Genomic DNA, 57671 nt, shown 5'->3' on the forward strand with positions numbered 1-57671 from the left:
TCGTGACCCAGGCCGAAGCGCTGGGCCTGGGCCATGCGGTGCTGTGTGCCAAGGCCGTGATCGGTGACGAGCCGTTCGCGGTGCTGCTGCCGGACGACCTGATCTGGAACCGCGGCGACGGCGCGCTGAAGCAGATGGCCGATCTCAACGAGGCCAGTGGCGCCAGCGTCATCGCCGTTGAAGACGTACCGCACGACAAGACCGCCAGCTACGGCATCGTGGCCACCGATGCGTTCGATGGTCGCAAGGGCCGTATTTCGCAGATCGTGGAGAAGCCGAAGCCGGAGGATGCACCGAGCGATCTGGCCGTGGTCGGCCGCTACGTGCTGAGCCCGAAGATCTTCGAGCTGCTGGAGCAGACCGGCAGCGGTGCGGGTGGTGAGATCCAGTTGACCGATGCGATTGCGCAGTTGTTGAAGACCGAAGAGGTCGATGCCTACCGTTTCGAGGGCACCCGCTTCGATTGCGGTACGCACCTGGGGCTGGTGGAGGCGACGATCCGCTTTGCGCTGGACAACCCGAAGCTGGCCGGCCCGGCGCGGGAGAAGCTGACGGCGATGTTGGCGGAATAAGGGTTTTGTCAAGCGCTCCGTGCAGCGCCTTGATTGATACGTGATGGGCGGGACGGGTGGGCCTTTGCAGGACACGCCGTAAACCCGTCCATGGGGGCTCGGTCGCCGCATCCATGCGGCGAACGGTCCTGCAAAGGCCCACCCGTCCCGCCTGTCAGGTTTCCTGCGGGCGCGGACGGGAAGGGCGGAATCAAAGGCAGAAGCACAAGCAGAAAAGGCAGCCGATGGCTGCCTTTTTGCTTGTTGGGGTCGGATCCCTTTGCGCAGCAAAGGGCTCTGACCCCTGCCTTTGCCCTTACCTTTGCTCACCCCTCCGCCGCGCGGAATGTTGGATGGCACGGGTGGGTGAGGCTGACCGGGACTGTCAGCGGCATGGATGCCGCTGCCAAGCCTACAGGGATGTACTTGCGGCGTGTCCCGGGCAGTCTCACCCACCCGGGCCCTGCAGTAAGCCGACATCCCGACCGGCAACGCTTTGAACCTTACAGCGCCTCGAAAATACCCGCTGCGCCCATGCCGGTGCCGATGCACATCGTCACCATGCCGTACTTCTGCTGGCGACGACGCAGGCCGTGCAGCAGGGTGGCGGTGCGGATTGCGCCGGTCGCGCCCAGCGGGTGGCCCAGGGCAATCGCGCCGCCCAGCGGGTTGACCTTGCTCGGATCCAGGCCGCAGTCGCGGATGACTGCCAGCGACTGCGCGGCGAAGGCTTCGTTCAGTTCGATCCAATCCAGCTGGTCCTGGGTCAGGCCGGCCTGCTTCAGTGCCTTCGGAATCGCGGCGATCGGGCCGATGCCCATCACTTCGGGGCGAACGCCGGCCACCGAGAAGCTGACGAAACGGGCCAGCGGGGTCAGGCCGTAATCCTTGATCGCCTGTTCCGAGGCCAGCAGCACCGCGCCGGCGCCGTCACTCATCTGCGAGGAATTACCAGCGGTGACGGTGCCGCCGAACTGGCCGTTACGGAACACCGGGCGCAGCTTGGCCAGGCCTTCAGCCGAGGAATCCGGGCGCGGGCCTTCGTCGGTGTCGGCGACCTTGTTGCGGGTGATGATGCGCTGGCCATCGGCCAGGTCCGGCAGGTGCGAGACGATCTCGTACGGGCTGATCTCGTCCTTGAACTCGCCGTTCTGGATCGCGGCCATGGCCTTCTGGTGCGAGGCCAGGGCGAAGGCGTCCTGGTCTTCGCGCGAGACCTTCCACTCTTCGGCCACCTTCTCGGCGGTGATGCCCATGCCGTAGGCGATGGCGACGTGGTCGTTGTCGAACACGCTCGGCGCCATCGCGATCTTGTTGCCCATCATCGGCACCATCGACATCGACTCGGTGCCACCGGCCAGCATGAGGTCGGCGTTGCCCAGGCGGATCGCGTCGGCGGCCTGCGCCACGGCCTGCAGGCCGGAGGAGCAGAAGCGGTTCACGGTCTGCGCGGCGATGGTGTTCGGCAGGCCGGCCAGCAGCACGCCGATGCGCGCCACGTTCATGCCCTGCTCGGCTTCCGGCATGGCGCAGCCGATGATCGCGTCATCGATGCGGTTGACGTCCACGCCCGGGGCCTGGGCGACGACGCTGCGCAGCACGTGCGCAAGCATGTCGTCGGGGCGGGTGTTGCGGAACATGCCCTTGGGCGCCTTGCCCACCGGGGTACGGGTGGCGGCGACGATGTAGGCGTCCTGGATTTGCTTGGTCATTGCAGTGATCTCTTGAATGGGTTTTGCCGGTGTGCCCACCAAGGTGGGCACCTACCAGAGGCGGAGGTGTGCCGAACAACGGTCAGCACCCACCGGAGGCGGCGGTGTGCCCACCAAGGTGGGCACCTGCCAGAAGCAGGGCGATCAGTTACGCAGCGGCTTGCCGGTCTTCAGCATGTGCGCGATGCGGGCCTGGGTCTTTTCCTGCTGGGCCAGTTCAACGAAATGCTTGCGCTCCAGGGTCAGCAGCCACTCTTCGTCCACCAGGGTGCCGCGATCGACCTTGCCGCCGCACAGCACGGTGGCGATGCGCTCGGCAATCTCGTAGTCGTACGGGCTGATGAAGCGGCCTTCCAGCATGTTGACCAGCATCATCTTGAAGGTGGCGATGCCCACGTCACCGGCCACCTGGATGCGGCGTGCCGGCAGCGGCGGACGATAGCCCGCTTCGGCCAGCGCACGTGCTTCGGCCTTGGCGATGTACAGCGCCTCGTAGCTGTTGAACACCACCTTGTCGGTGCTGCGCAGCAGGCCCAGTTCCTTGGCGTTGACCGCCGAGTTGGACACCTTGGCCATCGCCACGGTCTCGAAGGTCTTCTTCAGCTCGGCGAACACGTCACCGCCCGGGCCAGCGGCCTGCGAGGCGCGCACCGCCAGTTCCTTCAGGCCGCCACCGGCCGGCAGCAGGCCCACGCCGGCTTCGACCAGGCCGATGTAGCTTTCCAGGAAGGCCACGGTCTTGGCGCTGTGCATCTGGAACTCGCAGCCGCCACCCAGGGCCAGGCCGCGCACGGCAGCCACCACCGGCACCAGCGAGTACTTGATGCGCTGGCTGGTGCGCTGGAAGTTGGCCACCATTTCTTCGAACTGGTCGACCTTGCCGGCCTGCAGCAGGCCCAGCGCGCCGGCCAGGTCAGCACCGGCGGAGAAGGGCTCCTTCTGCTGCCAGATCACCAGGCCCTGGAAGTCCTTCTCGGCGCGGCTGACGCATTCCTGCAGGCCGTCCAGCACCTGGTCGGACACGGTGTTCATCTTGGTCTTGAAGCTGACCACGGCGATGCCGTCGCCGTCATGCCACATGCGCAGGCCATCGTTCTCGAACACGGTCTCGCCCGGCGCGAACGTCTCGCCCAGCAGAGGATCCGGGAAGCGCTGGCGCTGGTACACCGGCAGCGACGAACGCGGCAGCTTGGCGTTGCGCGACGGGCTGTAGCTGCCTTCGGCGGCATGCACGCCATCGCGGCCATCGAACACCCAGTCCGGCAGCGGGGCGTTGCTCATGCTCTTGCCGGCCACGATGTCATCAGCGATCCACTGCGCCACCTGCTTCCAGCCGGCGGCCTGCCAGGTTTCGAACGGGCCCAGCGACCAGCCGTAGCCCCAGCGGATGGCCAGGTCCACGTCGCGCGCGGTCTCGGCAATGTCGGCCAGGTGGTAGGCGCTGTAGTGGAACAGGTCGCGGAAGGTCGCCCACAGGAACTGCGCCTGCGGGTGCTGGCTCTCGCGCAGCTTGGCGAACTTTTCGGCCGGGTTCCTGATCTTCAGGATCTCGACCACTTCCGGTGCGGCGGCGCGGTCGGCCGGACGGTAGTCCTGCTTCTCCAGGTCCAGCACCACGATGTCCTTGCCGACCTTGCGGAAGATGCCGGCGCCGGTCTTCTGGCCCAGCGCGCCCTTGGCGATCAGCGCGTCCAGCCACTTCGGCGACTTGAAGAACTCATGCCACGGGTCGTTGGGCAGGGTGTCGCCCATGGTCTTGATGACGTGTGCCATGGTGTCCAGGCCGACCACGTCGGAGGTGCGGTAGGTAGCCGACTTCGGGCGGCCGACCAGCGGGCCGGTCAGGCCGTCCACTTCATCGAAGCCCAGGCCGAACTGCTGGGTGTGGTGGATGGTGGACAGGATCGAGAACACGCCGATACGGTTGCCGATGAAGTTCGGGGTGTCCTTGGCGTACACCACGCCCTTGCCCAGGGTGGTGACCAGGAACGCTTCCAGACCTTCCAGCACCGCCTTGTCGGTGGTGGTGGCCGGAATCAGTTCGGCCAGGTGCATGTAGCGCGGCGGGTTGAAGAAGTGCACGCCGCAGAAGCGGTGGCGCAGCTGCTCGGGCAGCACATCGGCCAGCTTGTTGATGCCCAGGCCCGAGGTATTGGAGGCCAACACCGCGTGGTCGGCCACGAACGGGGCGATCTTCTTGTACAGGTCCTGCTTCCAGTCCATGCGCTCGGCGATGGCCTCGATGATCAGGTCACAGTCCTTCAGCTGCTCCAGGCTGGTTTCGTAGTTGCCCGGGGTGATGGCTTCGGCCAGCGACTTGCTGGCCAGCGGCGCCGGGCTCAGCTTGCCCAGGTTGGCGATCGCCTTCAGCACGATGCCGTCGGCCGGACCTTCCTTGGCGGGCAGGTCGAACAGCACGGTGTCGACGCCGGCGTTGGTGAGGTGGGCGGCGATCTGGGCACCCATGACGCCGGCACCCAGCACGGCGGCGCGGCGGACTAGCAGGGAATTGGACATGGTGTAAGGCCTTTGTTGGTCAGCAGTTACTGGGTGGAATCAAGGGGAAGCGGGCAGGGCGCTGGCGCGTGCGGCGGCGCGGAACCCGGCTTCGGCGAAATGGATCAGTTCATGGGCGGCATGGGCACGATGCGCCGCTTCGGTGACACCGGCGGGACGCTTGATCAGCCCGAAGTCGGCCATGGCATAGGTGAGCGAGCCGGCCAGGAAGTCCAGGCGCCAGTACAGCTCTTCCTTGCTCAGGTCCGGCGCGCATTCGGAAATGGCCTTGCCGAAGGCGCGCAGCACGTGGCCGTAGTGGTCGGACAGGAACTTGCGCAGGTTGTCGTTCTTCTCGGCGTAGGCGCGGGCGATCACGCGCACGAAGGCGCCGCCGTTCTGGCGGTCCTGGGCCAGCGCCAGCGCCGGTTCGACGAAGGCGGCCAGCACCGGGCGCAGTTCGCCGGGGTGCTCCGCGCGGGCGCGTTCCAGTTGCGACAGGCGGGCACCGGTCATCTCGTCCATGCGGCGGCGGAACACCTCGTTGACCAGGTTTTCCTTGGAGCCGAAGTGGTAGTTGACCGCAGCGATGTTGACGTCGGCCTGGCTGGTCACCTGTCGCAGCGAGGTGCCGGCGAAGCCGTGCTGGGCGAACAGCTCCTCGGCGGCACCGAGGATCCGGTCCTTGGTCGAGAAGTGGGCGGGCTTGGCCATCGGTGGGCGGACCTTAATCAAACGATTGTTTGATACTAGGACCAGACGGTAGCGTATGGCATTTTGCAGTGCAGCAAAAATGCCTCGGGCGGTCAGAATCCGCTCAGGTGGGTGAATGGGGCGTACCTGAACCTGTAGAGCCSAGCCCATGCTCGGCTGCCTTTCTGGCCAAAAGCAGCCGAGCATGGGCTCGGCTCTACAAGGGGCGCTGGCCGCCCTCTACCACGGCAGCGCTTTATCTTTTACAATTCGCCTACGTTTATCAGGCTAAGCCCGCGTCCCGACGCGGGTTTTTTTCATGTTACCCTTCGGGCCATCAGCGGCCCGATTCCATTGGAGACATCCCATGGCGCTGGAGCGCACCCTTTCGATCATCAAGCCGGACGCCGTTGCCAAGAACGTCATCGGCGAAATCTACGCCCGCTTCGAGAAGGCCGGCCTGAAGGTCGTGGCCGCCAAGTACAAGCAGCTGTCGCGCCGTGAAGCCGAAGGCTTCTACGCCGTGCACCGCGAGCGTCCGTTCTTCAACGCGCTGGTCGAGTTCATGATCTCCGGCCCGGTGATGATCCAGGCCCTGGAAGGCGAGAACGCCGTCCTGGCCCACCGCGACCTGCTGGGCGCCACCAACCCGAAGGACGCTGCGCCGGGCACCATCCGCGCCGACTTCGCCGATTCCATCGATGCCAACGCCGCCCACGGCTCGGACTCGGTCGAGAATGCCGCCATTGAAGTGGCCTACTTCTTCGCCGCGACCGAAGTCGTTTCGCGCTGAGAGTGATGCCGTGAACGAGGTCGTACAGTCCCCCGCCATCCAGCCGCTGCCGAAGTCGGCACCCACGGCTGGCAAGCAGAACCTGCTCGACCTCGATCGCGCGGGCCTGGAACAGTTTTTCGTCGAAAAACTCGGCGAAAAGAAATTCCGTGCCCACCAGGTGATGAAGTGGATCCACCATCGCTACGTCACCGATTTCGATGAAATGACCGACCTCGGCAAGGTCCTGCGCGCCAAGCTGCAGGCCCATGCCGAGGTGCTGGTTCCCAACATCGTGTTCGACAAGCCCTCCGCCGACGGCACCCACAAGTGGCTGCTGGCAATGGGCGTGGATGGCAAGAACGCCATCGAGACCGTGTACATCCCGGACAAGACCCGCGGCACGCTGTGCGTGTCCTCGCAGGTCGGCTGCGGCCTGAACTGCACGTTCTGCTCCACCGCCACCCAGGGCTTCAACCGCAACCTGACCACCGCCGAGATCATCGGCCAGGTGTGGGTTGCCGCACGCCACCTGGGCAACGTGCCGCACCAGATGCGCCGCCTCACCAACGTGGTGATGATGGGCATGGGCGAGCCGCTGATGAATTTCGACAACGTCGTGCGCGCCATGAGCGTGATGCGCGACGACCTGGGCTACGGCCTGGCCAACAAGCGCGTGACGCTTTCGACCTCCGGCCTGGTCCCGCAGATCGACCGCCTGTCGACCGAGAGCGACGTGTCGCTGGCCGTTTCCCTGCATGCGCCGAACGACGCGCTGCGCGAAACGCTGGTGCCGCTCAACAAGAAGTACCCGATCGCCGAGCTGATGGCTTCGTGCGCGCGTTACCTGCGCGCCAACAAGCGCCGCGAATCGGTCACCTTCGAATACACCCTGATGAAGGGCATCAACGACAAGCCCGAGCATGCCCGCGAGCTGGCCCGCCTGATGCGCCAGTTCGACAACGCGGTGCAGGCCAAGGACTCGGGCAAGGTCAACCTGATCCCGTTCAACCCGTTCCCGGGTACCCGCTACGAGCGTTCCGAGGAGGTCGACATCCGTGCCTTCCAGAAGATCCTGCTCGACAGCAACGTGCTGACCATGGTCCGCCGCACCCGTGGCGACGACATCGACGCCGCCTGCGGTCAGCTCAAGGGCCAGGTGATGGACCGCACCCGCCGCCAGGCGGAGTTCAACAAGACGCTGCAGGCGGGGAAGGGGAGCAATGCCGCGGCTTGACCGCCTCTGGCTGGTCCTGCTCGCAGGCACGCTGGCCGTTTCGGTCAGCGGCTGCAAATCCCGCCCCAAGGCCAAGCTGGGCCCCAGTGAAGCGCCGGTCTATTCGGTGCGTGATCCGGACAATGTGCGGCGGCAGGTACGCCAACAGGACCTGTTGGCACTGGCCGTTCGCGACATGCAGGTCGGCAGCCTCGACGCGGCCGAGCGCAAGGTGCGCGAGGTGCTGAAGCTGTCTCCCGGATCGCCTGATGCACTCGTGCTGCAGGCCGGCATCGACGAGCGCCGTGGCCGCACCCAGCAGGCCGGCGAGAGCTTCCGCAGGGCCGCCGAACAGGCGCCGCAGCGGGGCGACATCCTCAACAACTACGGCGCATGGCTGTGCCAGCAGGGGCGGCCAGCCGAGTCGCTGGCCTGGTTCGACCGTGCACTGCAGGCGCCGGGCTATGCCACGGCGGCCGAGGCGCAGGCCAATGCCGGCAGCTGTGCGCTGGACGCTGGCCAGCTCGAGCGTGCCGAACGCGACCTGCGCGCGGCGCTGTCCACGCTGCCGGGCAACCCCGTTGCACTGGAAGCGATGGCCCAGCTCAGCTTCCGCCAGGGCCGCTTCATGGAGGCCCGGGCCTTCGCCGAACGTAGGATTGCGGCTGCACCCGCAACGCGTTCCGTGTTACAACTTGCGTCTCAAATCGAAGCGCGGCTGGGTGATCGGGCGGCATCTGATCGCTATCTTCAGCGGATTCGACAGGAATTTCCGCAGGAAGCGGGCTCCTAACTCCAGGGTTGATGCATTGTGATTGATGACCAGACTGTGAGCGCTCTCGAGACTGCGGCCGGCTGCGGCACCCGCCTGCGCCAGGCCCGCGAGGCGGCCGGACTGACCCTCGAAGATGTCGGCTCGCGCCTGCGCATGCCGGTCCAGGTGGTCAAGTCGCTGGAAGAGGAGCAATGGCAGAAGCTCGGCGCGCCGGTGTTCGTGCGCGGCCAGCTGCGCAGCTATGCGCGCCTGCTCAATGTGGATGTGAGCCAACTGCTGGAGCAGGCCCAGGTTGGCCCGGTGGTCCCGCCCACCCTGGTCAGCCACACCCATACCCCGCGTGCCCGCCGCATTGCCGAGAACCTTGGCCGGCGCATGCTGTATGTCGGCATCACCGCCGTGCTGGCGGTGCCGGTGTGGTTCGCCACCCGTGGCCATTTCGACGGCAGCGCAACGCCCTCCCCGAGCACCGCCTCGCTGGACGCGATCCCGGCCGCGGTGCCGGTCACCCCGTCCGCCGCGGGCGTCGATGCCGCTGCCCCGGCTGACGCGACTGCCCCGGCCGCCAAGCCGGCGGCAACCCCGTATGTGGCCTCGCTGGCCCCGGTGCCGCGTTCGACCCCGGCGCCGGCCGCTGCCGCCAACACGCTGGAGATGCAGTTCAGCGGCGACAGCTGGGTCGATATCGGCGGCCCGGACGGCACCACCGTCGAGAAGGCGCTGATCAAATCCGGCGAGAGCCGCAGCTTCACGCCCGGCCAGGTGGCCCGGGTCACCCTGGGCAACGCCTCGGCGGTCCAGGTTCAGCAGAGCGGCGCTATCGTCGATCTGACCCCCTACCAGCGAGCCAACGTGGCACGCTTTCAGGTATCCTCTGAAGGCTCCGTAGTCCCGGTTTCGCACTGAGGCGCGGTTTCACCACCTTCGATTAATCCCAATGGTCCCTCCCGATGGGCGGGGCGAGAGTACGCATGGCGATCGACGATCTGCTCGACGAGCACGAACAAAGTGAACGCGTCCGCAGCTGGCTGCGGAAGAATGGCGCCAGCATCCTCGGTGGCGTGGTCATCGCCATCGGTGCCATTGCCGGCTGGCAGTGGTACCAGAAGGATCAGGGCGGCAAGCTGGCCTCGGCCAATGTCGAGTACCAGAAGGCCCTGGTCGGCCTGCAGCAGAACAAGCTGGACGATGCCTCCAAGGCAGTGAAGGCACTCGAGGCCGGCCCCTCCAGCATCTACGGCGACCTCGCGGCGCTGCAGCTGGCCAAGGCCCAGGTCGACGCCGGCAAGAACGAAGAAGCACTGGCCACCCTGCGCGGCGTGAAGGTCGAAGGTGACCTGCAGCGCGTGGTCGACCAGCGTGTGGCCCGCCTGCTGGTGGCCACCGGCAAGAGCGACGAGGCCATCAAGCTGCTCGGCAGCGCCAGCGACAGCAGCAGCCTGGAAATCCATGGCGATGCGCTGATGGCGCAGGGCAAGCGTGACGACGCCCGCGCACAGTACGAGAAAGCGCTGAAGACGCTGGACGTGGCAGCGCCGCAGCGGCGCCTGCTGGAAACCAAGGTTATGGACGCCGGCGGCACCGTCGCCGCCCCTGCGGAGTCGGTTTGATGAGTCAGAAGGTCATGATCACCCGCGTCGCCACCGTGCTCCTGATGGGCATGGCCCTGACCGGCTGCAGCACCGTGAAGGGCTGGTTCGCCGGCAAGGACGCGGCGGCGAAGAAGGCGCAGGAACCGGCTGAGCTGGTCAAGTTCGAGCCGACCCTGAAGGTCAACAAGGCCTGGTCGGTCAACCTGGGCAAGGGCGAGCGCCGCATCGGCGTGCGCCAGGGCCCGGCGGTGGCCAATGGCCACGTGTTCGCCGCGGCGATCACCGGTGGCGTGCACGCCATCGACCTGCAGACCGGCAAGAAGGTCTGGACCTGGGAGCCGAAGAAGGAAAAGAAGAAGGCCAAGCTGCGTCTGTCCGGCGGCCCGGGTGTCGGTGAGAACCTGGTCGTGATCGGCACGCTGGATGGCCAGGTCATCGCCCTGGACATCAACGACGGCAGCGAGAAGTGGCGCGCCCGCGTTCCGGGTGAAGTCATCGCCGCGCCGGCCATCGCCCAGGGCATGGTCTACGTGCGCAGCAATGATGGCCGCATCACCGCATTCGATGTCGGTAACGGCACCCAGCGCTGGTTCAACCCCAGCGAGCTGCCGGCCCTGACCGTACGCGGCAACGCGCCGGTGGTGACCGGCCCGGGCGTGCTGTTCATCGGCAAGGACGAGGGTTCGGTTTCAGCCCTGGCCCAGCAGGATGGGCGTACCCTGTGGGAACAGAACCTCGGCAACGGCGAGGGCCGTACCGAGCTGGAGCGCATGGCAGACGTCGATGGCGCGCCGGTGCTGGATGGCAACACCCTGTTCGTGAGCAGCTTCAAGAACCAGACCATGGCCATCGAAGGCCCGACCGGTCGCCCGCTGTGGGCACGTGACCATGGCGGTGCAGGTGGCGTGGCGGTGTCGTCGGGTAATGTGTTCGTGACCGACAACAAGGGTGGCGTGTTCGGCCTGGACAAGGCCAGTGGCGCGGCAATGTGGTCGCAGACCGCACTGGCCCGTCGCTCGCTGACCGGTCCGGCGCTGCACGGTGATTACGTGGTCGTCGGCGACTACAAGGGATACGTGCACTGGTTGAAGACCTCCGATGGTGCGATGGCGGCACGGGCGAAGAGCGGCGGCGACGCCCWGCTGGCCCAGCCGGTCGTCGCAGACGGGGTGCTGCTGGTGCAGAACGTGGATGGCAAGCTGACCGCCTTCCGGTTGGCAAATTAAAAATTGGAGTAATCGCGATGCTGCCTTTGGTCGCCCTGGTTGGACGGCCGAATGTCGGCAAGTCGACTATTTTCAATGCGCTTACGCGCACCCGTGACGCGCTGGTCCATGACCAGCCCGGCGTCACCCGTGACCGCAACTACGGCGTCTGCCGCCTCGACGAGGACAACCATTTCCTCGTCGTGGATACCGGCGGTATCGCCGGTGAGGACGAAGGCCTGGCCGGCGCCACCACGCGTCAGGCGCGGGCGGCTGCGGCTGAGGCCGATCTGATCCTGTTCGTTGTCGATGCCCGCGAGGGCACCTCGGCGCTGGACGACGAGATCCTGGCCTGGCTGCGCAAGCTGTCGCGCCCGACGCTGCTGCTGATCAACAAGATCGACGGCACCGACGAAGACAGCGTGCGCTCCGAGTTCGCCCGTTACGGCTTCGGCGAAATGCTGACCGTCTCGGCCGCGCATCGCCAGGGCCTGGACGACCTGCTGGATGAAGTGATCCAGCGCCTGCCCGAAGAAGGCAGCGGCGAAGAGCTGGACAACGATCCGAACCGCATCCGCATCGCCTTCGTCGGCCGCCCGAACGTGGGCAAGTCGACCCTGGTCAACCGCATCCTCGGCGAGGAGCGCATGATCGCCTCCGACGTGCCGGGCACCACCCGCGACTCGATCGCAGTGGACCTGGAGCGCGACGGCCGCGAGTACCGCCTGATCGATACCGCCGGCCTGCGCCGCCGTTCGCGCGTGGACGAGGTTGTCGAGAAGTTCTCGGTGGTCAAGACCATGCAGTCCATCGAGCAGTGCCAGGTGGCCGTGCTGATGCTGGATGCCACCGAAGGCGTGACCGACCAGGACGCCACCGTGCTTGGTGCCGTGCTCGACGCCGGGCGCGCGCTGGTGATCGCCATCAACAAGTGGGATGGCCTGACCGAGTACCAGCGCGAGCAGGCTGAAACCATGCTGTCGCTGAAGCTGGGCTTCGTGCCGTGGGCCGAATCGGTGCGCATCTCGGCCAAGCATGGTTCGGGTCTGCGAGAGCTGTTCCGTGCCGTGCACCGCGCGCACGAATCGGCGAACAAGACCTTCACCACCAGCGAAGTGAACAAGGCGCTGGAAGTGGCCTACGAGACCAACCCGCCGCCGACCATCCGCGGCCACGTCTCCAAGCTGCGTTACGTGCACCCGGCCGGCGCCAATCCGCCCACCTTCATCGTGCACGGCACGCGCCTGAAGGAACTGCAGGAATCGTACAAGCGCTACCTGGAGAACTTCTTCCGCAAGCGCTTCAAGCTGATCGGCACGCCGGTGAGCTTCATCTTCCGTGAAGGTGCCAACCCGTACGAGGGCAAGAAGAACGTCCTCACCGAGCGGCAGGTCAAGGCCAAGCGGCGCCTGATGAAGCACGTCAAGGGCAAGTGATTCACGAGAAGGCGGCCGCAGGGCCGCCTTTTTCGTTGCGGCGAACCGGTCTGTAGAGCCGAGCCCATGCTCGGCTGCTTTTCGCGGATTGACGAGGCGCGCTGCGTGCGTCAGCCGAGCATGGGCTCGGCTCTACAGATCTCGATCTGGGCGACTGCCGCGACGTGCGCGGCAATGCGGCAAGGCGCACGGGATGCTGTGGGGTGCGGCCATCATCGGTTCCGGCAGCCGTACCTGCCCCGTGATGCTTGCCCAGACCAGCGTAGTACCCAGGGCACCTGCGAGGTAGGCCACCGACACCGCCCCGATCACCAGGCCGGCCGCGTGCTCGAGCCAGGGCAGCAGCCTGCAACAACCCTGCGCCCAGCGCGGTTGGCTGCCGAGCCATGCCATCAGCACGCCGAACGCCAGCACGGCGCCGGCCATCCCGGTGGCGTAGGCAGCTTTGGTGCCAGCGTCGGCAACCAGTCCCACAAGCAGGGCGGCAATGGCCGAATGCAGCATCCAGCTGCCGGGGCTGGCGAGAACCCGCAGGCATCCGGCTTCGATGCCCGGCCAAGGGGTATATGCGTGCAGGCCCCAGGGCATCTGCAGGGACAGCGGAGAAAAGGTGGTCAAGCCGGCGTCACGCAGGCACATGCCTGCCAGGCGCAGCAGCAACAGGCAGCCCGCGCATTGCACCAGCAGGGTCCACAGGCCTCGGTTCCCCATCATGCCTGCCGCCACGAAAGTGATGATGCAGATGACTGCCGTGCCGATGGCCATGCCGAGCGACAGCGCCATGGCCGTGCGCTTCCCCGCGCCCATCGCGGTGCGCAGGATCATCGCGTGATTCGATGCAGGCAGGACCATGGCGAAGCCGTACAGCGCCGCGATGATGAAGAACGGCTCCACGCAAACCCACCACCGGTGTACCGAAAGCGCTGAGTGTGAGGCGAGGCGGACGGGCCGTATTGAACGCCATTGCGGCAGGCCGGGTATTGCCGATGAGGGGTCAAGCCGCGTACAGCGACACCAGGATCCACAGGGCCAGCGCGATCATCAACATGCCCGCGGCCCGCTCCAGCCAGGGCAGGAGGCGAGCGAAGCGCCGCATCACCCAGGGGTGGCCGATCAGTGCGGCCACCAGCAGATCCCAAAGCAGTACCACGCCGAACATCCACACGGCATAGAAGAGCTTCGCCTTGGTGCTGGCCTGTGGACCGTTGAGCATGGCCGCCAGCGTTGCGTAGAACAGCGCATTCTTGGGGTACAGCAGCGCAGACAGCGCGCCCAGCCCTGCGGCTTTCCACCAGCCATGCGCGCCGCCCGCGCGTGGCATGCGGGCAGCGTCGGGCGGCTGCAGTGCCGTGGCGCCCGCGTGGCGAAGGAACAACACACCCAGGTAGAGAAGGAAACCGCAGCCGGCCAACTGCACCGCGACGAACCCCACGCTGCCCGCACGCAGCAGTGCGATGCCAGTGAACGCGGCCACGATGAAGACGCCGTTGCCGACGGCGATGCCGGCGCAGGCGCCGCTGGCCGCGCGCCAGCCGGAGGTGACCGCAGTACGTGCTACGAGGAAGAAGTCGGGGCCGGGTGAGAGCAGGGCAAGAAAATGGACGGTGGCGACGATCAGGAACTGTTCCATCGGGTGCGGCGGCGGCTGGCGGGGGCGCCAGTGTGGGGACGGGCCGCGCGATGGTATTGAACGTTATTGCACGCTCAGCGCCGGTATTGCCCCGGTGTCGCACCGGCATGGGCCTTGAAGACCCGCTGGAAATGGCTCTGGTCGGCAAACCCCAGCGCATGTGCCACCACCGCCAGCGCCTCGCCTTCGCACAGGCGCCGGCGCGCCTCCTGGATGCGCTGGTCGATCTGCCAGGCATGGGGCGTGAGGCCCGTGGCGCGGCGGAAGGCGCGGATCAGCTGGTAGCGGCTCATGCCTGCCAGCGTTGCCAGCTCCTGCAGGGCCGGGGTGTGTTCAAGCCGATGGCGCAGTGCGTCCATCACCGGCTGCAGCCGCCGCTGTAACGCGGCATCTTCGGGTGGGCCGGCAACGGCCTCGCCATCGTGCTCATCCAGATCGCCGACGAAGGCAATCAGGGCCGCCTCTTTCACGCCGATCGGATCGTCGGAGAACAGCGTTTCGTTGAGCTGGCAGTACTGCAGGTAACGCGGGCGGTGGCTGGAGATCCGGATCGGTTCCAGTTGCCAGTCGGGTGCGGCCTGGTGCGCGTACTCTGCGCGCACCTCGGCCATCCAGCCCGCATGCAGATGCAGCATCTGGTAGCTCCAGACCTGGCCGGGCAGGGGGTTGCAGGCATGTACGCGTCCGGCGGGAACGCCGACCAGGCTGCCCGGATGCAGCAGGCGCGGTCCTTCCGCAGCACCGGTGAACAGGCTGCTGCCGGCGTCCACGGCGCCGATCGAGAAGGTGTCATGGCTGTGGGCGCGATGGCAGGCGCGGCTGTCGCAGGCCCGTCGGCTTTCGACGAAGGGCATGCGTGGGTCACGCCAGAATTCGGTGGCAGAGCGCATGCAGCAGTTCCGTGATGCAGGAGGGGGCAGCGCACGCATGGTGCCATGCTGGCGCAGCCGCGCGACGCGGACGGGGCCTGCAAGGTCAGATTGCGGACAGCCCCATGCGCAGGGTCTGCGCGATAATGCTGCCATGAGCATCCAAGAGCTTTCTCCCGCGCAGGCGCGTGAGCGCCTGGCCCACGGCGCCGTGCTGATCGATGTGCGCGAGGCCCACGAACGGGCCGGCGGCATGGCCGAAGGTGCGCGTGGCGTGGCCAAGGGCGAGCTGCAGGCCGACCCGGCCGCGCATCTGCCGGCGCAGCACCAGGAAATCCTGCTCATCTGCCAGAGCGGCAAGCGCTCGGCCGATGCCGCGCAATCCCTGCTGCAGGCGGGCTACACAAACGTCGCTTCCGTGACGGGCGGTACCGTGGCCTGGCGCGAGCAGTCGCTGCCGCTGGTGCAGCCGCTGGCCAGCGCCGCCGACCGTGATTTCTACGACCGCTATTCCCGCCACCTGCTGCTGCCGCAGGTCGGCGAGGCGGGTCAGCGCCGGCTGCAGCAGGCGCGCGTGCTGGTGCTGGGTGCGGGCGGGCTCGGCGCGCCGGCAGGCTTCTACCTGGCCGCGGCCGGGGTGGGGCACCTGCGCTTTGCCGACCACGACCGCGTGGAGCGCAGCAACCTGCACCGGCAGATCGTGCATACCGAAGCCAGCGTCGGCCGACTCAAGGTCGATTCGGCGCGCGAGCGGTTGCTGGCGCTGAACCCTTCCATCGATGTCGAAGCGGTGCCCGAGCGGGTGACATCCGAGAACGTGGATGCGCTGCTGGACGGTGTGGACGTGGTGCTGGATGGCTCGGACAACTTCCCGCTGCGCTATCTGCTCAACGACGCCTGCATCAAGCACGCCAAGCCACTGGTGTATGCCGCCATCGAGCGCTTCGACGGCCAGGTAAGCGTGTTTGACGCTGGCCGCCAGCGTGGCGTGGCGCCGTGCTACCGCTGCCTGTTCCCGGAGCCCCCGCCGCCGGAGTTCGCACCGAACTGTTCCGAGGCAGGGGTGCTGGGCGTGCTGCCGGGTCTGGCCGGCGTGCTGCAGGCCACCGAGGTGCTGAAGCTGCTGCTGGGCATCGGTGAGCCGCTGGTGGGGCGTCTGCTGCGCTTCGATGCGCTGGGCATGCGCTTCCGCGAGACCGGCATCCGGCCCGACCCGCAGTGCCCGGTGTGTGCGGCGGGCGTGCCGTTTCCCGGGTATATCGATTACGCCGCGTTTTGCCGGGGCGGGTGAGCCCGGCCGGGGATCCATCCACGCATGGCGTGGATCTACCGTGGCATGACGGCTGGGCGTCCATCCACGCATGGCGTGGATCTACTGTAGAGCCGAGCCCACGCTCGGCTGCTTCTGGCCTCGGCAAGAAGAGCAGCCGAGCGTGGGCTCGGCTCTACAGGTTGTGGTTTCGGATTGTGCCAACCAAGGTTGGCACCTACCGAAGCGGGTGCTCGGTTTCAGGATGATGTGGGGGTTCGCTCCCGACATCGTTCCACCTCCAAGACAATCCGGCGCAACATGCGTGCTATTGCCGTCATCGGCATTGCTCTATTGTTGAAGCCGATTCTGGATCTTGGGGAAAACACCGCATGGCGGTAGAAGCAGCGACCAGCGAGCTGGTCAAGGTCGTGGCCCTGTTGGGCGCGGCGGTGGTGATGGTGCCTTTGTTCCGCCGGGCCGGCCTGGGTTCGGTGCTGGGCTACTTCGCCGCTGGCCTGGCGATCGGACCGTTCGGGCTGGGCTGGTTCTCCGACCCGCAGGCGATCCTGCATACCGCCGAACTCGGCGTGGTGATGTTCCTGTTCGTGATCGGCCTGGAAATGCGGCCCTCGCACTTGTGGAGCTTGCGCAAGGAGATCTTCGGGCTGGGCACGCTGCAGATCGTCACCTGTGCGCTGGTGCTGACCAGCATCGCCAAGTTGTTCGGCCTGCCGTGGCAGGTGGCCTTCATCGGCGCCACCGGCTTCGTACTCACCTCCACCGCAGTGGTGATGCAGCTGCTGGCCGAGCGCGGCGACATCGCACTGCCGTCGGGGCAGAAGATCGTCTCCATCCTGCTGTTCGAAGACCTGCTGATCGTGCCGTTGCTGGCGCTGGTGGCCTGGATGGGCCCGAGCGCGGGCAGTGCCGATGGCGAGGGTTCGCGCTGGTTGTCGGTGGCGGTTGGCGTCGGCGCCATCGTCGGCCTGGTGCTGGTCGGCCGCTTCCTGCTCAACCCGCTGTTCCGCGTGCTGGCCGAATCGAAGGCGCGCGAAGTGATGACCGCCGCCGCACTGCTGGTGGTGCTGGGCGCGGCGCTGCTGATGCAGCTGTCCGGCCTGTCGATGGCGATGGGCGCGTTCCTGGCCGGCGTGCTGCTGAGCGAATCGACCTTCCGCCACCAGATCGAAGCGGATATCGAACCGTTCCGCGGCATCCTGCTCGGCCTGTTCTTCCTCAGCGTGGGCATGGCGCTGGACCTGAGCGTGGTGGCCGCGCACTGGCAGCTGATCCTCGGCCTGGTGCTGGCGTTGATGGCGGCCAAGGCGCTGTGCATCTACGTGGTGGCGCGCGTGATGGGCAGCGACCACGCGCAGGCGCTGGACCGTGGCGTGCTGATGGCGCAGGGCGGTGAGTTCGCCTTCGTGTTGTTCTCTGCTGCCGCATCGGCCGGCGTGATCGACCTGGAGATCAATGCCAACTTCACCGCCGTGGTGGTGCTGTCGATGGCACTGACCCCGCTGGTGGTGCTGGTCTACAAGCGCATCGCCCCGAAGCCGACGGTGAACATGGACGGCGTGGACGAGGCCGATGGCCTGTCCGGCAGCGTGCTGCTGATCGGCTTCGGCCGCTTCGGCCAGGTCGCCAGCCAGTCGCTGCTGGCGCGCGACGTGGACGTGACCATCATCGACAACGACGTGGAGATGATCCAGAGCGCCGCGCGCTTCGGTTTCAAGATCTACTACGGCGACGGCACGCGTCTGGATGTGCTGCATGCCTCTGGTGCCGCCACTGCGCGCGCGATTGCGGTGTGCGTGGACAAGGCCGAAGCGGCTGACCGCATCGTTGAACTGGTGGCGCATGAGTTCCCGCAGGCCAAGCTGATGGTGCGTTCGTTCGACCGTGAGCATTCGCTGCGGTTGATCCATGCCGGCGTCGATTTCCAGATCCGCGAGACCTTCGAATCGGCGGTGTTGTTCGGCCAGGCCGCGCTGGTGGAACTGGGTGCGGACGAAGACGATGCGGTGGAGATTGCCGAGCAGATCCGCCGTCGCGATGCCGAGCGCTTTGAGCTGGAAATTGCCGGTGGTGGCTTGAATGCCGGTGCGCGGATGATCTATGGCAACAGCCCGCAGGGCGTGCCGACGCCGACGCCGTTCACCGCGCCGAAGCGCGAGAGCAAGACGCTGAACCCGCAGGATGTGCCGGAAGAGGAGTAGAGCCGAGCCTATGCTCGGCTGCTCTTCGGCCAGGCTGCGATAGATCCGCGCTGCGCGCGTGAGCCGAGCGTAGGCTCGGCTCTACAGGGGCGGACGGGGCGGCTGTAGAGCCGAGCCCATGCTCGGCTGCTCCTCGTGCTGGGGTCAGAGCCCTTTGCCCGTGGCAAAGGGATCCGACCCCGGTGGGCGAGGGGGCCTGAATCGGGGACAATAGCGTCCCCGCCGCCGCCGTCCCCCCGCTCCCGATGACCGATTCCGCCCCCCAGCATCCTGCCCGCATCCTCGATGGCCGCCGTATCGCCGAGGACCTGCTCGACAGCCTGAAGGTGCGCGTTGACGCCCGCGTGGCCGCCGGTGGCAGCCGTCCGGGCCTGGCCGTGGTGCTGGTCGGTGGCGATCCGGCTTCGACCGTGTACGTGCGCAACAAGCGCCGTGCCGCCGAGAAGGTCGGCATCGAGGCGCATGACTACGATCTGCCGGCCGGTACCACCGAAGCCGAGCTGCTCGACCTGATCGACCAGCTCAACGCCGATCCGAAGATCAACGGCATCCTGATCCAGCTGCCGCTGCCGGGCATCCCCGACGCGCGCCGGCTGATCCAGCGCATCAACCCGCGCAAGGACGTGGACGGTTTCCATCCGGAAAACGTCGGCCACTTGGCCCTGCGCGAATTCGGCCTGCGCCCGTGCACCCCGCGTGGCATCACCACGTTGCTGGGCCACACCGACCAGCCGGTGCGCGGCCGCAACGCCACCATTGTGGGCGTGAGCAACCACGTCGGCCGCCCGATGGGCCTGGAGCTGCTGATTGCCGGCTGCACCGTGACCAGCTGCCACAAGTTCACCCCCAAGGACGTGCTGGAACAGGCCGTGCGCAACGCCGACATCCTGGTGGTGGCGGTGGGCCGCCCGGGCATCGTGCCGGGCGAATGGGTGAAGCCGGGCGCAGTGGTGATCGACGTGGGTATCAACCGGCTGGATGACGGCCGTCTGGTGGGTGACGTCGGGTTTGAAGCGGCTGCCCAGCGGGCCAGCTGGATCACCCCGGTGCCGGGTGGCGTGGGCCCGATGACCGTGGCCACGCTGATGCAGAACACCCTGGAAGCGGCGGAAGCACTGAGCTGACCTGCGATTGGGGAGATCTGCTGTTGGTGGGTGCCAACCTTGGTTGGCACACATCCGTCGGGGCCATCGGCCCATCTGGGGTACCGGCGCCGGACGCGTTGTGCCAACCAAGGTTGGCACCTACCAGGGACGGGGTCCGCCCCCCTGAATGAATCACCGCCCCGCGCGACACTGCGGCACCGCTTGGTGGCGCCGGGCTTCGGGCCTCCTGTAGAGCCGAGCCTATGCTCGGCTCATCGCGGTCTGGCGGAAAGCAGCCGAGCATGGGCTCGGCTCTACAGGTGAGCGGGTGCGACACTGTGTCGCGCGGAGTTCCAATTCTGGCTACCAAAAATGCTGTTCTTGGCTCCTGAAAAGGGGTAAAATGTCGCGCTTCCCCACATCTCGGGTATGCCGATGCTGCGCATCCAGGCTGAAGCACTCACTTACGACGACGTCTCGCTCGTCCCCGCCCACTCGACCATCCTGCCCAAGGACGTCAACCTCGAAACGCGGTTGACCCGAGACCTGAAGCTCAAGCTTCCGATCCTGTCTGCGGCCATGGATACCGTCACCGAAGCCCGCCTGGCCATCGCCATGGCACAGCTGGGTGGCATGGGCATCATCCACAAGAATCTCAGCCTGGAACAGCAGGCCGCGGAAGTGGCCAAGGTCAAGAAGTTCGAGGCCGGTGTCATCCGCGACCCGATCACCGTCGGCCCGGAAACCACCATCCGCGACGTGCTGGCCCTGACCCAGGCGCACAACATCTCCGGCGTGCCGGTAGTGGGCAGCGACGGCCTGCTGGCCGGCATCGTGACCCACCGCGACATGCGCTTCGAGACCGAGCTGGACGATCCGGTCCGCCACATCATGACCAAGAAGGATCGCCTGATCACGGTCAAGGAAGGCGCCGCGTCCGACGAAGTGCTGCAGCTGCTGCACCGCAACCGCATCGAAAAGGTGCTGGTGGTCAACGATTCGTTCGAACTGCGTGGCCTGATCACCGTCAAGGACATCCAGAAGAACACCGACTTCCCGAACGCTGCCAAGGACCTGTCGACCCGCCTGCTGGTCGGCGCTGCCGTCGGCGTGGGTGGCGATACCGATCGCCGCGTGGAAGCGCTGGTCGCCGCCGGCGTGGACGTGATCGTGGTCGATACCGCGCACGGCCACTCGCAGGGCGTGCTGGACCGCGTCAGCTGGGTCAAGAAGAACTTCCCGAACGTGCAGGTCATCGGTGGCAACATCTGCACCGGCGAAGCGGCACTGGCGCTGCTGGACAGTGGCGCGGACGCAGTGAAGGTCGGCATCGGCCCGGGCTCGATCTGCACCACCCGCGTCGTCGCCGGCGTCGGCGTGCCGCAGGTCACCGCGATCGACCTGGTGGCCGAAGCGCTGCAGGACCGCATCCCGCTGATCGCCGACGGTGGCATCCGCTACTCGGGCGACATCGGCAAGGCGCTGGCCGCTGGCGCCTCGACCATCATGGTCGGTGGCCTGCTGGCCGGTACCGAGGAATCGCCGGGCGAGACCGAGCTGTACCAGGGCCGTTCGTACAAGAGCTACCGCGGCATGGGTTCGCTGGCTGCCATGGAGAAGGGGTCGAAGGACCGCTACTTCCAGGACGCTGCCACCGCCGACAAGCTGGTGCCGGAAGGCATCGAAGGCCGCGTGCCGTACCGCGGCCCGGTGGGCGGCATCATCCACCAGCTGATGGGCGGCCTGCGCGCCACCATGGGCTACGTGGGCTGCGCCACCATCGAAGACATGCGCAGCAAGCCCAAGTTCGTGAAGATCAGCGGCGCCGGCCAGCGTGAGAGCCACGTCCACGACGTGACGATCACCAAAGAGCCGCCGAACTACCGCGCCTGATGCGCTTGCGAACTGCTCTTGCGATTACGGGCAGCCTGCTGATGGCAGGCTGTTCGTTGTCCGAACCGCCGCCGCGCTCCGGGTCTCCGGGCGCGGCGGTTTCGCAATTGCAGGACGTACAGGCGTGCCAGAACGCGTTCTCGCTGCCGAAAGGCTGGCAGGTGCAGGCCGCTGGCGAACAGCGCTGGCTGCTGAAAGGCACCGGCGAGCGCCCGCTGCAGGTCATCCTGCGGTGCGTTACCGATCTGGGTGACAGGCTTGAAGATCCTGTGGTCACCGCCGAGCTGGGGCCGCTGGAGCCGAAGCGGATGAGTGCCGCGATGGCCGATTGGGGTACTGCGAAAGCATCTGGCTACCCGATGCGCGCCTTTCAACGGCGCATCGTGCCCGGCACCGAGGTGCAGGAAATCGCCGAGCTGCCGCGCGCCGACCGCTCCAACCCCAACGCACCGCACGGCCTGCTGATGCTGCGCTGGGACGAGGAAGATGCCTCACATATTCAACAACGCGAGGCGTTCATCGCCACGCTGACGCAGAGCCTTGAAGCGCCGGGCGCTGCGAAAAACACCACTGGAACGGCACCATGACCAACATCCATAACGACAAGATCCTCATCCTCGATTTCGGCGCGCAGTACACGCAGCTGATCGCCCGCCGCATCCGCGAGCTGGGCGTCTACTGCGAAATCTGGGCGTGGGACCACAACCCGGCCGAGATCGCCGCGTTCGGTGCCAAGGGCATCATCCTGTCCGGTGGCCCGGAATCGACCACGCTGCCGGGTGCCCCGGCCGCGCCGCAGGAAGTGTTCGACAGCGGCCTGCCGATCTTCGGCATCTGCTACGGCATGCAGACCCTGGCCGCGCAGCTGGGCGGTGCCACCGAAGCAGCGGACCAGCGCGAGTTCGGCCACGCTGAAGTGAACGTCATTAACCCGGATGCACTGTTCAAGGGCCTGAGCGACCACGGCGGCGAGCCGAAGCTGAATGTCTGGATGAGCCACGGCGACCACGTCTCCGTTGCGCCGCCGGGCTTCACCATCACCGCCACCACCGACCGCATTCCGGTGGCCGCCATGGCCAACGAAGAAAAGCGCTGGTACGGCGTGCAGTTCCACCCGGAAGTGACCCACACCCTGCAGGGCCAGGCGCTGCTGCGCCGCTTCGTGGTGGACGTGTGCGGCTGCCAGACCCTGTGGACCGCTGCCAACATCATCGACGACCAGATCGCCCGCGTGCGCGAACAGGTGGGCGATGACGAAGTGATCCTGGGCCTGTCCGGCGGCGTCGATTCGTCTGTGGTGGCCGCGCTGCTGCACAAGGCCATCGGCGAGAAGCTGACCTGCGTGTTCGTGGATACCGGCCTGCTGCGCTGGCAGGAAGGCGACCAGGTGATGGCGATGTTCGCCGAGCACATGGGCGTGAAGGTGGTGCGCGTGAACGCCGCCGACCGTTACTTCGCCGCGCTGGAAGGCGTGAGCGACCCGGAAGCCAAGCGCAAGATCATCGGCAACCTGTTCGTCGAGATCTTCGACGAAGAGTCGAACAAGCTGAAGAATGCCAAGTGGCTGGCGCAGGGCACCATCTACCCGGACGTGATCGAGTCGGCCGGCAGCAAGACCGGCAAGGCGCATGTGATCAAGAGCCACCACAACGTGGGCGGCCTGCCGGAGCACATGAAGCTGGGCCTGGTGGAGCCGCTGCGCGAGCTGTTCAAGGACGAAGTGCGCCGCCTGGGCGTTGAGCTGGGCCTGCCACGCACCATGGTCTACCGCCACCCGTTCCCGGGCCCGGGCCTGGGCGTGCGCATCCTGGGCGAAGTGAAGCGCGAATACGCCGAACTGCTGGCCAAGGCCGATGCCATCTTCATTGATGAGCTGCGCAAGGCGGACCTGTACGACAAGACCAGCCAGGCGTTTGCCGTGTTCCTGCCGGTGAAGTCGGTGGGCGTGGTGGGCGACGCGCGCGCTTATGAGTGGGTGATTGCGCTGCGTGCCGTGGAGACGATTGACTTCATGACGGCGCATTGGGCGCATCTGCCGTATGAGTTCCTGGGGACGGTGAGCAACCGGATCATCAATGAGTTGCGGGGGGTGTCGCGGGTGGTTTATGACATCTCGGGGAAGCCGCCGGCGACTATTGAGTGGGAATGAGTTGAAAGAACGAGGGCGCCGAGAGGCGCCCTTGTTGGAGAGGGTGAGCCGAGGCCGTTTTCATTTGTAGGATGGCATTTGCCATCCTAAGGTGTCCCAGGGCCTGTCTCACTGGCCTAGAATAAGGGGTAAACCTCCCTGAACTCGAGATTCGCGTGTTCCAGCGCACGGGCGGCTTGGTATTCGCGGCGATTGAAGCAGGAGGGGAAGTGGCCGACTGAATTGGGCCCATCGTAAGGGCATAGATGGTTCGTCTGGCCACATTAATTTGCTCCGCTTCTCTTTGGGAAGTGAGTATTCAGCGCGCTGGAATCCAGTTGCTCCAGTAGCTGGGGTGTGATTGGAGGAGTTCCTTGGCCTCCTGTCTGACTGCGTACTCCCGAGGAGAGCTTCAAGCGCATCACTGTTTTAAATCAGCAATCAAGCTGATATGCACGTCATAAGAAAGGCGCATTGTGAGCGAACAGAAATTCACCCTCAATCAGCTCGAGGGCCACCTCTGGGAGTCCGCCAACATCCTGCGCGGCCCGGTGGATGCGGCTGACTTCAAGACCTACATCTTCCCGCTGCTGTTCTTCAAGCGCATCTGTGATGTCTGGGACGAGGAGTACCAAGACATCGTGGACGAGACTGGCGACGAGCAACTGGCCTGGTTCCCGGAGTCGCATCGCTTCCAGATCCCGGAAGACAGCCACTGGAACGACGTTCGCACTAAGGCCAGCAATGTCGGGACGGCCCTACAGCGTGCGATGCGCGAAATTGAGAAGGCCAATCCCGAAACCCTGTACGGCGTATTCGGCGATGCCCAGTGGTCAAACAAGGAGCGGCTGTCCGATGCCTTGCTTAAGGACTTGATCGAGCATTTCTCCAAGCTGCCGTTCGGCAACACTAACGTCAATTCGGACCTGCTAGGCGATGCTTACGAATATTTGATCAAGAAATTCGCCGACGCCACCAACAAGAAGGCTGGCGAGTTCTATACCCCACGCAGCGTCGTGCGGCTGATGATCGACATGCTAGATCCCAAGGAGGCCGAGACCATCTACGACCCTGCTTGTGGTACCGGGGGCATGCTGCTGGCTGCCGTGCAGCACGTGAAGGAGCAGCATGGTGACGTCAAGCGGCTATGGGGCAAGCTCTATGGCCAGGAAAAGAACCTGACTACCTCCTCTATCGCTCGCATGAACCTGTTCCTGCACGGCATCGAGGATTTCCATGTGATGCGTGGTGACACTCTGCGCAGCCCGGCCTTCTTCGAAGGTGACCGTCTGGCCACCTTTGACTGTGTGATTGCCAATCCGCCGTTCTCGCTTGAGAAGTGGGGCGAGGAACTCTGGATCAACGATCCCTACGGGCGCAACTTCGCTGGCCTGCCGCCGGCATCCAGCGGTGACTTCGCGTGGGTGCAGCACATGGTCAAGTCAATGGCTGACGTCAGCGGCCGGATGGCCGTGGTACTGCCCCAAGGCGCCCTGTTTCGCAAAGGTGTGGAAGGCAGCATTCGCCAGAAGCTGCTGGAAATGGATCTGGTTGAGGCGGTGATCGGGTTGGCGCCCAACCTGTTCTACGGCACCGGCCTAGCTGCGTGCATCCTGGTCTTGCGCAAGCGCAAGCCGACCAAACACAAGAAGAAGGTGCTGATCGCTGATGCGTCGCGCCTGTTCCGTCGTGGGCGGGCGCAGAACTATCTGGAACCTGAGCACGCCGCCGAGATCCTCGGCTGGTATCGCGGCTTTGTTGACGTGCAGGACGCAGTCCGCTTAGTCAGTCTCGACGAGATCAAGGCCGAAGACTGGACGCTGAACATCCCGCGCTATGTCTTGCCGCCATTGCACGAAAACATCCCACCGCTGCCTGATGCTATCGCGACATTCAAGGACGCGCTCACCCGCTGCCGTGAAGCCGAAGAGCGGCTCGCGCAGGTCATGACTGAAGGGGGATGGCTGAAGTGAGTTCGGACCGCCCATTCAAAGACAACAGGATATTTACTGAAGAATTAGCTAATGCTGCGCGCTCTCGATTGAAGGAAAAGTTTGCCCAGATGGAACAAGAGAAAGCTTGCAGCACCAAACGCATCAGCCATCAAGAACTCGAAAGCTATCTCTGGGGCGCAGCCGTGCTGCTTCGCGGCCTCATCGACGCCGGCGACTACAAGCAGTTCATCTTCCCGTTGCTGTTCTACAAGCGCGTGTCGGATGTGTGGGAGGAGGAATACCAGGCGGCTCTAGCCAGCTCGAAGGGCGACCTCTCGTATGCACAGTTCGCCGAGAACCACCGCTTCCAGATCCCCCAAGGCGCTCACTGGACCGATGTGCGTCAGACGCCGAAGAACGTGGGCGCAGCCATCCAGAAAGCCATGCGCGTCATCGAAACGGCCAACCCGGACCTGCTCGACGGCATCTTCGGCGATGCGGCCTGGACCAATCGCGAGCGCCTGCCTGATGAAACGCTGAAAAATCTGATCGAGCACTTTTCGACCCAGACACTATCCGTGGCCAACGTCCCCGAGGACGAGTTGGGCAACGCCTACGAGTACCTGATCAAGAAGTTCGCGGACGATTCCGGCCATACGGCTGCCGAGTTCTACACGAATCGCACCGTCGTGCACCTGATGACGCAACTCCTGGCGCCTCAGGCGGGCGAGTCGATCTACGATCCCACTTGCGGTACCGGCGGCATGCTGATCTCGGCGCTGGACGAAGTGAAGCGCTCGGGTGGCGAATACCGCACGCTCAAGCTTTACGGGCAAGAGCGCAATCTCATCACCTCATCCATCGCCCGCATGAACCTGTTCCTGCACGGCGTGGAGGACTTCGAAATCATCCGGGGCGACACCCTGGCCGAACCCAAGCACATCGAAGGCGACCGCTTGCGTCAGTTCGATGTGATCCTGGCCAACCCGCCATACTCCATCAAGCAGTGGAATCGCGAGGCCTGGAGCAGTGACAGGTGGGGCCGCAACTCGCTTGGCACGCCGCCGCAAGGTCGCGCCGATTACGCCTTCCAGCAGCACATCCTGACCAGCCTCACCGCCAAGGGGCGTAGTGCTGTGCTCTGGCCGCACGGCGTGCTGTTCCGTAACGAAGAACAGGCCATGCGCGCCAAGATGGTCGAGCAAGACTGGGTGGAAGCGGTCATCGGCCTGGGTCCCAACCTGTTCTACAACTCCCCGATGGAGTCGTGCATCGTCATCTGCAACCGCAAGAAGGCCGCCGATTGCAAGGGCAAGGTGATCTTCATCGACGCGGTGAGCGAGGTCAGCCGGGAGCGGGCGCAGAGCTTTCTGAAGCCCGAGCATCAACAGCGCATCCTGACCGCCTACAAGACCTTTGAAGATGCGCCTGGATTCGCTAAGGTCGCCACCCTGACCGAAATCGGCGCCAATGCGGGCAATCTCTCGATTCCACTGTACGTGAAGCGCGCTGCCGCCATCGTTGCCGCCGACAGCAATGGCGACGCGGTTTCGCCGCGTTCAGCCTGGGATCAATGGCAAACCGATGGTCGCATCTTCTGGCAACAGATGGACGCGCTGGTGGAAACGCTGGATAGCCTTTCCAAGGCTGAGGACACCCAATGAAGCTCCAAACAATTCGGTTGTCGAACTTCCGGTCATTCGGTGAAGATCCCACTGAGATCACGCTCGAAGACATCACCTACCTGATTGGCCCGAATGGCTCAGGTAAAACGGCTGCACTGCAGGCCTTGTGCCGACTCTTCGCCTTCGACCCGTCGCTGCGCAGGATTCTGCGTTCAGATTTCCATGTGCCCAGCAGTGAAGAAGAAGCGCCAGACGAACGACACCTCTGGATCGAGGCCGACTTCCTTTTTCCTGAGCTGGCAGAAGATGCAGACAACACGACCGTTGCCCCAAACTTTGCGCACATGCGACTGGACGAGCCCGACGGTATTCCGCGCGTTCGTTACCGTCTCAGTGCAACCCTGGGAGCAGATGGCGATATCGAAGAATCCATGGCGTATGTACTGGACCTGGATGCTGACGGTGAGCCACTCAGTACTGCGCAAGTCCCGCGCGCCGAGCGTAACCATATCCACGTTCACTATCTTCCGGCACAGCGTGATCCTGCCAGCCACATCGCATACGGCGCCAACGCCCTTCTAGGAAGGATGCTTCGCGCAGTGAAATGGGATGCGGAGCGCGACGCGATTAAAGCGCTGACCGATCAGATCAGTGACAGCTTGGCGGCAAATCCGTCGGTCAATACACTGAGCGAGAGTCTGAAAACGACTTGGGCCGCGCTGCACAAAGGCAAGTTCTTTGCCGATCCGAAGATCACCTTTGTGGCCTCTGAGATCGAAGCCTTGCTTCGCCACATGTCAGTCTCATTTTCCCCTGGACACGATGAGAGTCTGGTCGATTTTTCCAGGCTGAGCGATGGTCAGAAGTCGATGCTTTACCTCTCTCTCGCACTATCGTCTCAAGCCATTGGGCGTGCCGTGCTCGCCGGGCAAGACACATCGTTTGACCCAGATAAATTGCGCCCTCCTATCTTCACGCTAGTAGCTGTTGAAGAGCCTGAGAACAGCCTCTCACCGCACTACCTGGGACGCATCGTTAGTTCCTTGAACACCATGGTTCAACACCCGGACGCGCAAGCACTCATCGCCACGCATGCACCGTCAATGCTGCGACGAGTCGCGCCAGAGTACATCCGCTATCTGCGGCTGACCGAAGCACGGCAATCACGCGTCACAGACATTCAGTTGCCCGAATGCACTGACGAAGCGCACAAATTCGTGCGGGAAGCCGTCCAAGCATTTCCGGAGATCTATTTCTCGCGTTTAGTCGTATTGGGCGAAGGCGATAGCGAAGAGATCGTGTTGCCACGCCTGCTGCAGGTCAAAGGTGCGCCAGTTGATGAATCAGCAGTCACGATTGCGCCTCTGGGGGGCAGGCACGTCAATCACTTCTGGCGCCTGCTCTCGGCTTTGCAAATCCCATATCTGACACTGCTTGACCTGGATGTGGCTCGTTACGCCGCTGGCTGGGGGCGGATCAAGTACGTCAATGATCAACTTGGAAAGTTTCGGCCGGAACAGAAGCTGCCCAAAGACCACGGGATCCCGAAGTGGGATTCAAAAAAATACATGGTCCGGGATTATGATGGCTATCTTGAGAAGCTTGAGGAAAGAGGTGTGTACTTCTCGTATCCCATGGACCTCGACTTCGCTATGCTGCTTTCATTCCCCGATGCCTACGGCGTCGAAGAGGATGAGCCGGATGAATCAACGATCAAGGCTGTGCTTGGGAAAAGCTATAATGACGCGAGCCAGTACAGTGAAGACGAACTGAAAATGTTCAGTACCTATCACCAGCGGTTCAAACTCGGCAGCAAACCGGCAGCCCACATCGAGGCACTGGCCCAACTGACGGATGCAGGGCTGCTGGAGGACATGCCCGCATCACTGAGCAGGCTGGCTGATGCCGTTAGCGCCAAGCTGGCAGAGCTGCCCGAGTGATTTCTATTGACGCTTGGCAGCCTGCAGATGGGCTGACGCTCGAGCCGAATGCACTGCTTGCCGCTATAGAGCAGGAGCGTTGCTTGGCACTCACGGCTGGGCCAGGCGCAGGGAAAACCGAGATGCTGGCGCAGCGAGCGGATTTTCTCCTGCGCACAGGCACGTGCAGATATCCCAAGCGAATTTTGGCGATTTCGTTCAAGGTGGATGCCAGTAAAAATCTGAAGGAACGTGTGCAGCGCCGTTGTGGCTCTGAGCTCGCTTCACGCTTTGACAGTCACACCTTTCATGCTTTCGCCAAACGCATCATTGATCGTTTTCGCCCCGTGCTGACTGGCGAGAATGCTCTCGAGCCTGGCTACACGCTAGGGAAACCCAAGGAGGCTCATAAGCAAATCGACTTTGATGATCTGGTGCCTCTCGCCATTCAGATACTCAAAACATCGAAGCTTCCGCGGAATGCTATTCGTCAGACCTACAGCGACGTTTTCCTTGATGAATTCCAAGACTGCACTGGCCAGCAATACGAACTCGTGAAGCTTGCCTTTCAGGGTACGAACATACGGCTGACAGCTGTCGGCGATACCAAGCAGAAGATCATGGGCTGGGCCGGTGCACTCGATGGCATCTTCCAGACCTTTGCAACCGATTTTTCGGCGACTCCGCTCAATATGTACCGCAACTTTCGCTCGAAACCGCGACTGTTGCGCTTGCAGAACGAAATCATTCGCGTGCTTGACCCCACATCGGTCATGCCGGAAGAGAAAATTTCCGGGGATGGAGGAGTGGTCCTCGCTTGGGGCTTCGAAGACAGCCGACAAGAGGCTGAATACCTAGCAGATCGGATCGGCGAGTGGATTGATCACGAACTCGTCCCACACTCGGAGATCGCCGTGCTGATCTCAAAGCAACCGGATCTCTACGCCAACCATCTGATTGCGGCGCTAGAGGCCAAAGGTATTCCCTACCGCAACGAACAACAGCTGCAAGATATCACCACCGAACCCGCAGCGCGCTTGGTCGTCGATTATCTGTCGTGCATCTACGGCAAGCGTGAGCCCAAGGCATGGGTGCGGCTGATGAACTTGCTGGTGCCTTTTGCCGATGACGAAATCCAGACCAGTACCCGCCGGGACTTTGATCGTCTAATCAAGGCGCAACGCAAGAGCGCATCACTTCTAGAATTGATTGATGAGCCCTACTCAGGTTGGTGGGAGTCGGCGAGAGGGTTTTTGAATAGTATCCCGCATGAAACATTGGTAGCACTCTCGCCCGACTACGAGTCGCAAGATCGGCTCAAAGCGGTCGTACGCGATACCAAGGTGCGTATCGAAGAACTGCTTGAAATTGTGCCGGAATTGCCCAGGGCGCTTGAGCGTTTTGTGGATGAAAAGGCGGTGCGCATTCTGACAATCCACAAGAGCAAAGGCCTGGAGTTCGATTCGGTCATCATCCTCGGTGTTGAGAATCAGACGTTTTGGGGCAAGCCTGACGAAGAACGCTGTGGTTTCTTCGTAGGAGTTTCGCGAGCGAAGCGGCGGCTGGTTGTCACCACGAGCAAGCTACGGGAAGTCCCGCCCTCCAAACCATATCGCTGGCAGGAAAAACGAAATGCGCACAAGGAGTTCTTCGATTACGTCACGCCGTTTGTGAGTGCAGAAAATGAAGAATGAATTCTTGAAACCCGGCTGGCGTCGGGTGAAATTCGGCGACGTGGTGCGCCTCTCGAAAGCCCGCAGTCAAGATCCGTTGGCGGATGGCATTGAATGCTATGTCGGTCTGGAACATCTCGAACCAGGGGACTTGCGCATCCGCAGTTGGGGCAACGTCGCTGACGGTGTGACCTTCACCAGCGTGTTTCAACCGGGGCAGGTGCTGTTCGGTAAGCGACGTGCTTACCAGCGGAAGGTGGCTGTGGCGGATTTCTCCGGTGTGTGCTCCGGTGATATCTATGTATTGGAAACCAAGGATGCGCAGGTCTTGCTGCCTGCGCTGGTGCCGTTCATCTGCCAGACCGACGCCTTCTTCGATCACGCCGTGGGTACGTCGGCAGGCTCCTTGAGCCCCCGGACTAACTGGGCAAGTTTGGCTGATTTCGAGTTCGCCCTACCGCCGCAGGATGAGCAAGAGTCACTTGTAAGGCTGCTGCGCACTGCGACGGATGCCGCTCAAACTCAAGAGAGCAGTATAAAAGCAGCGGAGGGGTTACTCCAGTCGTTCAAGAACGAAGCGATTGGAAATAATGCTGTGGGCATAGCCAAAGATGTCCTTCTTGGAGATATACTGCTGGGGTCCCCTGATAGCGGTTGCAGTGCTCCGCCGAGAGACGCAGACACAGGTTATTTCGTCTTGGGACTTGCTGCGCTATCGCGGCATGGTTACGTGACGGGCGACTTCAAACCTGTGGAGCCGACCAGAAAAATGCTTTCAGCAAAACTGTCAAAAGGTGATTTGCTCATTTCGCGTTCCAACACACCGGACAGGGTTGGCTATGTCGGAATTTTCGATGACGAACGAGATGATGTATCGTTTCCAGACACGATGATGCGGTTGAGACCGAGGCCGGCCGTGATTGATCCGATTTACTTAGAGGCCGTTCTTCAGACGACTTCCGCCCGCGAGTTTCTGATGCGAATTGCGGCAGGAACAAGTGCGAGCATGAAGAAGATCAATCGTGCCAATTTGCTGAAAATGCCCATTAGGCTTCCGAGTCTTGATGCTCAGCGTGCTGCACTTGAGCAGCTACATCGCCTAAGGGCAACCGTGCTCCTGCAGCGCGGACGACTGGTTGCAACCCGCTCGCTCGTTACACAAATTTCTGCGGCAGCGTTGGCTGGATGGCAAAGAAATGTTTAACGAGGCCAACACCGTCGAATCCTACGTCCGTGATCTGCTCGCCGGCCAGGTCAAGGCAGTCCCAGCCAACTCCGTCCAGGAACCTCAAGCCAGCTACGGCCCCAGTCCCAAAGGTATCGGCTGGCGCTACGCCGCCTTGGCTGAGGTACCGCGCCAGATTCAGGAAGTGCTGGTCGAGACCTGGTTGCGCGAGGCGCTGATCCGTCTGAACCCGGAGATTGCCGCTCAGCCCGACCGAGCCGATGAAGTGCTCTACAAGCTGCGCGCCATCGTGTTGTCGGTGCGCTCGGATGGCTTGATCCGCGCCAACGAGGAAATGACCGCCTGGATGCGTGGCGAGCGATCGATGCCCTTCGGCGCCAACAACGAGCATGTGCCGGTACGGTTGATTGACTTGGATGATCTGGCGCAGAACCAGTACATCGTCACCCAGCAGTTCATCTACCGCGCAGGCCCAACTGAGCGTCGTGCCGATCTGGTGTTGTTGGTAAACGGTCTGCCGCTGGTGCTGATAGAGGCCAAGACGCCAGTCAAGAAGTGCATCAGCTGGGTCGATGGCGCGGTGCAGGTGCACGACGACTACGAGAAGGTCGTGCCTGAGCTTTTCGTTTGCAATGTGTTCTCGGTGGCCACTGAGGGCAAGGCCTACCACTACGGCTCAATCGGCCTGCCAGTCAAGGATTGGGGGCCGTGGCATCTGGATCGCAATGGGGAGGATGGTCAGTACCACCCGATGAAGTCGCTCAAGCTGTCCGCTGAGAGCATGTTGCGCCCACATGTGGTGCTGGACATCCTTGGCAGCTTTACCTTGTTCGCCAATAACAAGAAGAAGCAACGCATTAAGATCATTTGCCGCTACCAGCAGTTTGAAGCGGCAAATAAGCTCGTCGAGCGCGTGTTGGCAGGTTACCCCAAGAAAGGACTGATCTGGCACTTCCAAGGCTCGGGCAAGTCACTGCTGATGGTGTTCGCCGCGCAGAAGTTACGCATGCATGCCGGCCTGAAGAACCCGACCGTATTGATCGTGGTGGATCGGATCGATCTCGATAGCCAGATCACCGGCACATTCACCGGAGCGGACATTCCCAACCTGGAAAAGGCGGACAGCCGCGAGAAGCTGCAGCAACTGCTGGCGCAGGATGTGCGCAAGATCATCATTACGACGATCTTCAAGTTCGGCGAGGCCACAGGCAGCCTGAACGACCGCAGCAACATCATCGCCCTGGTGGACGAGGCGCATCGCACTCAGGAAGGTGACTTGGGCCGAAAGATGCGCGAGGCGCTGCCCAACGCTTTCCTGTTCGGCCTGACCGGTACGCCGATCAATCGTGCCGATCGCAACACCTTCTACGCCTTTGGCGCCGACGAGGACGAGAAAGGCTACATGAGCCGGTATGGCTTCGAGGAGTCGATCCGCGACGGTGCCACGCTGAAGCTGCACTTCGAGCCCCGCTTGATCGATCTGCGCATCGACAAGGCCGCGCTGGACGCTGCCTACAAAGACCTGACCGGCGGCCTGTCGGATCTCGACAAGGACAACCTCGCGAAGACCGCCGCCAAGATGGCCGTGCTGGTAAAGACGCCCGAACGTATCCGCAAGGTGTGCGAGGACATCGTCGAGCATTTCCAGACCAAGGTGGAGCCCAACGGCTTCAAGGGCCAGATCGTCACGTTCGACCGCGAGTCCTGCCTGCTATTTAAGACTGAGCTGAACAAGCTGCTGCCGCCCGAGGCCACGGACATAGTGATGTCGGTGCAGGCATCAGACAAGAAGGAGCATCCAGAGTACGCGGCCTATGACCGTTCACGCGATGAGGAAGAGCGGCTGCTTGATCGCTTCCGCGATCCGGCAGATCCGCTGAAGCTGATCATCGTCACGGCCAAACTGCTGACGGGCTTCGATGCGCCCATTCTGCAGGCGATGTACCTGGACAAGCCGCTGCGCGACCACACACTGTTGCAGGCCATCTGCCGGGTGAACCGCACTTACTCCCAGCAGAAGACCCACGGCCTGATCGTGGACTACCTCGGCATCTTCGATGATGTGGCAGCAGCGCTGGAGTTCGACGACCAGAGCGTCAAGCAGGTGGTCAGCAACATCCAGGAGTTGAGGAACGAGCTGCCTGGGGCGATGCAGAAATGCCTGGCGTTCTTCGCCGGCTGCGACCGCACCCTGCAGGGTTATGAGGGCCTGATTGCCGCGCAGCAGTGCCTGCCCAGCAATGAGGCGCGAGACAGCTTTGCCGCCGAGTACAGCGTGCTCAGCAAGATCTGGGAGGCGCTGTCACCGGACGCCGTACTGGGCCGCTTCGAAAAGGACTATAAGTGGTTGTCGCAGGTGTACCAGTCGGTACAACCGTCCAGTGGTCACGGCAAGCTGATCTGGCATTCGCTGGGTGCCAAGACCATCGAGCTGATCCACCAGAACGTGCATGTGGACGCCGTGCGGGATGATCTCGACACCCTGGTGCTGGACGCTGATCTGCTGGAGGCCGTGCTGTCGAATCCCGACCCGAAGAAAGCCGAGGAAGTCGAGATCAAGCTCAAGCGTCGGCTGCGCGGGCATGGCGGCAATCCCAAGTTCAAGCAGCTATCGGAGCGGCTTGATGCGCTGAAAGACCGCTTCGAGTCCGGTCAGATCAGCAGCGTCGAGTTTCTGAAGCAGTTGCTGGAAATCGCCAAGGAGACGTTACAAGCCGAGAAGGATGTCGGGCCCGAAGAGGACGAAGTTCGTGGTAAGGCCGCGCTTACCGAGCTTTTTAACGAGATCAAGACTCCTGAGACGCCCATCATCGTCGAACGCGTTGTCTCGGATATTGACGAGATCGTGCGGCTTGTTCGCTTTCCGGGCTGGCAAAGCACGCAAGCAGGCGAGCGTGAGGTCAAGAAAGCGCTACGAAAGGCTCTCTTTAAGTATAAGTTGCACGCGGATGAAGAGCTCTTCGAGAAGGCCTATAGCTATATAAAGCAGTACTACTAATGTTTACAGGTGTCTTCGAATGAGGCCTTGCTAGCATAATCGGGCTGGCTGTAAGAATGCTCTACTGGTTTAGGTGAGTAGCCATTTGGCTGAACGGGTGACGCATGTTGCATGTGGACCTGGATTAGCTAAAGCGACTTGCAAACAATATGCGTTATGCGAGGGTATTCGGTCGCTGGGGATAAGGAGATCTGGAAGCTGATATCTCTGGCTTTGATGTCCTTGATAGTCCTAGCTGCTCATCGTGAAGGCTTACGCAGGCTGGGGCAGCTAGAGGCTTTGGGCCGTGAAAATGGTTGGGATCTGCGCTACGCCCAGAGGGTTACTTCCTGACCTCTGGTTCTCTCGTTGACGGACCCTGAGCGAGCGTCGCAGCGCAGGGCCCGTCGACACGCGGCGGCACCTCGGGTGCGTTATGGCATTTGTGTCCGGACAATTGGGCGTCACTCTGGCCTGATTTCCCGACAAGCCCACTCAACCAGCCCCCGGCAAGCCAGAAACAGCCCATCCACAACCCCCTCATCCAGATGCCGCTCCGGCTCCGCTGCTATGCGGCAGCGGTCTGCCGAGTGCAGCACCTCCAGCACCGTCAGCAGACCCACCAACGCGCGCTCGGTCCTCGCCAGGCTCACGCGGCGGCCGGGTGATACGTCGTTCTCGGGCCAGGGCAGCCCATCAGCCCCTTCGCAGCCGCGCATGCGCTTGAGGATGCCCAAGAAGGTGCTCAGGTCCGGCAGTGGGGTGTCGTCGTTGATGGGCTCAACAGCGGCGTATGAGGAGAAGGTGTCGGATTCGTTCATGGCGTCGGTTTCCTTGGCTGTGCTTAACAGCGCCACCACGTAAGCGGGGTGGCGGACGATGCGTGGCTGCAAACCGGGATGAGATAGCACCATAGACCGGTGGGCCCGAAGGCCCCCACGCACCGCCCGCCAGAAAGGCCGACGGATTGCCCGCCGGCACCGGTTAAGGACGGTGCCGACGGGCAAGCGCAAACTACAGGTGCATCTCTCATCACGGGTTTGCAGACCCGCTGCCACCCTTTTTCGGTGGCGCGCCATGGTGTTTGCGCCGCCGCTTCGAATACCAATAGAAATTCGCGAAGGAATCGCAGAATTCGAGAGCGAAGAACTATTGTTGCACGCACCATTCGTGCAGCACGCGACACCGCTGGACGCATTCGTGCAGCTACTCTGTTGATGGCGAACCAAACTGGCGCAATCGCCCACGCCACAAGTGAATTGCGCGACACCCTTCTTTGCAACAGTTCTTAGTCTGCTTCGCCAGGCAACGGCGCCCGATCAGCCGCACACGCCGAAAACCGGTTCAAACCCGACACCGTTAGCAAGCACGCAGCTTCAACCGACGCCAGGCTCAGCCGCATTCCCCACCAGCAACTCGATCATCGCCCGCGCCGCCGCCGACTGCCGCCGATGCGGCGCATAGATCACCGAGAACGGCCTCGATCTTCCCCGCAACTGCGGCAGCACCTCCACCAGCTGCCCACGCTGCATCCGCTCGCGCACGATGAACTCATAGCTCTGGCAAATGCCGATGCCCTGTTCGGCCAGCGACACCACGCCCAGCACATCGTCAGAGGTCTCGATGGACGAACGCGGCAGCCAGTCCACGTCGCGCCCGCCGTCGCGGAACGCCCACGGCGCCAGCCGCCCGGTGCGCGGCATCACGAAGGGCAGGCACAGGTGCTGCTGCAGGTCATCCAGCGTCTGCGGCGTGGCGCGGCGCTGCAGGTAGTCCGGCGCGGCCACCAGCAGTAGCGGGGCGTCTTCCAGCTTTCGCCCCACCAGCCCGCTGTCCGGCAGCTGGCCCAGGCGGATGGCCAGGTCGAAGCCTTCGGCCACCAGGTCCACGTTGCGGTTGGTGATGTTCAGTTCCACCTGTACCTGCGGGTACTGCTGCGCAAAGCGCGCCAGCACGGGCGGCAGCCGGTAGTGGCCATAGGTGGTGGGCACGCTCAGCCGCACGCGGCCGGCCAGCGCACCGTCCTGGGCCAGTACGTCGCGCTCGGCGTCGTCCAGCAGGCCGAAGGCGGTGCGCACCTGTTCCAGATAGAGCCGCCCGGCGTCGGTCAGGCCCACGCGGCGGGTGGTGCGCTGCAGCAGCTGCCGGCCCAGCCGCGCCTCCAGGCGGGTGACCGCGCGGCTCAGCACCGAGGGCGTGGTGGACAGCGCCACCGCGCCGGCCGTGAACGAGCCGTGCTCGACCACCGCCAGGAACACCTCCACATCGCCCAGGTAGTCGAACTTGCGGCTCATTTGGCTCTCCGGGGAACAGATGTTTTGCGATGGGGCCAATTTATCGCCGCTGGGGCGATGAATAAAGTGGCGGCCATTCCCCGATAGGAGCTCCCCATGAACCTGATGACCCGGCTGGCCGCAGCGCTGGCCCTGACCCTGGCCGCGACCGGCGCGCATGCCGCCAACGTGCTGGTGGTGCTGTCCGACGAAAACCACCTGGACCTGAAGGACGGCAAGGTGCTGTCCACCGGCTTCTATCTCAACGAGCTGATGCAGCCGGTCAAGCTGCTGCTGGACGCGGGCCACGAGGTGACCTTCGCCACGCCGCAGGGGCGGGCGCCGACGGTGGATGCGTCCTCGGTGACGCCGGCGTACTTCGGCAACGATGCCGCGCAGCTGACGCTGCACAAAGATCTGCTGGAGAAGCTGGCGCTGACCTCGCCGACGGCCTCGCCGGTGGTCAGCCTGGCGCGCATCGAGCAGCAGGGCTACGCGCGCTTCGATGCGGTCTACATTCCCGGTGGCCACGCGCCGATGCAGGACCTGCTGAAGAGCCCCGCGCTGGGCCGGTTGCTGGCCGACTTCCACCAGCGCAACAAGACCACCGCGCTGGTCTGCCACGGGCCGATCGCGCTGCTGTCCACGCTGCCGGATGCTGCGGGTTTCGTGGCGAAGCTGGAGGGCGGTGCGACGCCTGCTACGCCGAAGTGGATCTACAGCGGCTACCAGATGACGGTGATCAGCAACCAGGAAGAAGAGCAGGCCAAGCCGTTGCTGGGCGGCGGTGAGATGAAGTTCTACCCGCAGACCGCGCTGCAGCAGGCGGGTGCGAAGTTCAGCAGCAACACCACGCCGTGGACCGGGCATGTGGTGGTGGACCGCGAGCTGATTACCGGGCAGAACCCGGCCTCGGCGCTGGAAGTGGGGCAGCGGTTGGTGGAGCGGTTGAAGTAGGGCCGATTCTGCATCGCATGCGGTGCCGTGGCACCATGATGGGCTGGCCTTGTCCTTCCGGGCGGGGCGGTTTTCCCAGGGAAGCCCTCGAACACGACATGCGAACGTCTTTTTTCATTCTCTCCGCCCTGTGCCTTGGCTTGTTGTCTGGCTGTGCCAGTGGCCCGGAGGAGCACGCCTCAAGCCGCGAGATCACCGGTGCGTTCGTGGCCGACGACGGCCAGCTATACCTGCTGCCGCGCTTTGAAGAGCCAATGCGTTTCAATGCCGCGCCGTTCCGCGAGTACCGCGCGCTGATGGACAGCCCGCTGCGCGAGGCGGTGGCCTGCGCGCAGATGTATTTCCATGAAGACTGGCGCGACCCGGCCAACAAGGCCAAGGTGCACGGCAGCTATGCGCTGCTGCTGCGGCCGGAGCAGGTGACGCCGGAACAGGCCGCGCAGTTCAAACTGGAGCGGATTGAGGTGCTCCCGCGCGAAGCGAAGTATGTGGATGAGCGGGCGCGCTACTACCTGCCGCAGGACCGGAGCCGTTATGCGCTGGCGTTTGATCGGGCCTGCAATCTTTCAAAGAAGGGCGGCAGCTACTACAGCGCGCTGTTCGAGGGCGACGGCGAGCGGGTGAAGTTGCCGGACGCTGCAGCGTTGGCGGAGAAGGGGAAGCTGGCACAGCCGATCAGTGCGCGGGCGCAACGGATCCTGCCGGAGCGGGAGGACAAGCCGGGTGTGGGTTCGGCGGCGGGCAAGGTACTGGGGGCCGCGTTGATTCCTGTGGCCGTTCCGGTGTTTGTGTTGAGCCTGCCGTTCCTGGGGCCGGATCATTGGAAGTGATGGGGCGTTGAGGGAGAGCCATCCACGCGTGGCGTGGATCTACTTGGGCATCGCCTGAAAGTTCATCCTGGAGATCTGTGTGCCCAGCACGCTGGAAACTGTTTTGAAGACCGTAGGCTTCATTGTCCTCGCGGCACTTCCGTTGGTGATCCTCTGGTTTACCCTTCGGCGAATGTCGGCAACTGCTCGCTCGTCCGTGAAATCGGGGCTGCATTTGGATCCTCCTCGCCGGATCTCCGGAACATCCATGACCTTGGTGATGGTGGATGGCAAAGAGGATCGCGAGCACTATTTCTTTGATGCGGCGTCCTTTTACCTGCGGCGTGGGCCGGTGCCCACGGCGGTTCCGCTTTCGCAGATCACCTCAGTCACACGAACGTCCGACGTCATCTATTCGCGCTATGTCTGGCAGGTGTGCTTCAGCAGAGCATCGGGTAGAAAGTGCGTGACGTTTACCAACAACCTGTCGCTGTTCAACCGCGACTTCCTGCTCTTTCTGGAGGCGGTGCGGAAGGCCAACCCGCTCGCGACCGTTGATCGAGCGAGCGTTCTCTTCTAGAGCGTGTTTGAAGTTCGGTATGAACAGTGTCACTGCAATGGCATCACAGCGCGCAGCCCATGGTCGACCGATGTGATCGATGAGAGATGGGCGTTTGTTGCGCGGTATCTGATGCCGAAGCATTCTCATACGTGGCAGTGCAAGTATGATCTGCGATGAACACGCAAAGCCCGTAACATGGAACGAGGTCCGCTCGTTTCTGCGCGCGATGCGAAGCGTGGGCCTTGTCACCTGTGACGAAGACGCATTTGAGACAATTGTCGAGACGATTTACGTTTATGGCATGCAGTCAATCTCTGCGGAGTAGTTCCTGATGATGTGCCGATCGACGCTGGATGTATCCCTGATTCACGCCTACGCGCTTCCTCTCGGCATATGCGTGGCAGCAGCCGTGGTTCTGATCGCAATATGGTTTGCATCCCGCTCCGGCGGGGTGCCAGCTAGGAATATTGCGCTCGGCTCGGCGCTGGCCGTTGTTGTCGTAGTTGCCTTTGGCCTCGTATATCAAGCGCGGACAGCGTACATCGCCGTTACAGATGGCCAGCTGATTGGGTCAGCAGCGTTTGTCCGACTGCAGCTCCCGCTTTCCAGTGTCTCGTGGCAGGACGCTTCCGATGCTTCAAGGATCACGCTGCCTCACCGGCAACTTGGGACCAGCACAGGGGGCGTTGAACTTGGCAAGTTCCGCATGCAGAACGGTCGCAACGTCTTCGTGCTGCGCACGGACCGTAGCTCTGTTCTCGTCACAACCAGAGGGGATACTGACTTGATTCTGGACCGACGTCTTCACGAACAGCTCAAAGCATGCTTGGATCAGGTACGTGAGACCGGCGGCCATCGAGGAAGATTGCAATGATCAACAAGAAGTACTGGTTTACCAGGAAAAAGTACGGATGGGGTTGGGGGATGCCGTGCGCGTGGCAGGGCTGGCTTGTGTACGCAGTCGCATTCGGCCTGCTGCTGGCAGGTCCGTTTCTGTTCTCTCCATTTCGCGAGCCCATCGCGTTTCAGCTCTACACGTGGGCCGTAGTGTTGGTCCTTGTCCTTATCTGCTGGATGAAAGGCGCTCCGCCCGGTTGGAGGTGGGGGGAGTAGAACGGCCGCAGAAGCTATTTTCGGACGTGTTCGATCCGCTGGGCAAAGCATGGATGCACTGCCCTTGTGGGAGTCGGACAGTATCGCCAGCAGGCCACGGCTGCGCCCCCTCTGAGGTGTACCGTCCGTTTTGAATGAACGCTGGACACTTCCCTCGGCGGATGCCCAACGCGTTCTAACCGTTGATTGACCAAGGTAGCGTCGCTTAAAGGGGGCACCGGTGAAGCTACACTGACCACCTACGCCCGATGGAAGCTCGCCCATGTTCTCTGGAAAGGTTGCGGTGGTCACCGGCTCCACCAGCGGTATCGGTCTTGGCATCGCCACCGCGCTGGCGCGGCAAGGTGCCGACATCGTGCTGAATGGCTTCGGCGACGCGGCGGAAATCAAAAAAATTCGTTCCCGGTTGGAAACCGAGTTCAGCGTACGGGTGACGCATGATGGCGCCGATCTGTCGCGGGGTGCAGCGGTGCGCGGGATGATCGACCACGTTGTGGCGACGATGGGGCGCATCGATATCCTGGTGAACAACGCGGGCATCCAGCACACCGCGTCGATCGAGGAATTCCCGGTCGAGAAGTGGGATGCGATCCTGGCGCTGAACCTGTCTGCGGTGTTCCATGCAACGGCAGCGGCCTTGCCGCACATGAAGCAGCAGGGCGCCGGCCGCATCATCAACATCGCGTCGGTGCACGGGCTGGTGGGCTCGGTGAACAAGTCGGCCTATGTGGCGGCCAAGCATGGCGTGGTGGGGTTCACCAAGGTGACCGCGCTGGAGAACGCAGGCACCGGCATCACCGCCAACGCGATCTGCCCGGGGTGGGTGCGAACGGCGCTGGTCGAGCAGCAGATCACCGCGTTGGCAGAGAAGGAAGGCACGGACCAGGAATCCGCCGCCCGCGCGCTGCTGGCCGAGAAGCAGCCCTCGTTGCAGTTCGTGACGCCCGAGCAACTGGGCGAGATGGTGGTGTTCCTGGCCTCGGATGCTGCGGCACAGATTTCCGGTACGGCGTTGCCGGTGGATGGGGGCTGGACGGCGCGCTAGCGGGCTGGGTCCTGCAGCCGGGACGGGACTGCAGCGCATCCCAGTCGGCGACTAAGCACCCGTCGCGGCCCCGGTTGCATTCGGTGATCCATGCATCCAGCGATTCACTCTGTGCGCGGTAGGCGCTGACATCGCCCAGCACGGCGAAACGCAGGCGGTAGTTCACCAGCATCTGCAGCCACTGACCGGCCATGCCGGAGCGCAGCTCGAAGAAGTCCGGAGAGAGGCGTTGCACAGGGACGGCAATCCACTCGGCCTGATGCCCGAGGGCGTCGCCGACCAGATCGCGCAGGCCGTTGCATCGAGTGTGGTGCCCTGCGGCGCGATGCGCGGGATACGGGTGGTGCCGAGTTGTTCCAGAGAAGGGCGCATGGGGTGTCCTGGGGTCTGTCCTTATGTCCAGCCTGTCGGATTGTGCAGTGTTGCGTGTCGTAAAGCGCCACATGCTCGGGGCGATCTGTGTGGCCTTGCTGAGAACGTTTCCTTTCCCTTCAGCAACTTACCAGATCGATACGCAGCGATTGGGTCATTGCTGCTGGATGCCTGCTTGGCAACGCCGCTAGTTTCGTGGCGCCGGCCGAGTGGGCCAGCGCTCACCTCGCGCGGAACGCAGATATGGGTCGATTGATCGTGGTGGTAGGGGATAGAACCAGTGGTGGCGGACGAGTCATCACCGGCGCGCCATTCACCGACATCAATGGCAGTGCCGTGGCCCGTATCTCGGACAAAGCAACGTGTCCCAAGCATCAGGGCATTTTCTCGATCGTCACCGGCGACATTACCTGGCGAGTGGATGGCCAGCCAGTTGCCCGGGATGGAGATCGATTGGAATGCGGGTGCAGCCTGATGGCGGGCACGCAGTTGACGGTGGACATTTCTTCAGGTGGAGCACCCGCGTCTGAAAAGTCCGTTGCGCCGGTTGCGGAGCGGTCGCCATGGGTGGCCGCCTCTACGATGCCCCGCAAGCCCATCTGCGAGGCATGTCTGCGGGCCGCGGCAGACCGCGGTACGGCTTTCCTGCGGAGATGAACATGAATTACGCCATCGTCGATGCCGCGCGCTGTGCCGATAGCGCCGCTGTTCTGCATCGGTATGCAGCGGAGGGAAGGGCTCGAGCGCTGTTCGAAGGGCGGCCGGAAAGCCTTCATGCAGATGCCGGACCTTGGCTGGTTCTTCTGAATGAAGATCCGGTCCTGCATCAGTGGTTGTTCAATCTTGACGCGATCCCGGGTGCCGTCTGTCGCTTCTCCAGTACGGTGAACGTCGACGCTGTCGTGGCGCATCTTCAGGCCCACATGGCGATGCAGTTGCAGGATGGAGCCGGGGCGCTGTTCCGCCTTTGGGACGGACGTGCGTTGTACCGGATGTGGGGAGTAATGACGCGCAGAGGGCTGTGTTCATTGGGCCGTTCTCGCGCTGGTCGGTACAGCTGCAAGGTCGGCGCTGGGAGTTGGATCACATGGCGGTGGAGAAACCCTGATGCTCAAGCTGGATGCTCGACAGGAGGCCTTGCTGCGGCTGCCTGATCCCTTCTCGTTCCTGCCTCGACTTGCGGCAGAGATCCGTCGTGACCTGCCAGAGGGGGTGACGGGGCTGGATGATGCGGCGTTGCTGGCGGAGACGGATCGCTGCTACACCTATGCCGCCTATGAACTTGGCATCACTCATCTGCCAACACTGGTTGCATGGACGAAGGCGGATGTCGGCAGCGGTGGAGAACTTCATCGCAATGTCGAAGTGGACAGGGCCATGCGCCATGGGGACAAGCCGAACATCCAGGCAGCGGATCTGCTGGGTGCCTTGGTGGCCCTGCATCGCTGGCCGAAGGACGTCGTGTAATGGCTGCCATTCCGATTCGATGGGGTTGGGAAAGCTGGCCGAGCGGGCAGCTGCGGCGGCTGCCGCCGCAGCGGCGGCGGATGCGGTCAAGGACGTGGTGAAGGACAAGCCCGACGTAAGGGCACGTGAGGCGGAGTGTGCAGAGGCTCACGACGCCAGCGATTGCAACGAGTGCCGGCTCGGTGATGGCAGGGTAGGACAGCCGCCGACGCCTCGGTACATCACGCGGCGCACGCGTATCAACTACGACTACCAGCTCCAGATAGCGAATATGTATGCCGGCCCGGAGAGATTCGGCTATGTGAAGCGAGGCGACAGTGCGGATGAAATCGTGAACATGGATCTTGAATCGTTCAAGAGCCTGTTTGGGCGTGGAGGAGATTTCACCACGTTGGAATGGCTGTTTGCAGGCATTGCGTTTGACGGCTTCTGGAGGAGCCGATGTACCGTCCTTGAGGCCAAGGGCAACTTTGGCTCATTCTTCAATGCCGATGGTTCGCTATCGAAGCCCTTCGCACGGTCTGTAACGGACCAGTGGCTGCACAGCTACACCAAGCAGGCTATGGCGGTTCGTACGACCGAGCCACAGGGAAAGCTTGAATGGCACTTCATGGATGTGGTCGCCTCCAAGGCAGCCTTGATGATCGGAATCCCTCCTGCGTCTGTACGCGTCACCCCTTTGATCATTGGAAGAATGCCTTGAACATCTCGATGGCCTGTCACTTTCCCACGGCAGCCCGCACGCCCTTTCAAGTGTGGGAAGACGTTGTTGGAATTACGTCCAGTCTCGCAAGCGCTGACCCACTCTTTGCGAGTTGGTGGGCCGCCCCACGATCACCACGCGACGCCTACGTGCCCGTCGGTGAAGGTGACGCATTTGTTGCCCGGGTGCAGGACGATGACATCAGGTTCGCCCAGAAGTATCCCGTTCAACCTTCGGAGGGAAGCGGTGGAGTGGTTCTCACAAATGCCGGGAATGACAAGGATTGGCTGAGACGAGGGGGCGTAGGGCTGAGCTACATGCCGGCCCTTGGAATGCTTCGACTTCACGTGGACCGCATCGAGAAGGTGTTCGCCTCCCCTGTCAGACTGCTGGAATCCACGTTCTTGGAGCTGCTGAACATCCTTCCCATTACGTTTGCAAAGACAAATGTTCAGCAGCTCGTGGAAGGGGAGTTGCTGCTCTACAGTGTTGATCGCGCGCCTTTCCCCCATCGGGAATTCCTCGGCTGGATGGGCTACGTAGACGCCCCGCTGACCCAAGAGCAGGTTTCTGCCGCAGCAAGACTTGAGCGTCGAGGTGGTGGCACGCTCATCCTCGCCACGGAAGTGCTTGATCTTGCTGATGCGCATGCCGTCAAACAAGCCAACCAGGTCGAGATGAGCCTGGTTGACCTGGGGTTGCTTCCGGTTACGGATCCCTTGTTGGGCTAGCGCGTTTCGCGTCCCGCAGCGAATCAACTCGGCTTCGCAAACACATCCAGCCCCTTGCCCGTTTCCAGCAACGACTTCAGGCTCGACAGCACGATCGGCCAGCCTTGGCGGATGCCGGTATCCATGCCACTGCCGGGTTCAAGCTCGTCGTGGGTAACGGTCAGCCGCACCATGTCCTGGTAGGGCACGACCTCGAAGGTCACCCGGCTGTAGGCAGCGGGGTTGTCGGCCTGCGAGGCGGCGGCCCAGGTGATGACCAGCCGCGAGGGCGGGGTGCTTTCCACCACTTCGCCGACCAGTTCGACCGAGCGCGTTTCGTTGGCACGCACATGCTGCCAGCGCGAACCGGGCTTCCAGTCCGAGACGTTCTCATGGCCCCAGTAGCGGCTGGCGATCTCGGGGCGGGTGATGGCCTCGAACACCTTCTGCGGTGTGGAGGCGATGTAGATCACGTGGATGAAGCGGGTGCTCTCTGCGGACATCGTCATTCTCCTTCCAGTTCTCGTTTCAGGTCATGCAGCAGGCTCAGGCGCTGCTGTTCGAACTTGCGTACCCAGCGCTCGTAGACTTCATGCAGCGGCACCGGGTTGATGAAGTGCAGCTTCTCGCGGCCACGGCGCACGGTGCTGATCAGGTTGGCGTCTTCCAGCAGGCCCAGGTGCTGGGTGACCGACTGCCGGGCCATGTCCAGGTGTTCGCAGAGTTGGCCCAACGTCTGGCCGTTGTCTGCGCAGAGCAGGTCCAGCAGCGTCCTGCGCGTGGGGTCGGCCAGGGCCTTGAACACCTTGTCTGCATTCATGCGGGGCGTCTTCAGTTCCAGTTGTCGATCCTGATGTCGTGCGGGTTGGGCTGGCCCTTGCCGATTTCCAGCAGCGCTTTGAGGCTGAGCAGGAACACCGCCCACTTGGTGCTGCAGTGGGAGGTGAACTCGACGCGTTCCTTCCAGCCTTCGTGGGTGAACAACACGATGCAGTAGTCGCCTTCCTGTTTCAGTGCGAAACGGGCATGCGTGCCGATCCATTCGGCGGGGCCGGCCAGGAATCGCCAAAGCACGAGCTCGCTCGGAACAAGCTGCTCAAGTTCCACTTCCATGGCGCCGATTTCCTGGCCGTTGTGGGTGAAGCGCACCCTGACCGTGCCGCCGGTCTCGCGGTCGCCCCGGGTGTCTTCGGCCCACCAGGCGGCGACGCCTTCGGGCGTGGCCAGCGCCTGGTACACCTGGGTTGCAGGGGCCCTGATGCCGACCCGATGTGCGATATCCACCATTGCAGGTTCCTCGCAGGGGCGGGCATGCGCCGCCGTCGAGTGGACTATATGCAGGTAAATACCTGCATGTCAAATCCGGCCCACGGACTTCCGGCCCTGGTCGTGCCGGCCGCTGGCCGGCATCCTCGCGGCAGTTGATTGAAGCGTTGAAAGGAGTGCGCACATGACTGAAACAGGAAAGGAAACCTTGACCCTCCGTCGCGCCAGCGTGGCCGATGCCCCTGCGGTGCTGGTGCTGTTCGATGAGGTGATCGAATGGTTCGTGTCGATCGGTAATCTGCAGCAGTGGGGCAGCGAGCCGTGGTCGACGGTGTCGCGCCGGATCACTCAGGTGACGGAGGCCTGTGCGTTGCCCGGCGCGTGGGTGGCGCAGAACGAGCTGGGTGAAGTGCGTGCATTCCTGGCGCTGGGCGAGTCGATGCCCTATGTGCCGGCGCCCGCTGGGCCAGAGGTGTACGTACGCGTGCTGGTGGCATCGCGTGACGCACGTGTGCGCGGCATCGGCCGCCGCTTGATGGCGTTTGCCGATGAGCAGGCGCGCGCTGCTGGCGTGGACCAGTTGCGTGTGGACTGCTACGGCGGTGGCAGTGGTGATCTGGTGCGCTTCTATGAGTCGTGTGGCTACACGCGCATCGCACCGTTCAACGTGGACGGTTGGCCGGGCATGCTGCTGGGCCGGCAGCTCTGACGCGGCAAGAGGGCGGAAGAGGATCGCCCGCTTTCATGGAATGCCGGCCAGCGGCCGGCACTACCCGGGCGGGCGGCGGGTAAGGCATTGACTGGGCGTCTACCTACTAGTAGGTTATAGGCCATGAGAGAGTCACTGTCCCCCAAGGCCCAGGAGATCCTGGCCCACGCCCGTTCGCTGCTGGAGGCCGGTGGCTACAACGGTTTCAGCTATGCCGACGTGTCGGCGCGGGTGAACATCAGCAAGGCCAGCATCCATCACCACTTTCCCAGCAAGGCGGACCTGGTGCGCACGTTGGTGGCGCTGTACCGGGCCGAAGCGCGGGAGGGTCTGGCGCTGCTGGACCGGCAGCTGGGCGACCCGCTGCAGGAGCTCAACGCCTATGTGGACTACTGGTCCAGCTGTATTGCCGGCGGCACGTCCTCGTTCTGCATCTGCGCGATGCTGGCGGCAGAGGCGCCGATGATCCCTGCCGAGATTGCCGAAGAAGTGCGAGGGCATTTCGAGGATCTGAGCGGCTGGCTGACCGTGACGCTGGAGAAGGGCGCAGCGCAGGGCCAGTTGCGCCTGCACGGTTCGGCTGCGGACGAGGCCAAGGCGTTCATGTCATCGGTGCATGGCGCGATGTTGGCCGCGCGCGGATTCGGAGATGCGGCGACCTTCGCTGCGCTGGCGCGGTTGGCCATCGCGCGGGTGAGCGCGACTGCCTGAGAAGTGTGGTGGGCCTGTGGCAACGTAGGTCCTTTTTTTTGAACTCGATGCCTACCTACTAGTAGGTTTAATTACTCCCTGGAGATGTTCCATGTCGCAGCCTCTATCCACGCTTGGCGTGATCCATACCGTGGTCAGCCTGATCCCGGTTCTCAGCGGCCTGTATGCCTTCATTCGCCATCGCGCAATCGACCCTGCCACGCGCTCGGGCAAGCTGTACCTGGCGGGATTGGTGCTGTCGGTGGCGACGTCATTCACTGTCTCCAGCACGGGTGGCCTCAATCCAGGCCACGCGTTCGGGGTGATCGTGCTGCTGGTGGCGTTCGGCGGTGTGATGCTGGCGCGGCTGCGCTGGCTGGGGCGTGCGGCGCGCTATCTGTCCACGTTCGCGTTGTCTTTCAGCTTCCTGCTGTCGCTGGTGCCAGGCGTGAATGAAACGCTGACGCGGTTGCCGGTGGGCCATCCCATTGCGGCGGCGCCACTGGCACCGGTGATCCAGCAGACCTTGCTCGGGTGCGCGCTGCTGTTCGCCATCGGGTTCCTCGCGCAGTGCTGGATGCTTCATGCGCGAGCTGCCCGGGCGCGTGGCTGAGAGCGCCAGCGCTGCGGATCAGTCGGCCAGCACGGTGTCGACACCTACGCGGTAGCTAGCGCGGGCGCTGCCACACACCGCATGGGTGGCAGCACTGGCGGGCAGGCCGGTGGCCTTGATGCCGCGCAGTGTGTCGCCTTCGAAGACCTCGGCGTAGCGTTCGGCGGCCAGTGTGTCGTCGGGCAGCATGTACAGCAGGACGCGCTGCAACGTGGATTGTCCCTGCAGGGACTGCGGCTGCCGGAACGCAGGCACCTGCACGCGCGCGCTGTGCCACTGCGTGGGCGCATCCATGGTCTGCCAGCGCACCTGCAGGGGGGCGTCCAGCGACAACAATGCGGCGCCAACGGGGTAGCCGTAGGTCGTGCAGTCCCCGGGCGCGTCCGGGATGCTCGCGATGGCCCTGTCGCCGATGTCCAGAGCGGTGCCATCGACCTCCAGCCGCACGATCGGCGCGCTGCCATAGTTGTGGATCTTGAACAGCACCAGACCTTCGAAGCGGCTGCGTTCCAGCTCGTCGGCAGTGAAGCCACTGAGGCGAGCGAGCGTGGGCGCGACCTCTACATGGTCGCTGTAGTGGTAGTAGAGGTGTACGAGTTCCGGTGTGCCTGCGCGGCGCCATCCGGCATTGAAGGGGGCGGTGTCCGGATAGGGTTGGCGTGCCATCGGTACGTCGGTGACGGCACGATCTCCAGAGGGCGTGGCGTAGCGATAGTGATCAACGGAGCGCTTCAGGCGGCCGTCTTCATACGGAAATGCCCTGTCTGCATCGGACTGCGCGTTGGGGTAGCGATGGAAGGCCACGAAGCGTTCGGGCGTGTCACCCTGCATGGGCAGGTCCGGGCCCGTGCCGGACCCGGTGGACGCATGCGGCGAGGTGTCCAGCCACAGCGGCTGCCCGCTGAGGTTGATATGCAGCTCTGCAATGGAGGCACGCGAACCGCCGGCAAGATTGGCCCAACTGCCCTGCAGGGAATGCCACAGCGGAATGATGAGCATGGCCGCCGCGGTGGGCAGGAACATCAACACATGTACGCGGCCGGGAACGCGTCCGCGCTGCCGCACCATGTAGCGCAGCCAGGCCAGCAGAAGAACCAACAGCAATGGGACACCGACCCAGATCGCGATGGTGGCCAGCGCCACCACGCCCCAGCCCAGGTTGGGAGTGGCTACCGCAATGAGCGAGAGCGTGGCGATGAGCGCGGCCAGCAGCAGCGACACGCCAATGCCAACGCGGTAGTTCCGGTAGGGGCTGTCAGTCATCACCGTTCCATCGGCAGTGTGGGGCGTGCCCCTATAGTGCAGCGGTGATGACGGCGTGGAAAGCCGGGAACGAGGGCGCTCAGCAGCCGACCAGGCGGTCGGCACCGATGCCATTGCGATGCTGGCTGCGGTATTCGGTGGGGCTGGCGTCGGCCTGGCTGCGGAAATGGCGGCGGAAGGATTCCTGCGAGCCGAAGCCGGCCTGTTCGGCGATCCACTGCAGCGGCCGGTCGGTGGTTTCCAACAGTTCGCGCGCAAACGCCACGCGCTCGCGGATCAACCAGTCGATGGGCGACAGGCCGGTGGCGTCCAGGAACTGCCGTTGCAGGGTGCGCTGGCTGAGCGCGGCCTGTTCGGCGAGGCTGCCCAGCGAATGGGGCTCGCGCAGGTTGCGGCGCATCCACTCCATCAGCTTCGCCAACCGCGTGGGTTCACCATTGGGGATGGCCCGGCTGACGCGCTGGCTGCGGCCGGCATCACGCCACGGTGCCAGCACCAGCCGTTCGGCCACAAGGTTGGCCACGCGTGCACCGTAATCCTTGCGCACCATGTGCAGCATCATGTCCATGCCGGTGGCCGAGCCTGCGGAGGTGATGATGTTGCCGGTGTCCACGTACAGCACGTCTTCGCGCACATCGATGCGTGGGAAGTCGCGCGCAAGGGCTTCGGTGAGGCGCCAGTGGGTGGTGGCCTGGCGGCCATCGAGCAGCCCGGCCCACGCCAGCACGAACGCGCCGGAGCAGATTGAAGCAATGCGCGCGCCACGTGCGTGGGCACGGACGAGTGCGTCGAGCAGCGCCTGCGGCGGACGCTCGCTGGGTTCACGCCAGCCGGGAATGACGATGATGTCGGCGTCGTCGACGGCATCGAGCGTGTAGGGCAGCTGCACCTGGGTGTTGCCGAGCATGCGCAGCGCGCCGGGTTCGCCCGCACACAGCTGGGTGCGGTACCAGGCCACGCCCAGTTCCGGCCGCACCGGTACGAACAGGCCGACCGCACAGCCGAACTCGAACAGCCCCTGGCCGTGGCAGGCAACGATGGCGACGAGCGGCGCGGTGGGATCGGCAGGTGGGCTGGGCATGGCTTGATGCTACGGGTGGCGGTGTGCGGCGCGGAGTGGTGCGCGGGCATGAGGTGATGCCAGTGGGGAATGTGTGCAAGGCGCACCGATCCGAAACCGGCTGGGGATGACTGGGGGAATGGGGACAACTGGCGGGGTTGGGGCAATCGCCGGGGGGGGCGCAACCGACGGGGTAGAGTCGACTGTTAGTCGACTGCTGTTGGCGACACTGCTTGGAAACCCGCGCTGCGCGCGATAGTCGACTAACAGTCGACTCTACCCCGCCGGTAGTCGTCCGTCCCCGCCGGTAGTCGTCCGTCCCCGCCGGTAGTCGTCCGTCCCCGCCGGTAGTCGTCCGTCCCCGCCGGTAGTCGTCCGTCCCCGCCGGTAGTCGTCCGTCCCCGCCGGTAGTCGTCCGTCCCCGCCGGTAGTCGTCCGTCCCCGTTGGTTGTCGCCGGCCCCCGCCGGCAGTCGTCCGTCCCCGTCGGTTGTCGCCGGCCCCCGCCGGTAGTCGTCCGTCCCCGTTGGTTGTCGCCGGCCCCCCGCCGGTTGTCGTCCGTCCCCGTCGGTTGTCGCCGGCCCCCGTCGGTTGTCGCCCGTCACCCGTCACCCGCCCATCAACCAACGTCGGTTGCCCATCGCCACCCCATGGGTGTGGTGCGCCGGCCTACCTAACGTCATTACCAGCGGTCATGTGGGTGGCCGGATGTTACGGCTGGGTGACGCGATCGCGCCTGTCGCCGTGGCTGTGCAGGCCCTTGAATGGAAGCGTGTTTCCGGCCCACCCCCACGAGCCCCCATGCCTGCCGCCCACACTCCTGCCCTGAGCTCTCTTGCCGTCCTGATCGCGACCGTACTCGCCGCGTCACCCAGCCGTAGTGCCGCAGCCGATGCGGATCCTGCCACCACCGCAGCTACCGCCAATGTCGCGGCATCCACGCTGGATGCCGTGGTGGTGACCGGCTCACGCACCAGCACGCGCACGGTGAAGAACAGCTCGACCCCGATCGATGTGATCTCCGCCGAGGATCTTGCGGCCACCGGCCAGGGCAATCTGCTGGAAGCACTGCAGCGCAGCTTGCCGTCGCTCAGCCAGATCGGTGGCTACCAGAGCGACCAGGAGAGCCTGATCCGCGGCTACCAGCTGCGCAACCTGTCGCCGGGCTACACGCTGGTGCTGGTGAATGGCAAGCGTCGCAATGCCAGCGCCTATGTCAGCGGCGCAAACGGTGGCGGCTTTCCGGGCCACGCCTGGGCCGACCTGGCGCTGATTCCGGTCTCGGCCATCGACCATGTGGAAGTGCTGCGCGATGGTGCATCGGCCATCTATGGCTCGGACGCGATCACCGGTGTGGTGAACGTGATCCTGAAGTCACAGGCGCACGGCGGCGAGTTTGCCGTGGAAAGCGGGCAGAGCATCGACGGTGATGGTTCGCGCACCAGCGTGCGTGCCAACGTGGGCCTGCCGTGGGGCGCCGATGGCTTCGTCAACCTCTCCGGCGAGACCACGCGCCAGCACCATGCGATCCGTACCCGCCGTTACATCGATGGCTACCTGAGCTATCCGGCAGTGGATGCCAACGGCAATCTGGTCGCGCTGCGCCCGAACAACCGGTTGCCGGCCGGCGCATCGCCGAACCCGGCAGAAGCCAGCCGCAATGCTGAGGCCAACACGATCCTCAGCTCGCCTTCGTATGCGCTGAAGGCGTTTGCGGTGAACGTGGGCCATGGCCTGGGCGACAGCGCGCAGTTCTACGCCAATGCCACCGCCAGCGATCGCACCGCGCAGGCGATCCAGAACTTCCGCCTGCCGGCGACCATCTTCACCACCTATAAGGCACCCGGCGTGTTGAGTGTGTTCCCCGATGGCTTCCTGCCGGTGCTGGAAACCAAGGAGAAGCAGTACACCGGCACGGCGGGCGTGAAAGGCCAGATTGCGGGGTGGGACTACGACGCCAGCCTGACCGGCAACCGCAGCACGGTGCGTACCTACACCCGCAACTCGGTGAACTATTCGCTGCCGTACCCCGGCTCGCCGACCGACTTCTACGACGGCAAGCTGGACTACCAGCAGGGCATCGCCAACCTGGACCTGCGCCGTGGCTTCGAGGTGGCGGCGTTCGCTTCGCCGCTGGAAGTGAGCGCGGGCGCGGAGTACCAGCACGAACAGTACGAACGTGGGGCAGGGCAGTGGGAGTCGTACACCGGCTTCGGTGCTGCTGCATTCGTGGGCTACTCCACCGCCGATGCGGTGAAGGCTACGCGCAACAGCAAGGCGGTCTATGTGGGCGCGGCCACCAACATCACCTCGCGCTGGTACCTGGATGCGGCCGCGCGCTGGGAAGACCATTCCGACTTTGGCAGTGTCTCCACCGGCCGCCTGACCACGCGATTTGACTTCACCGACGCGCTGGGTGTGCGGGCCACGGTCAGTAACGGCTTCCATGCGCCCAGCCTGGGCGCGCTGTTCTACCAGGCCACCGGCAGCTGCCCCTGCGGCACCACGCTGGTGGCGCAGGTGTCGTCGCCGGCAGCGATCGCACTGGGTGCCACACCGCTGAAGCCTGAGAAAGCCACCAATTACAGCCTCGGCGTGACCTGGGACCCGAGTCCGGCCTTTCACCTGGCCGTGGATGCGTACCAGATCGATATCCGTGGCCAGCTTGGGCAGTCCAGCCAGATCGGCTACAACGCGCAGGATCCGGCGCGTATCACCGACAACAGTGGCACGGTGCTGAGTGCGGCGCAGAAGAACACCATCGATGCGCTGCTGGGTTCGGCCGGTATCAGCATCCTGCCGGGTGATGCGTTCTACGCCAGCTACTTCACCAACGTGGGCAACACCCGCACACGCGGCGTCGAATTGACCCTGGAAGCGAACCAGGAAACGGCATGGGGCAAGCTGCGCTGGAGCTACGCGGCCAACGTCGGGCGCACCACCATCCAGAAGGTCAGCGACATTCCGGCGGTGCTGCAGGGGCTGCCGAACATCAACCTGCTGACCAAGAGCAGCGAGTACGCGCTGCGCTTCCGTACGCCGAGCTACACGCAGGTGGCCGGGTTGGGCTGGCAGAACGGGCGCTGGCGCTCGAATGTCGATTTCACCTATTACGGCCCGATCAAGCGCTTGAACAACGGCGTGGAGTACACGCAGCCGCCGGTGCTGGTGACCAACCTGTCCGGTGCGGTGGAACTGGGTGCGGGCTGGAGTGCGGCATTGGGCATCAACAACGTGTTCGACAAGCGCACCCGCAAGGTGCCGGAGTACGCGCGCAGTGCCACCGATGTGGCCAGCATCGAGACGACCTGGGACAACGGTGACGTGTTGAGCAACGTCGGGGCGTACTGGTATGGGCGGGTCAGTTACCGGTTCTGACCTGGAGCAGTCGAGCATGGCTCGACTCTACAAGGGCGGGAAGCAGCCGAGCATGGCTCGGCTCTACAAAAGGCGAAAGGCGGCCGGACGTAGTCCGGCATCATCGAGGAGCAGTTCATGTCTTCTGCATTGAAGGTGGTTGCAGTGGTGGGGTCGCCGACCAGTTCGGCGACGTCGCGCACGTTGCTGCTGGTACGGCACTTGCTGGAGTCATTGCAGCAGCGGGTGCATGCCAGCGTGGACCTGGTGGAGCTGGCGCCGATCGCGCGCTCGCTGGGGCAGTCGTTGTTGCGCGATGAAGTGGAGCCCGCCGTGGAGCAGGCGCTGCAGACGATCGAGGCGGCCGAATTGTTGGTGGTGGCTGCACCGGTGTATCGGGGATCGTATCCGGGGCTGTTCAAGCATCTGGTCGACTTCATCGGGTTGGAAGCGCTGGTGGATACGCCGGTATTGTTGGCGGCAACCGGCGGCAGCGAGCGCCATGCGCTGGTGATCGACCACCAGCTGCGGCCGTTGTTCAGTTTCCTGCAGGCGCACACGCTGCCAATCGGGGTGTACGCCACGCCGGCCGACTTTGATGGCGAGCGCATCAACAGTGCGGCCTTGCAGGCGCGTATCGCGCTGGCGACCGAGCGTGCGGCCGGGCATCTGGCCGCACAGACGCTGGCGGTACCGGCGCCGCTGCGACGGATCGCCTGAGGGCATAACCGGCGGCGCTTTGCTTATGGCCAAGGCGCATCTGCATGGCCGGATCTGACCGCCGATTGTCGCCTGGCATCGCCGTGCCGACCGCCGTCATCTCTAGCATCGATATCGAAGCGGCATCGCATTGCCGGCCCCGATGAGGACAACCCCGTGAGTGTGGACGCAACCGACAAGCCCATCCTGTTCCTGCTCGATCGTGAGTTCGAGGACGGACAGATTCCCGGCCAGCGCTTCTTCTGCCGGCACAGTCTGCTGCTGGAAGGGGCACTGTCGAGCATCGACGGCCTGGACGCGCAGCTGGACGTGCGCCGCATCGGCTTCGCGCGGCCGCGCCGCGAGGTGATCGCCGAGATCGGCGAGCAGGACCAGTCGCTGCCGAAGCTGGTGCTGCCACAGGGGGTGCGTAGTGAACTGGCCAGTGGCGCACATGAGGACCGCCAGTACATCTCCGGTGCCGAACCGATCCTGGCCGCGCTGAATGGGTTGCTGGGCATCCCCGTGGCCCATCCCTGAGCGAGGACGCGACGATGAGCTATCAGATCAGCGTATTGGACAAGAGCCCGGTGGCCGAGGGCGCCTCGCCGGAACAGGCGCTGCGCAACAGCCTGCAGCTGGCGCAGCGCGCCGAACAGCTGGGCTATCACCGCTACTGGTTTGCCGAGCACCATGCCGCGCCGACGCTGGCCAGCCCGGCGCCGGAAGTGCTGGCGGCCTGGGTGCTGGCGCAGACCCGGCGCATCCGCATCGGAAGCGGCGGCGTGATGCTGCGCCACTACGCGCCGTACAAGGTGGCGGAGAACTTCAACCTGCTGGCCGCACTGGCGCCAGGGCGCGTGGATCTGGGCGTGGGCAAGGCCCCCGGTGGCCTGCCGGCCTCTACGGCGGCATTGGCAGCGGGGCGACCTGCGTTTGCCGATTTCGACCAGCAGCTGCGCGACCTGGAAGATTACCTTTCCAGCACCGAAACCGAGGCGCAGGCGCGCCCGATCCCGCAGCAGGCGCCGGAGCGCTTCCTGCTCGGGGCCAGCCCACAGAGCGCGAAGCAGGCGGCCGAGCTGGGCTGGCGCTTCGTCTACGCCGCGCACTTTGATGGCGACCCGAAGCACATCGAGGCGGCGTTCGACGCCTACCGCGATGTCTCCGCGCAGCCTCCACTGTTGGCGACGGTGGCCTTCGCCGCACCGACGGCCGAAGCGGCTGCGCGGCACATCGGCGCACTGCGGGTCTACAAACTGCACCTCGGCCCCGGCCAGGCGGTGAACCTGCCCAGTCCCGAGGCAGCCGCCGAATATGCACGCCAGGTAGGTGTGGCCGACTTCCGCATCGAGGAAACCCGCCCGAGCGTGCTGTCCGGCGATGCGCAGCATGTGCGTGACGAACTGGATGCGCTGCATCGGCGCTTCGGCGTGGGCGAATTCATCCTCGACGCGCCGGTGGCCGACCTCGACGCACGCCTGACTTCCCTTGAGCTGCTGTCGCCCGCGCCACGCGCGGCGGTGGCCTGACCTGCAGGAGCGATCCCCATGAGCACCACCCCGCGCCACATTCCGTTCGGCATCATGCTGCAGGGCCCCGGCAGCCACATGCATGCCTGGAAGCATCCGTCCAATCCGGCAGATGCCAGCGTCAACCTGCAGTTCTACATCGACATCGCGCGCACCGCCGAGGACAACGGTATCGCCTTCGGTTTCGTGGCCGATGGCCTGTACATCAACGAGAAGTCGATCCCGCACTTCCTCAACCGCTTCGAGCCGATCTCGCTGCTGTCGGCGCTGGCCACCGCAACGAAGAAGATCGGCCTGGCGGGCACGCTGTCGACCTCCTACAGCGATCCGTTCACCGTAGCCCGGCAGTTCGCTTCATTGGATCTGCTCAGCGGCGGTCGCGCCGGCTGGAACGTGGTGACCTCGCCACTGGAAGGCTCCGGCCGCAACTACGGCCGCCCGCATCCGGAGCACGCGCTGCGCTACCAGATCGCCGATGAGTACCTGGACGTCGTGCAGGGGCTGTGGGATTCGTGGGATGACGATGCCTTCGTGCGCGAGCGTGACAGTGGCACCTTCTTCGCACCGGAGAAGTTCCGCCGCCTCGATCACAAGGGCCGCTTCTTCCAGGTGGAAGGGCCGCTCAACATCCAGCGTTCGCCGCAGGGCCAGCCGGTGATCTTCCAGGCCGGTTCGTCCGACGATGGCATTGCGCTGGCCGGCAAGTATGCCGATGCGGTATTCACCCATTCGCCGTCGCTGGAGGAAACATGGGCGTTTACGCAGAAGGTGAAGAATTCGGCCATCGCGCACGGCCGCAGCGGTAACGACGTGAAGATCTTCCCGGGGATCGGCCCCATCGTCGGCCGCACTGCCGAGGAGGCCGAAGCCAAATACCAGGCGATTGCTGCGCTGGCCACGCTGGAGGATGCACTGGCGTACCTGGGGCGCTTCTTCGATCACCACGACTTCAGCCAGTACGACCCAGACGCACCGTTCCCGGAGCTGGGCGACATCGGCAGCAATTCGTTCCGCTCCACCACCGACCGCATCAAGCAGGACGCGCGCGAGAAGGGCCTCAGCCTGCGCCAGGTGGCGTTGGAAGCGGTGAGCCCGCGGCCGAACTTCATCGGCACGCCGGAGCATGTGGCCGATGAGCTGATCCGCTGGTTCGATGCCGGTGCCAGCGATGGCTTCATCCTTGGATTCGCCGCACAGCGCGAAGGCCTGGACGATTTCGTGACCCAGGTGCTGCCGATCCTGCAGGCGCGCGGTTACCACCAGCGCGAGCTGGAAGGGCAGACCCTGCGCGAGCATCTGGGCCTGCCGTACAAGGCCAGCCGTCATGCGGCCGACGCCGAACCGGCGCGGAAGGTGGGGTAAGGCGATGAGCGGAGAGAATTCGGTAGCGCCGGGCCATGCCCGGCGGAATCCCGCGTCCATCGGCGTGCTGCCGGAAATTGCAGTACGCGCCGAGGCCGCCATCGCGATCCGCCACGACCTGCACCGGCACCCGGAGCTGGCCTTCGAGGAGCACCGCACCAGCGCCCGCGTGGCCGAGCTGCTGCAGCAATGGGGCTACGAGGTGACCACCGGCCTCGGTGGCACCGGCGTGGTCGGCACGCTGCAGCGCGGGCAGGGCAGCCGTCGCCTCGG

General features: G+C 64.0%; 51 protein-coding genes and 1 pseudogene (2 of these 52 running past the window's edge). 38 read left to right on the plus strand and 14 right to left on the minus strand.

What is annotated here, in order from left to right:
- Positions 1-572: the 3' portion of a UTP--glucose-1-phosphate uridylyltransferase GalU gene (galU, locus tag D7Y61_RS00515; protein ID WP_135273268.1), read on the plus strand. Its footprint begins 307 nt before the window's first position; the window shows 572 of its 879 coding nt (coding positions 308-879); its start codon lies beyond the left edge, outside the window; it ends in the stop codon at positions 570-572.
- Between the two features lie 482 nt (positions 573-1054).
- On the opposite strand, the gene D7Y61_RS00520 is transcribed toward galU, so the two are convergent.
- The 3 genes from D7Y61_RS00520 to D7Y61_RS00530 form a co-directional block, all read right to left on the minus strand.
- Positions 1055-2263, minus strand: a complete 1209-nt coding sequence (locus D7Y61_RS00520; protein ID WP_005416236.1) for an acetyl-CoA C-acyltransferase — start codon at positions 2261-2263, stop codon at positions 1055-1057.
- A 144-nt stretch (positions 2264-2407) separates the two neighbouring features.
- Entirely contained in the window at positions 2408-4780 is a 2373-nt protein-coding gene (locus D7Y61_RS00525; RefSeq protein WP_180864516.1) for a 3-hydroxyacyl-CoA dehydrogenase/enoyl-CoA hydratase family protein, read from the minus strand.
- A 39-nt stretch (positions 4781-4819) separates the two neighbouring features.
- A complete protein-coding gene (locus D7Y61_RS00530) occupies positions 4820-5473 on the minus strand; it encodes a TetR/AcrR family transcriptional regulator (protein WP_180864517.1) in 654 nt (217 codons plus the stop codon).
- A 346-nt stretch (positions 5474-5819) separates the two neighbouring features.
- Here D7Y61_RS00530 and ndk point away from each other — a divergent pair, with 346 nt between their 5' ends.
- The 7 genes from ndk to der all read left to right on the plus strand — a co-directional run bounded on the left by ndk (position 5820) and on the right by der (position 12448).
- Complete coding sequence (gene ndk / locus D7Y61_RS00535) at positions 5820-6245, plus strand: nucleoside-diphosphate kinase (protein WP_108749396.1); 426 nt, start codon at positions 5820-5822, stop codon at positions 6243-6245.
- A 10-nt stretch (positions 6246-6255) separates the two neighbouring features.
- Positions 6256-7461: a 23S rRNA (adenine(2503)-C(2))-methyltransferase RlmN gene (rlmN, locus tag D7Y61_RS00540; RefSeq protein WP_180864518.1), complete on the plus strand. Its 1206-nt coding sequence runs from the start codon at positions 6256-6258 to the stop codon at positions 7459-7461.
- Complete coding sequence (pilW, locus tag D7Y61_RS00545) at positions 7448-8233, plus strand: type IV pilus biogenesis/stability protein PilW (protein WP_180864519.1); 786 nt, start codon at positions 7448-7450, stop codon at positions 8231-8233. The genes rlmN and pilW overlap by 14 nt, the downstream gene beginning before the upstream one ends.
- Before the next feature lie 18 nt (positions 8234-8251).
- Positions 8252-9121 carry a RodZ domain-containing protein gene (locus D7Y61_RS00550; protein WP_180864520.1) on the plus strand — a complete coding sequence of 290 codons (870 nt, stop codon included), beginning with the start codon at positions 8252-8254 and terminating at the stop codon, positions 9119-9121.
- A 65-nt stretch (positions 9122-9186) separates the two neighbouring features.
- A complete protein-coding gene (locus D7Y61_RS00555) occupies positions 9187-9825 on the plus strand; it encodes a YfgM family protein (RefSeq protein WP_180864521.1) in 639 nt (212 codons plus the stop codon).
- The gene (gene bamB, locus D7Y61_RS00560; protein WP_180864522.1) at positions 9825-11033 is read left to right on the plus strand and encodes an outer membrane protein assembly factor BamB; all 1209 of its coding nucleotides are present in this window, start codon (positions 9825-9827) and stop codon (positions 11031-11033) included. The genes D7Y61_RS00555 and bamB overlap by 1 nt, the downstream gene beginning before the upstream one ends.
- A gap of 17 nt (positions 11034-11050) precedes the next feature.
- The gene (gene der / locus D7Y61_RS00565) at positions 11051-12448 is read left to right on the plus strand and encodes a ribosome biogenesis GTPase Der (protein ID WP_107232312.1); all 1398 of its coding nucleotides are present in this window, start codon (positions 11051-11053) and stop codon (positions 12446-12448) included.
- A 132-nt stretch (positions 12449-12580) separates the two neighbouring features.
- Here der and D7Y61_RS00570 read toward each other — a convergent pair whose 3' ends face one another.
- The 3 genes from D7Y61_RS00570 to D7Y61_RS00580 all read right to left on the minus strand — a co-directional run bounded on the left by D7Y61_RS00570 (position 12581) and on the right by D7Y61_RS00580 (position 14968).
- On the minus strand, positions 12581-13342 hold the full coding sequence (locus D7Y61_RS00570) for a lysine transporter LysE (RefSeq protein WP_180864523.1): 762 nt from the start codon (positions 13340-13342) through the stop codon (positions 12581-12583).
- Between the two features lie 100 nt (positions 13343-13442).
- Positions 13443-14078: a LysE family translocator gene (locus D7Y61_RS00575; RefSeq protein ID WP_180864524.1), complete on the minus strand. Its 636-nt coding sequence runs from the start codon at positions 14076-14078 to the stop codon at positions 13443-13445.
- 74 nt (positions 14079-14152) lie between these two features.
- Entirely contained in the window at positions 14153-14968 is an 816-nt protein-coding gene (locus D7Y61_RS00580) for an AraC family transcriptional regulator (protein ID WP_180864525.1), read from the minus strand.
- A 133-nt stretch (positions 14969-15101) separates the two neighbouring features.
- Here D7Y61_RS00580 and moeB point away from each other — a divergent pair, with 133 nt between their 5' ends.
- The 12 genes from moeB to D7Y61_RS00640 all read left to right on the plus strand — a co-directional run bounded on the left by moeB (position 15102) and on the right by D7Y61_RS00640 (position 34859).
- On the plus strand, positions 15102-16238 hold the full coding sequence (gene moeB / locus D7Y61_RS00585; protein WP_180864526.1) for a molybdopterin-synthase adenylyltransferase MoeB: 1137 nt from the start codon (positions 15102-15104) through the stop codon (positions 16236-16238).
- A 350-nt stretch (positions 16239-16588) separates the two neighbouring features.
- The gene (locus D7Y61_RS00590) at positions 16589-18418 is read left to right on the plus strand and encodes a monovalent cation:proton antiporter-2 (CPA2) family protein (protein WP_180864527.1); all 1830 of its coding nucleotides are present in this window, start codon (positions 16589-16591) and stop codon (positions 18416-18418) included.
- 245 nt (positions 18419-18663) lie between these two features.
- Positions 18664-19542 carry a bifunctional methylenetetrahydrofolate dehydrogenase/methenyltetrahydrofolate cyclohydrolase FolD gene (gene folD / locus D7Y61_RS00595; RefSeq protein WP_180864528.1) on the plus strand — a complete coding sequence of 293 codons (879 nt, stop codon included), beginning with the start codon at positions 18664-18666 and terminating at the stop codon, positions 19540-19542.
- Between the two features lie 396 nt (positions 19543-19938).
- Positions 19939-21396 carry an IMP dehydrogenase gene (guaB, locus tag D7Y61_RS00600; RefSeq protein WP_005409308.1) on the plus strand — a complete coding sequence of 486 codons (1458 nt, stop codon included), beginning with the start codon at positions 19939-19941 and terminating at the stop codon, positions 21394-21396.
- A 107-nt stretch (positions 21397-21503) separates the two neighbouring features.
- The gene (locus tag D7Y61_RS00605; RefSeq protein ID WP_180864623.1) at positions 21504-21983 is read left to right on the plus strand and encodes a hypothetical protein; all 480 of its coding nucleotides are present in this window, start codon (positions 21504-21506) and stop codon (positions 21981-21983) included.
- Positions 21980-23545, plus strand: a complete 1566-nt coding sequence (gene guaA, locus D7Y61_RS00610; protein WP_005413109.1) for a glutamine-hydrolyzing GMP synthase — start codon at positions 21980-21982, stop codon at positions 23543-23545. The genes D7Y61_RS00605 and guaA overlap by 4 nt, the downstream gene beginning before the upstream one ends.
- Positions 23546-24000: 455 nt before the next feature.
- Positions 24001-25497: a type I restriction-modification system subunit M gene (locus D7Y61_RS00615; RefSeq protein ID WP_180864529.1), complete on the plus strand. Its 1497-nt coding sequence runs from the start codon at positions 24001-24003 to the stop codon at positions 25495-25497.
- On the plus strand, positions 25485-27122 hold the full coding sequence (locus tag D7Y61_RS00620) for a type I restriction-modification system subunit M (RefSeq protein WP_258010162.1): 1638 nt from the start codon (positions 25485-25487) through the stop codon (positions 27120-27122). Before D7Y61_RS00615 ends, D7Y61_RS00620 begins: the two co-directional genes overlap by 13 nt.
- Positions 27119-29023 carry an ATP-dependent nuclease gene (locus D7Y61_RS00625; RefSeq protein ID WP_180864530.1) on the plus strand — a complete coding sequence of 635 codons (1905 nt, stop codon included), beginning with the start codon at positions 27119-27121 and terminating at the stop codon, positions 29021-29023. The genes D7Y61_RS00620 and D7Y61_RS00625 overlap by 4 nt, the downstream gene beginning before the upstream one ends.
- Positions 29020-30696: a UvrD-helicase domain-containing protein gene (locus tag D7Y61_RS00630; RefSeq protein WP_180864531.1), complete on the plus strand. Its 1677-nt coding sequence runs from the start codon at positions 29020-29022 to the stop codon at positions 30694-30696. The genes D7Y61_RS00625 and D7Y61_RS00630 overlap by 4 nt, the downstream gene beginning before the upstream one ends.
- Positions 30686-31879: a restriction endonuclease subunit S gene (locus D7Y61_RS00635; protein WP_180864532.1), complete on the plus strand. Its 1194-nt coding sequence runs from the start codon at positions 30686-30688 to the stop codon at positions 31877-31879. Before D7Y61_RS00630 ends, D7Y61_RS00635 begins: the two co-directional genes overlap by 11 nt.
- Positions 31872-34859, plus strand: coding sequence for a type I restriction endonuclease subunit R (locus tag D7Y61_RS00640; RefSeq protein ID WP_180864533.1), 2988 nt, complete (start codon positions 31872-31874; stop codon positions 34857-34859). The genes D7Y61_RS00635 and D7Y61_RS00640 overlap by 8 nt, the downstream gene beginning before the upstream one ends.
- Positions 34860-35302: 443 nt before the next feature.
- Here the strand turns inward: D7Y61_RS00640 and D7Y61_RS00645 are convergent, their stop codons facing one another.
- Together D7Y61_RS00645 and D7Y61_RS00650 are read right to left on the minus strand one after the other, a co-directional pair.
- Positions 35303-35659 (minus strand): hypothetical protein, encoded by a 357-nt coding sequence (locus tag D7Y61_RS00645; RefSeq protein WP_180864534.1) that lies wholly within the window; start codon positions 35657-35659, stop codon positions 35303-35305.
- Positions 35660-36214: 555 nt separating this feature from the next.
- Positions 36215-37132 (minus strand): LysR family transcriptional regulator, encoded by a 918-nt coding sequence (locus D7Y61_RS00650; protein WP_180864535.1) that lies wholly within the window; start codon positions 37130-37132, stop codon positions 36215-36217.
- Positions 37133-37228: 96 nt separating this feature from the next.
- Here D7Y61_RS00650 and D7Y61_RS00655 point away from each other — a divergent pair, with 96 nt between their 5' ends.
- The 4 genes from D7Y61_RS00655 to D7Y61_RS00670 all read left to right on the plus strand — a co-directional run bounded on the left by D7Y61_RS00655 (position 37229) and on the right by D7Y61_RS00670 (position 41597).
- The gene (locus tag D7Y61_RS00655; RefSeq protein ID WP_180864536.1) at positions 37229-38068 is read left to right on the plus strand and encodes a type 1 glutamine amidotransferase domain-containing protein; all 840 of its coding nucleotides are present in this window, start codon (positions 37229-37231) and stop codon (positions 38066-38068) included.
- Between the two features lie 98 nt (positions 38069-38166).
- Positions 38167-38898: a hypothetical protein gene (locus D7Y61_RS00660; protein ID WP_180864537.1), complete on the plus strand. Its 732-nt coding sequence runs from the start codon at positions 38167-38169 to the stop codon at positions 38896-38898.
- Positions 38899-38977: 79 nt separating this feature from the next.
- Positions 38978-39457: a hypothetical protein gene (locus D7Y61_RS00665; protein WP_345776212.1), complete on the plus strand. Its 480-nt coding sequence runs from the start codon at positions 38978-38980 to the stop codon at positions 39455-39457.
- Between the two features lie 1357 nt (positions 39458-40814).
- On the plus strand, positions 40815-41597 hold the full coding sequence (locus D7Y61_RS00670) for a 3-hydroxybutyrate dehydrogenase (RefSeq protein ID WP_180864538.1): 783 nt from the start codon (positions 40815-40817) through the stop codon (positions 41595-41597).
- A gap of 85 nt (positions 41598-41682) precedes the next feature.
- Here D7Y61_RS00670 and D7Y61_RS00675 read toward each other — a convergent pair.
- A pseudogene (locus D7Y61_RS00675) lies at positions 41683-42042 on the minus strand (DUF4180 domain-containing protein); the annotation flags it as partial.
- Positions 42043-42212: 170 nt separating this feature from the next.
- On the opposite strand from D7Y61_RS00675, the gene D7Y61_RS00680 reads away from it, so the two are divergent.
- From D7Y61_RS00680 to D7Y61_RS00700, 5 genes are read left to right on the plus strand one after another with little or no spacing between them, the layout of a single operon-like run.
- Positions 42213-42626, plus strand: coding sequence for a PAAR domain-containing protein (locus D7Y61_RS00680; protein ID WP_180864539.1), 414 nt, complete (start codon positions 42213-42215; stop codon positions 42624-42626).
- A 2-nt stretch (positions 42627-42628) separates the two neighbouring features.
- On the plus strand, positions 42629-43123 hold the full coding sequence (locus tag D7Y61_RS22750) for a DUF4123 domain-containing protein (protein ID WP_180864540.1): 495 nt from the start codon (positions 42629-42631) through the stop codon (positions 43121-43123).
- Entirely contained in the window at positions 43077-43436 is a 360-nt protein-coding gene (locus D7Y61_RS00690; protein ID WP_258010163.1) for a hypothetical protein, read from the plus strand. The genes D7Y61_RS22750 and D7Y61_RS00690 overlap by 47 nt, the downstream gene beginning before the upstream one ends.
- A gap of 25 nt (positions 43437-43461) precedes the next feature.
- Positions 43462-44139 carry a Tox-REase-5 domain-containing protein gene (locus tag D7Y61_RS00695; protein WP_180864541.1) on the plus strand — a complete coding sequence of 226 codons (678 nt, stop codon included), beginning with the start codon at positions 43462-43464 and terminating at the stop codon, positions 44137-44139.
- Positions 44136-44870, plus strand: coding sequence for an Imm52 family immunity protein (locus tag D7Y61_RS00700; protein ID WP_180864542.1), 735 nt, complete (start codon positions 44136-44138; stop codon positions 44868-44870). Before D7Y61_RS00695 ends, D7Y61_RS00700 begins: the two co-directional genes overlap by 4 nt.
- Before the next feature lie 23 nt (positions 44871-44893).
- On the opposite strand, the gene D7Y61_RS00705 is transcribed toward D7Y61_RS00700, so the two are convergent.
- From D7Y61_RS00705 to D7Y61_RS00715, 3 genes are read right to left on the minus strand one after another with little or no spacing between them, the layout of a single operon-like run.
- Positions 44894-45352 (minus strand): SRPBCC family protein, encoded by a 459-nt coding sequence (locus D7Y61_RS00705; protein ID WP_180864543.1) that lies wholly within the window; start codon positions 45350-45352, stop codon positions 44894-44896.
- Between the two features lie 2 nt (positions 45353-45354).
- Positions 45355-45669: an ArsR/SmtB family transcription factor gene (locus D7Y61_RS00710; RefSeq protein WP_010484635.1), complete on the minus strand. Its 315-nt coding sequence runs from the start codon at positions 45667-45669 to the stop codon at positions 45355-45357.
- Between the two features lie 11 nt (positions 45670-45680).
- Positions 45681-46136: an SRPBCC family protein gene (locus D7Y61_RS00715; protein WP_180864544.1), complete on the minus strand. Its 456-nt coding sequence runs from the start codon at positions 46134-46136 to the stop codon at positions 45681-45683.
- 163 nt (positions 46137-46299) lie between these two features.
- Between D7Y61_RS00715 and D7Y61_RS00720 the strand changes: the two genes are divergently transcribed.
- From D7Y61_RS00720 to D7Y61_RS00730, 3 genes are all read left to right on the plus strand, one after another.
- Entirely contained in the window at positions 46300-46824 is a 525-nt protein-coding gene (locus tag D7Y61_RS00720; protein ID WP_180864545.1) for a GNAT family N-acetyltransferase, read from the plus strand.
- A gap of 123 nt (positions 46825-46947) precedes the next feature.
- The gene (locus D7Y61_RS00725; protein WP_180864546.1) at positions 46948-47535 is read left to right on the plus strand and encodes a TetR/AcrR family transcriptional regulator; all 588 of its coding nucleotides are present in this window, start codon (positions 46948-46950) and stop codon (positions 47533-47535) included.
- 91 nt (positions 47536-47626) lie between these two features.
- A complete protein-coding gene (locus D7Y61_RS00730; protein ID WP_180864547.1) occupies positions 47627-48127 on the plus strand; it encodes a hypothetical protein in 501 nt (166 codons plus the stop codon).
- Between the two features lie 18 nt (positions 48128-48145).
- On the opposite strand, the gene D7Y61_RS00735 is transcribed toward D7Y61_RS00730, so the two are convergent.
- Positions 48146-49390 (minus strand): hypothetical protein, encoded by a 1245-nt coding sequence (locus D7Y61_RS00735; protein WP_180864548.1) that lies wholly within the window; start codon positions 49388-49390, stop codon positions 48146-48148.
- A 79-nt stretch (positions 49391-49469) separates the two neighbouring features.
- On the minus strand, positions 49470-50471 hold the full coding sequence (gene ftrA, locus D7Y61_RS00740) for a transcriptional regulator FtrA (RefSeq protein ID WP_180864549.1): 1002 nt from the start codon (positions 50469-50471) through the stop codon (positions 49470-49472).
- Positions 50472-51249: 778 nt separating this feature from the next.
- Here ftrA and D7Y61_RS00745 point away from each other — a divergent pair.
- The 6 genes from D7Y61_RS00745 to D7Y61_RS00770 form a co-directional block, all read left to right on the plus strand.
- On the plus strand, positions 51250-53826 hold the full coding sequence (locus tag D7Y61_RS00745) for a TonB-dependent receptor plug domain-containing protein (RefSeq protein ID WP_180864550.1): 2577 nt from the start codon (positions 51250-51252) through the stop codon (positions 53824-53826).
- Between the two features lie 117 nt (positions 53827-53943).
- Positions 53944-54525, plus strand: coding sequence for an FMN reductase (gene msuE / locus D7Y61_RS00750; RefSeq protein WP_180864551.1), 582 nt, complete (start codon positions 53944-53946; stop codon positions 54523-54525).
- Positions 54526-54681: 156 nt separating this feature from the next.
- Positions 54682-55044: a DUF3088 family protein gene (locus D7Y61_RS00755; RefSeq protein WP_180864552.1), complete on the plus strand. Its 363-nt coding sequence runs from the start codon at positions 54682-54684 to the stop codon at positions 55042-55044.
- A gap of 14 nt (positions 55045-55058) precedes the next feature.
- Positions 55059-56036, plus strand: coding sequence for an MsnO8 family LLM class oxidoreductase (locus tag D7Y61_RS00760; protein WP_180864553.1), 978 nt, complete (start codon positions 55059-55061; stop codon positions 56034-56036).
- A gap of 18 nt (positions 56037-56054) precedes the next feature.
- On the plus strand, positions 56055-57398 hold the full coding sequence (locus tag D7Y61_RS00765) for an LLM class flavin-dependent oxidoreductase (RefSeq protein WP_180864554.1): 1344 nt from the start codon (positions 56055-56057) through the stop codon (positions 57396-57398).
- 4 nt (positions 57399-57402) lie between these two features.
- Positions 57403-57671: the start of a M20 aminoacylase family protein gene (locus D7Y61_RS00770; RefSeq protein ID WP_180864555.1), read on the plus strand. 952 nt of this gene lie beyond the right edge of the window; the window shows 269 of its 1221 coding nt (coding positions 1-269); its start codon is at positions 57403-57405; its stop codon lies off the right edge, out of view.

The organism is Stenotrophomonas maltophilia (genome assembly GCF_013464485.1).
In the GTDB taxonomy this organism is placed as follows: domain Bacteria; phylum Pseudomonadota; class Gammaproteobacteria; order Xanthomonadales; family Xanthomonadaceae; genus Stenotrophomonas; species Stenotrophomonas maltophilia_AW.

Excerpts from the sequence above, each read along its gene's own strand:
- D7Y61_RS00635 (WP_180864532.1), top strand. The coding sequence starts at position 30,686 with ATGAAGAATGAATTCTTGAAACCCGGCTGGCGTCGGGTGAAATTCGGC.
- D7Y61_RS00655 (WP_180864536.1), top strand. The coding sequence starts at position 37,229 with ATGAACCTGATGACCCGGCTGGCCGCAGCGCTGGCCCTGACCCTGGCC.
- D7Y61_RS00720 (WP_180864545.1), top strand. The coding sequence starts at position 46,300 with ATGACTGAAACAGGAAAGGAAACCTTGACCCTCCGTCGCGCCAGCGTG.
- D7Y61_RS00625 (WP_180864530.1), top strand. The coding sequence starts at position 27,119 with ATGAAGCTCCAAACAATTCGGTTGTCGAACTTCCGGTCATTCGGTGAA.
- D7Y61_RS00690 (WP_258010163.1), top strand. The coding sequence starts at position 43,077 with ATGCTCAAGCTGGATGCTCGACAGGAGGCCTTGCTGCGGCTGCCTGAT.
- ndk (WP_108749396.1), top strand. The coding sequence starts at position 5,820 with ATGGCGCTGGAGCGCACCCTTTCGATCATCAAGCCGGACGCCGTTGCC.
- folD (WP_180864528.1), top strand. The coding sequence starts at position 18,664 with ATGACCGATTCCGCCCCCCAGCATCCTGCCCGCATCCTCGATGGCCGC.
- ftrA (WP_180864549.1), bottom strand. The coding sequence starts at position 50,471 with ATGCCCAGCCCACCTGCCGATCCCACCGCGCCGCTCGTCGCCATCGTT.
- D7Y61_RS00520 (WP_005416236.1), bottom strand. The coding sequence starts at position 2,263 with ATGACCAAGCAAATCCAGGACGCCTACATCGTCGCCGCCACCCGTACC.
- D7Y61_RS00660 (WP_180864537.1), top strand. The coding sequence starts at position 38,167 with ATGCGAACGTCTTTTTTCATTCTCTCCGCCCTGTGCCTTGGCTTGTTG.
- D7Y61_RS00525 (WP_180864516.1), bottom strand. The coding sequence starts at position 4,780 with ATGTCCAATTCCCTGCTAGTCCGCCGCGCCGCCGTGCTGGGTGCCGGC.
- D7Y61_RS22750 (WP_180864540.1), top strand. The coding sequence starts at position 42,629 with ATGAATTACGCCATCGTCGATGCCGCGCGCTGTGCCGATAGCGCCGCT.
- D7Y61_RS00760 (WP_180864553.1), top strand. The coding sequence starts at position 55,059 with ATGAGCTATCAGATCAGCGTATTGGACAAGAGCCCGGTGGCCGAGGGC.
- guaB (WP_005409308.1), top strand. The coding sequence starts at position 19,939 with ATGCTGCGCATCCAGGCTGAAGCACTCACTTACGACGACGTCTCGCTC.
- pilW (WP_180864519.1), top strand. The coding sequence starts at position 7,448 with ATGCCGCGGCTTGACCGCCTCTGGCTGGTCCTGCTCGCAGGCACGCTG.
- D7Y61_RS00530 (WP_180864517.1), bottom strand. The coding sequence starts at position 5,473 with ATGGCCAAGCCCGCCCACTTCTCGACCAAGGACCGGATCCTCGGTGCC.
- D7Y61_RS00650 (WP_180864535.1), bottom strand. The coding sequence starts at position 37,132 with ATGAGCCGCAAGTTCGACTACCTGGGCGATGTGGAGGTGTTCCTGGCG.
- D7Y61_RS00555 (WP_180864521.1), top strand. The coding sequence starts at position 9,187 with ATGGCGATCGACGATCTGCTCGACGAGCACGAACAAAGTGAACGCGTC.
- D7Y61_RS00735 (WP_180864548.1), bottom strand. The coding sequence starts at position 49,390 with ATGACTGACAGCCCCTACCGGAACTACCGCGTTGGCATTGGCGTGTCG.
- D7Y61_RS00640 (WP_180864533.1), top strand. The coding sequence starts at position 31,872 with ATGTTTAACGAGGCCAACACCGTCGAATCCTACGTCCGTGATCTGCTC.
- D7Y61_RS00590 (WP_180864527.1), top strand. The coding sequence starts at position 16,589 with ATGGCGGTAGAAGCAGCGACCAGCGAGCTGGTCAAGGTCGTGGCCCTG.
- D7Y61_RS00705 (WP_180864543.1), bottom strand. The coding sequence starts at position 45,352 with ATGTCCGCAGAGAGCACCCGCTTCATCCACGTGATCTACATCGCCTCC.
- D7Y61_RS00730 (WP_180864547.1), top strand. The coding sequence starts at position 47,627 with ATGTCGCAGCCTCTATCCACGCTTGGCGTGATCCATACCGTGGTCAGC.
- D7Y61_RS00715 (WP_180864544.1), bottom strand. The coding sequence starts at position 46,136 with ATGGTGGATATCGCACATCGGGTCGGCATCAGGGCCCCTGCAACCCAG.
- der (WP_107232312.1), top strand. The coding sequence starts at position 11,051 with ATGCTGCCTTTGGTCGCCCTGGTTGGACGGCCGAATGTCGGCAAGTCG.
- msuE (WP_180864551.1), top strand. The coding sequence starts at position 53,944 with ATGTCTTCTGCATTGAAGGTGGTTGCAGTGGTGGGGTCGCCGACCAGT.
- moeB (WP_180864526.1), top strand. The coding sequence starts at position 15,102 with ATGAGCATCCAAGAGCTTTCTCCCGCGCAGGCGCGTGAGCGCCTGGCC.
- D7Y61_RS00575 (WP_180864524.1), bottom strand. The coding sequence starts at position 14,078 with ATGGAACAGTTCCTGATCGTCGCCACCGTCCATTTTCTTGCCCTGCTC.
- guaA (WP_005413109.1), top strand. The coding sequence starts at position 21,980 with ATGACCAACATCCATAACGACAAGATCCTCATCCTCGATTTCGGCGCG.
- D7Y61_RS00745 (WP_180864550.1), top strand. The coding sequence starts at position 51,250 with ATGCCTGCCGCCCACACTCCTGCCCTGAGCTCTCTTGCCGTCCTGATC.
- D7Y61_RS00710 (WP_010484635.1), bottom strand. The coding sequence starts at position 45,669 with ATGAATGCAGACAAGGTGTTCAAGGCCCTGGCCGACCCCACGCGCAGG.
- D7Y61_RS00645 (WP_180864534.1), bottom strand. The coding sequence starts at position 35,659 with ATGAACGAATCCGACACCTTCTCCTCATACGCCGCTGTTGAGCCCATC.
- D7Y61_RS00725 (WP_180864546.1), top strand. The coding sequence starts at position 46,948 with ATGAGAGAGTCACTGTCCCCCAAGGCCCAGGAGATCCTGGCCCACGCC.
- D7Y61_RS00580 (WP_180864525.1), bottom strand. The coding sequence starts at position 14,968 with ATGCGCTCTGCCACCGAATTCTGGCGTGACCCACGCATGCCCTTCGTC.
- D7Y61_RS00680 (WP_180864539.1), top strand. The coding sequence starts at position 42,213 with ATGGGTCGATTGATCGTGGTGGTAGGGGATAGAACCAGTGGTGGCGGA.
- D7Y61_RS00620 (WP_258010162.1), top strand. The coding sequence starts at position 25,485 with ATGGCTGAAGTGAGTTCGGACCGCCCATTCAAAGACAACAGGATATTT.
- D7Y61_RS00765 (WP_180864554.1), top strand. The coding sequence starts at position 56,055 with ATGAGCACCACCCCGCGCCACATTCCGTTCGGCATCATGCTGCAGGGC.
- D7Y61_RS00670 (WP_180864538.1), top strand. The coding sequence starts at position 40,815 with ATGTTCTCTGGAAAGGTTGCGGTGGTCACCGGCTCCACCAGCGGTATC.